A 55,806-nucleotide genomic window follows, 5' to 3' on the forward strand; every position below is an offset into this window, starting at 1 on the left:
TCGGCGACAAGGCCGACGAGCGGCATCCAGCCTTGCCGCATGCTGCGGGCGGCGAAGTTGGTGACATAACCGAGTTCCTCGGCGATCTCCTTGATCCGTTGCCGGGTTTCCTCCGACATGCGCGCCGAGCCTCCATGCAGTGCGCCTGACACTGTCTTGACGGAAACACCGGCGCGGACGGCTATGTCGTTGAGTGAGGCGGTCACGGGTTCTCTTTGGGTTATCGATTACCCAAATTGATATCGGTGATTTTGCTGGGAGTCAAGTGTGGTGGCATTGCTGACGCAAATGCCGCCTCCCGCGGATTTGCCTGAGCGCCGTGGCGAACTCAACCAGAATTCTTGCGATGTTCGAAAATGAGAGTTTCGGAAAGCGAACCGGAGTTGCCCAGTGCGCAAGCGGGTAAAAACCCCGCCGAAGCGGGGTTTTTCGCTTAGGCTGCGCTCAATTGTTGTGTGCAGCACAGGCTTCGTCCATCGGCGTGGCATTGCTCGTGCCGCCCTGCGTCTGGAGGTTTGCCGAGTTATTGACCGGGTTGGGGCACTTGGTCTTGTCCATTTTCATCGTGCCGCCGGTCGTGGAACCGGTAGTGGTGGTATCGGTTGCCATCGGCTTTTTGGCCTTCGTATCGCTGGTCGCGCCACCACCCTGATCGGCCTGGTTCTTGTCCATGGTGGCCCCGGCCGGCGCCGGGTTGGATTGGGCGAAAGCGGACGTGGCCATGCCGAGAGCAAAAAGCGAAGCTGCTACGAGTTTCATACGCATTGAGATTTCCTCCTTGGGGAACTTTGCCTTATTGGCCTATCCACAACCGCGACGGCAGGTCATTGTTCCGCCACCGGTGTTGACAAAATATGCGGTAGGTCGCGAGCCTTGAACCCGGCAGACGCCGCAGCATTTGAACGCCTGATCGCGTGAGTCAGATCGTCCGGTCGAAAAGCGCCAACGTCCGGGTGTCCTTCAATCGGAAGACCTGGGCAGGCCGGTTGCTCGCCCGGCGCATCTCGCCCTCGATCGGCTTCAGGAAATCGGCTTCGGCGACGCGCTTTCGAAAGGCCGACTTGTCGAGTTTTCGGCCGAGCAGGTGTTCATAGACCGATTGCAGCTCGCTCAATGTGAAGCGGGCCGGCAGCAGGTGACCGGGCAGGCTCGAATATTCCACCTTGCTGCGGATGCGGCCGAGCGCCTCCTTCAGGAGCGATGCATGGTCGAAGGCGAGGGACAAGCCGACGCCCTCCCCCTCGATTAGCCGCCATTCCGCCTCCCCGGCCATTGCATCCTGCCGTTCGGCGATGTCATCGGCGGAAAGCAGCGCGATATAGACGATGCTGATGCTCCAGCCCCTCGGGTCGCGGGTGCGGCTGCCCGTGGTCTGCAGCTGTTCGAGATAGGGGGTTTCGACACCGGTCTTTTCCTTCAGCACGCGCCGCGCCGCCGCCTCCAGATTCGCGTCCTCGTCAACATGGATCCAGCCGCCGGGCAAGGCCCATTCGCCGGAAAAGGGCGCATTTGCCCGCCGCACGAGAAGCACGGAGAGGCCCGTCGGCGACAGCGAGAAGATCGCGAGATCGACGGTCGCGATTGGTCTGAAGGCGTCGTTATCATGCGTTGTCATGTTGCGAACTTAGCACGCGACGGCGTTAGTGTAAATCTTCAACTAAGTTAGTTGACAATTATCACTAAGTCATGTTTTCTCCATCTCGGCACGAGCAGGGGGCTCGCGTCAGGAACAAGGAAACGGTCATGTTCGGACTGCGCTTCATCAAGACGGAACCTACGCAATACGTCATCCAATATCAAAACGGCACCGCCGTCCGCGAAGGCGCCGGGCTGGCCTTCTGGCATTTCGCGCCGTCGAGCTCGCTGGTCCTGGTGCCGACGGCGAGCGTCAACGACCCCTTCATCTTTCCGCTGGTGACATCGGACTTTCAGGAAGTGACCGTGCAGGGGCAGATCACCTATCGCATCGCTGAGCCGCGCCGCACGGCAGCGCTCCTGAATTTCACGCTCGACCGCAAGGGCCGTTATGTCTCGGAGGATCCGCAGAAGCTTTCGACCCGGGTGATCGACCGCGTGCAGGTGGCGATGCGCGCCGAGGTGCAGATGCTGTCGTTGAAGGAGGTTCTTGCCTCAGGCGAGGCGCTCGTCGCCGGCGTGGCGGAAGCGTTGAGGAAACATCCGACGATCGAAGCGCTCGGCCTTGAAATTCTCGGCCTGTCACTGCTCGCCGTCATGCCGAAGGCCGAGACGGCCAAGGCGCTGGAGGCCTACGCCCGCGAGGCCCTGCTGCGGCAAGCCGACGAGGCCATCTATAGCAGGCGCAATGCTGCGATCGAGCAGGAGCGGAGGATCAAGGAAAACGAGATCGCCACCGAGATCACGCTGGAGAACAAGAGACGGCAGGTGCGCGAGGCGCAGATGGAAGCCGAACGCGCCGTGCAGGAACGGCAGCTGCAGATCCGGCGCGAAGAAATGGCCGGCAAGATTGCGCTGGAAGAGCAGAACCGCGATCTCGTAACGCTTGCTGCGACCAATGCCAAGGCCGAGGCCGATGCGCAGGCCTATGCGCTGACGGCGATGATGAAATCCTTCGAGCAGGCCGATCCGAAAGTGCTGCAGGCGCTCGCCTCGGTCGGCATGAAGCCCGGCCAGCTGATGGCGCTCGCCTTCCGCGACCTTGCCGATAATGCGACGAAGATCGGTCAGCTCAACGTCTCACCCGATCTGCTGCGCGAGATATTGCAGCCGCAGGAGGGCAAGGACCGTGCCGGCCTCTGACGAACGCAAGATCATCCTGGTCGTTCGCCCGACTCGCCTCGACGAACTTATCGCCCGGTTCAACACGGTGCAGCAGGCGCAGTTCTATGTCGAGCATCTCGGCGCCGATTTCAGCGATTACCTCGCCGAGAAGAAGCGCTATGAAACGGCCATCGCCGAGGTCGAGGCCAGCCTGCGCGCCGTCGCCCGCGTGCAGCGCCTCGACCGCCGCTACCTGCCGAACTTTGTCTTCGGTCCCGACGATGTCGTCGTCGTGCTCGGCCAGGACGGGCTGGTCGCCAATACGCTGAAATATCTCGACGGCCAACCGGTGCTCGGCGTCAACCCCGATCCGATGCGCTGGGACGGCCTGCTGCTTCCCTTCAACCCGAAGAGCCTTCCGAGAGTGATCGGCGAGGCGCTGAGGAACAAGCGGCCGATCAAGCGCGTCAGCATGGCCAGGGCGACGCTGAATACCGGTGCCGTCATCCACGCGGTCAACGATCTCTTCATCGGCCCGCAAAGCCATGTCTCGGCGCGTTATGTGCTGCGGGCCGAAGAGCGCGAGGAGCGCCAGTCCTCCAGCGGCATCATCGTCTCGACAGGCATGGGCTCGACCGGCTGGCTGAAGAGCCTCTATTCCGGCTGGCTCGGAGCCGCGAGCGCCCTCGGCCTCCATCCCGCCGAGCGAACGATCGACATGTCGTTTGCCTGGGACGCCGATTACCTGCGCTATTTCGTCCGCGAACCCTTCCCCAGCCGCACCACCGGCACCACCATCGTCGCCGGCCTGGTCTCTCAGGATCAGCCTTTGACCATCCTCTCCGAAATGCCGGAACACGGCGTGATTTTCAGCGACGGCATCGAGGCGGATTTTCTGGAGTTCAATGCCGGCACGCGGGCGGTGGTGACGCTGGCGGAGAGGCAGGGGTTGCTGGTAGTGTGAGCGGTGGGGATCCAATGCAGGGCGCGCTGACTGCGGCCATTGCGACCTCCGCGAAATCCCCTATTCTGCGGATCTCTCAGCGCGAAATTGGAAAGCCGACACCGCCATGAGCGTTTTCGTTTTGCTGATGGGCTTCCCCGGCGTCGGGAAGTTGACGATCGCGACCGAACTGAGTTTTGTCTTTCCCGCAAAGATCATCGATAATCATTGGTTCAATAATCCGATACTCCGCCTGCTCGATGACGATGGCGCGACGCCGCTTCCGAAAGGAATCTGGGAGTACACCGGCAGAGTGCGGCAAGCGGTGCTGGATGCGATTGTCGCATACTGCCCTCCCCCGGCGAACTTCATTTTCACCCATGCCGGTATCGACGGCGATGAGCGTAGCGCCCGCACGTATCAGCAGATCTCCGACGCAGCCCGACAGTGCGAGGCGCTGCTGGTGCCGATTAGATTGCTTTGCGACGAGGAGGAGTTGGCGCGCCGTGTTTCGACGCCAGCGCGTCGCGATCGGCTGAAGTCAATCGACGCGCGAGCCTCCAGAGAGAAAAGCAGACAAGCGCGCGTGCTTGATCCCAAACATCGGTTTGCTCTGGACTTGGACGTGACTGCCAAAACCGCAGAGGCCAGCGCAGCAGCAATCCAGCATCACATTTTGAGGGTTGTCGCCGGCGATTTTGGCCCGCCTTAGAAAAAGACCCGTTGTCGCACCACAGTTGGCAGTTCGGCTGACGCCGGTACCTGGAGCAAATCCGGTGGCAGGAGGGATTCCTGTTTCCTGCAAATCATGAGATTCTTCTTTCATGACGAAACGCCGCCTGCCCATGGCCGAGCATGCCGACACGCTGTCGCTGAAGGCGCTGCGCGAGCTCGTGACGGGTTTGGTGGAGCGGGCTGATCGAGCAGATGCCCGGATTGAGAAGCTCGAAGCTGAGAACCAAAGGCTTCGGGATGAGAACGACCAGCTCAGGCTCGAGAACACCCGGCTGAAGATCGACAACCAGCTTTTGCGTGACGAGATTGCTCGCCTGAAAAACCTGCCGCCGCGCCCGCCCTTCAGACCGTCGGGGATGGAAAAGGCAACGGGTGGCAAGACGCTCACCGGCAAGAATCCGGCGCCCAGGCCGCGAGGGCCGAAGAACGATACGAAGCGGGTCACGCGTGAAGAGGTGCTGGCTGTCAATGTACCGCCTGGATCGCGCTTCAAGGGCTACAAGGACTGTTTCGTCCGGGATCTGGTGTTGCGGGTCGAGGTGGTTCGTTACCGTCGGGAATGCTGGGTGACGCCGGAGGGAGACACCATCATCGCGCCGCTGCCTGTGGGGATACGAGGCGGGTTTGGGCTCAATCTGCGGCGATTTTGTCTGATGCTGCATGCGCATGGGCAGGTCACGACGCAGCGAATGACGACGTTGCTCAACGACGTCGGTGTCGAAATCTCCAAACGCCAGGTGGTTCGTTTGCTGACAGAACGGCTGGACGGCTTTCATGCGGAGGATGCAGCCGTCCTCCACGCCGGCCTGGTCTCGGCGCCCTATGTGACGGTCGACGACACCGGTGCCCGTCACGCCAACCGCAATTTTTATACGACGCATATCGGTGGCGAGCATTTCACCGCCTTTCGCACGACGTCCTCGAAGTCGCGACTGAACTTCCTGGCGCTGCTGCGCGGCAACTATCAGGACTATGTCCTTAACGATGCCGCCTTCACTTTTCTCGAAGACCGACAGGTCGACCCTGCCCTTCTGGCACGGTTGAGCACCCACGAACCGCAGCGGTTTGCCAATCAGGTTCCGTTCCTCGCCTATCTGGCTGAGAAGGGTATCGACATCTTTGACCGGGACATTATCCGCCCGTTTGCCGAGGCCGGTATCTGGGGCTCCATTCGCCATCATGGGCTGGTCGGTAATGCGGTGATCGTCTCCGACGATGCCGGGCAGTTTCGGGTCGGTACCCACGCGCTGTGTTGGGTCCATGCGGAACGGCTTCTGCACAAGCTGATGCCGGCGACGCCGCGCCAGGGAAAACATGTCGAGACCCTGCGCGAGCTGATCTGGCTCTTCTACAAGCAGCTGAAAAACTACCAGCGAAGTCCAGGACGGCGTGCAGCCCGCGGTCTTCAGGTTCGGTTCGATCGGATATTCTCCATCCGCACCGGATATCGCGACCTCGATCAACTGCTGTTGCGGCTGAAGCGCCGCAAGGCCGAGCTGTTGCGGGTTTTGGAGCGGCCTGAGACGCCGCTGAATACGAACGCCTCGGAACGGGATCTGCGCGGGTTCGTCATCAAGCGAAAGATCTCGGGTGGCACGGTCAGCCGCAATGGCCGACAAGCGCGCGACAGCATGCTCGGGCTGATGAAGACCTGCCAAAAGCTTGGTCTGTCGTTCTGGCACTATCTTGGCGATCGGCTGGGCATGGGTGATGACGACCATCCTGTTCCGCCCCTCCCTTCCATGGTTGCGGCACGCGCCTGACGCCTCATCCTTGCCCATTGGGCTGGCACTGCCACCAGATTTGCTCCACTTACCTGACGCCGCTTTCCACCGCAAGGGAAAATTCGGAACTTAACGCTTTGATTTCTCTGCGTCGGATTTCCTTGCGGAAGCAATATAACGCTTCATTTCCGCTACGTCTGTGCTGGCGGCATGGGGGATGGATGAAATCGCTGCCGAGGGCTGGAAGCTCGAAGGGCGGTGCGGGTGTGTCGATGTTCGTTCATCCAAGTAGCAACGTTGCGGCGGGCCCTTCGAGGTTCGCCCTTTGGGCTGCGCGCCTCAGCATGAGGGCGCTGGAGGGTGCCGCGCCTCTTCCAATCGTCAGCGGTCAAGGGAGCCTCATCCTGAAGCGAGGAAGCCGAGGGCTGGAGCCTCGAAGGGCGAGGCGGGCGTACCTAGATCGGAACAGTGCCGTCAAACCCCGAGGCGCCCTTTCGATCAGCGCGTTCACTTGCCCCGCGGCTGATCATCGAAGGTAGCGGCCGGCGAAACCAATCCGTGCTGCGCACGCGTCATGCCTTCCGGAAGCTGGAACCAGTCATGCCTGGATTGTTCGTAGACGGAAACCAGCGGCGCGGGGAATGTCGGGTCTGCGAAGGCGCCGACGGCGACGATGCAGAGATTGGGATTGAAATCGCCCTCCCAATACAAGGAGGTTCCGCAGTTTGGGCAGAAATGGAAGCGAACATTGCGCCCGTCCGCGCCTTCGCGCTCGAAGAGCTTCCGCTCTCCCTCGGTCGTCACCGCGGCCTTCTCAAAGATCGCACCGCTGCCCGCAACGGCACCCGTTCTGCGCTGGCAGTCGCGGCAGTGGCATAGGCTTACCATGAGAGGGTCGCCTGAGGTTTTCACGCGGAGCGATCCGCAGTGGCATTGTGCAAGTCTTTCCATGTCCAATCTCACTTGCTTCGCTGTTGGTCCTGTTCGATGTCTGGCGGGTACTCGATGAGAGATCCGGGGATGGAGCTGACCGTTGACAAGAGCCTCAGCTTGAAACGCCTCGAAGGGCGAGGCGGAAGTGCCGGCACTTTTTCGGGAGGGCAGAAGCCCGGCGCGGGGAGAGAGCTGCGCCGGGCTTCGATAGTGACCGACAGCGTGGGAGGAGGAGAGCTGCCCGTCGGGCCGAAGCAGCTTAGGAGGGTGCAGCGCTTCAGCTCATCACGAGGTAGCGACGCATTGCGGCAAATTCAAGCCAGGCGGTTGTGTCGATCTCGCGCAGGTGTAAACGCAAGCGACAACGTGTGCGGCATTTGCCTCAGCTCTCGGGCTGTCCGCGGACAATCGGATGCAGTCAACCGGATTCTCGCCGCCCATCCAGTGAATGGCGATCCTCTCGCCGGAACGCATCGCCTCGTGCTCCACCCTCAGCTGTGTCGCTGCCTTCCCGCTCATTGAGCGCCGGCTCGCTTGCTCCGCCGAGTCGAGGTTTCTGCGGAACATCTCGGTTGAGAGGGCGACTTTTGGCCAGAGAGCGAGCCTATATTTGATCATTGTCTGGGACAACGATGCTCGGTCGCAATTCGTATCCGTCATGCGGTGGACACCATGCTCTCAGTATGGACCGGCGAAAGCGCAGCCCTGGAGGGTGGTGGGTTTGAAGGCTAGAATTTAAGTCTGGAGGCCCGGTCCAAACCTGCTGCCGGGTGGAAGGGCGCTTGGAGTTTATAGACGGCCATGTTCACCGCGGTCGAAGCGTAATCGGCAGACTTCGACCGAGAACATTGGATCGTCCTATGCTCCATCCATCGATGAGATTCTCGCCTTCGAACATCGCCGCTTTGAAGAAAGCTCTGCGGCGGCAATATCCGCACATCAAGTCGTCGCACCTCGATGAAGCCATCGCCGCATCTTTTGGCTTCAACTCATATGCGGCCATGCGTCCGCCGCTGCATCAGCTCGGCGCCTATGCGAGACTGATCGTCGTGACTGACCATTTGCTTATGCTGCTTCGACTGGAGGGGCTTGGATATCGGAGCATTGCTCGGGAGGCGCTGCATCGCCTCCTCTGGAACATTGAGTGCCCGGATGACAGATATGACCGCGCGGTGGGAGAAATCATCCAGGCCCGCAGGAGGCCGGCGGCCGCCAACGCGGAATAGCTGCTCGCGCAGCGCATCAACCGCCGTTAGGGTCAATGTGGCTGACTGGTTCCGGCCGTTGTCCGCGGACAACGCGAGCCTGCGCGCCATCCTCCGGCCTTCCTCATTCTTGTGCGTTGTAGATTATGCGGCGTGAAGAAGGCGCGTGTTATCCTTGGGTGTTGAGCTCGCGCCTCGGTGAGCACCTCCGTTGGCTCCTTTCGGCTCGAACGGTCGGCTGAACTTCGAGCCCGCGTAGCAGGGAGGAGCGGCCATGCATATCTCTCAAGCATTGATGGCCGCCATCGGCGTGTCGAAGGTGCCCCTCGACGGCAAGGACGCGGTTGTCCGCTCCGGCAACGATGCGCCAGGCTGCGCTGCGCCGGCGATGGCCGGTGGCGAGCGGACGGGGCGGGTTGCCTTTAGCGGACCTCATCATGGGCAATGGCCGAACGATGGCGCTTGACTGCCACGTTGTCCGCGGACAACCGGTTCCCGCTTAGGGGAGGAGCTTACAATTGGGTCGAGAGTGCCCATCGGAGCCCGTGCGGAACGCCGTCGTTCCCTACCACTCCTGTCCGGTGCGGCATTTTCCAACCACCCTCATGCTGAGGTGGGAAGCCCTGGAAGGGCGAGGCTCGAAGCGCGTTGCAGCGCCGCTGGTGCTTCGATCCGCCGGGCGCTCGGCGCAGCCGCATTGCCCTTCGAGGCCCTCGCAGGCGGGGCTCAGGGTGAGGTTCTCTGGACGCTGGGTGCTGGCTCTCGCATGGCGGACGAGGTTGCCTTGAGGGCATGCATAAGCGCGAGCAATCGAGCGGCGCTGGGTGGGGCAGTCGGTTATCCGCGGGCAGCCGGGTCATGCTTGTCATGCGGCGTTGAGGTGCTCCATCCAATTCGAATGGTGCCCCCGGGTTGCCAAGGCCGCGCATCAGATTTCTGTCGGGGCGGGCGGCTGAATTTGATGTAGGACTTCTAGTGGGATGGATCCCAGCAAATGCGCGCTTCGCGTTCCCGCGCACAGCGTCGTCGGCGACTCTGTTCTGTTGATCTGGCGATCTGAGGCGAAGCCACCACTTTGGCGCCATCATGATCCTGATCGAGGCGAGCTGTCTCGGCCCCGTCAGGATATGCTTGTAGACCTCGCCGAACGAGGCGCCGGTTTATCCATCGGCTCCGATGCCTGTCGTGGATAACAAGGCCAACTCTGCCGGCCTTTGCCGCCGGGGCTATTGGTGAAGGCAGAGCTGCACGGCGGATTTGTCGCGCAGGCGTTTGGCGCGATCTCCGCCCAGAGACGATGATAGTGGGTCTCATTTTCCAGCCAAAATCCCGCTCATAGAGAGCTCCGCCGTTTCAATTCAGGCGGCAAAGGCCGTCAAACCATCGCCGTTGGTAAATCTGTCAGAAATACCCGACGTGGCAGTAGCGTAACCAAACTCCACTTTTGGTTCCGTAGCGCGGAGCCATCTCAATAAAATCAGTGGTTTATAATCCGAGAATCTGTGGCGGATCTGGGTTCTTTCAGCGCGCCGGGCCCCTCCCCTCTTCCGAATCTTCGCGAGAAAGCAATGGCTTGCATCTTTTAGCGGCACTCGGGCGTTATCCACGCAGCAAATCGGAGGGATAGGGTAATGGCAGACGCGCTTCACCTCAAGAGGTTCCCCATCGCCGCTCTCATAATGGCCGCGGCGGTCGGTGCGTTTATGTTGGTGGAGGCGCGACAGCAAGCTTCGATGGCTCCCGGGAAAACCGGCCGGGCGGGTGACGATCATGGGCGCAGCGCCGCCACGCCGGAGGCTATTCCGATGAGCGGTCTTCGCGATGTATTCTGGCGCCTCTTTCATGAGGTCCTCGACGACCGGGTCACCCTCATTGCCGCGGGCGTCACCTTCTATCTGCTCCTGGCCCTGTTCCCTGCTCTGGCGGCCTTGGTCTCGCTGTATGGCTTGATCGCCGATCCCGTAACCATCTCCGAACATCTGCGCGAACTGGCTGTCCTCCTGCCGCCCGGCGCTTTCGATCTGCTTGCCGATCAGATCAAGGCGCTGGTCGAAAACCGCGAGAGCACGCTCGGGATAACCTTTTTCGTCGGTCTCGGTATTGCGCTCTGGAGCACGCATAGTGGCACGCTGGCGATCTTCGACGCGATGAACGTCGCCTATGAGGAGAGGGAGAAACGCAGCCTCGTGCGGCTGAACCTGATCGGCCTCTGCTTCACGCTATGCGCGATGCTCTTCGCCGTCATCATGGTGGTGCTCGTCGGCGTCATGCCGGTCGTGCTCTCCTATCTCTGGCTCGATCAGTTCAAGGAGCAGATGGCGCTTCTCCTGAGATGGCCGCTGCTTCTCTCCGTCGTGGCCGTGGCCGTGACACTGGTCTACCGCTTCGGTCCGAGCCGCGAACCGCCCAGAATACGGTGGATGACCTGGGGCGCAGTCCTGACCGCCGTGGCCTGGGCCGCCATGTCGCTCGGCTTCTCCTTCTATCTCGAGCATTTCGCCAATTACAACGCGACCTACGGTACCCTCGGCGCACTGATCGGTTTCCTCATCTGGATGTGGCTTTCCGTCGTCATTCTCATCGTCGGCGCGGAGCTCAATGCCGAGCTGGAGCATCAGACGGCGCGGGACACGACGACGGGCCACCCGCTGCCGATGGGCGTGCGCGGAGCCTATGTCGCGGACACTTTGGGCGAGACCGTGAGCTGATCGCTAAGGAGCAGCCGTTGATGACTGCTCCTCGCATGTGATTTTGATGTACCTTATCTCTCGGCAGGCTCGATAGAGGAGACGATCATGACCGCCCCGCATCCTTCCAAAACCCACATCGGCAATCACGCGCTGCACCCCGAAACGCAGATGCTGAACTACGGCTACGATCCCGAACTCTCGGAAGGGGCGGTCAAGCCCCCGGTGTTCCTGACCTCCACCTTCGTCTTCAACTCCGCCGAGGACGGGCGCGATTTTTTCGACTACGTCTCGGGTCGGCGCGAGCCGCCGGCCGGCAAGGGCGCCGGCCTCGTCTATTCACGCTTCAATCATCCCAACAGCGAGATCGTCGAGGACAGGCTTGCCGTCTATGAGCGGGCCGAAAGCGGCGCACTGTTTTCCTCGGGCATGGCGGCGATCGCCACCACCCTGTTCGCCTTCGTGCGGCCGGGCGATGCGATCCTGCATTCCCAGCCGCTCTATGGCGGCACGGAAACCTTGCTGGCAAAGACCTTCCTCAATTTCGGCGTCGCCGCCGTCGGCTTTGTCGATGGCGTCAGCGAGAGTTCGGTACAGACGGCGGCCGATGAGGCCGTCGTCAAGGGCCGGGTCTCGGTCATCCTGATCGAAACACCAGCCAATCCGACCAATAGCCTGGTCGACGTCGCAATGATCCGGCGTGTGGCCGATGCGATCGGCGCAAAGCAGGGGCATACGCCGATCATCGTCTGCGACAATACCTTGCTCGGGCCGGTGTTCCAGCGGCCGATCGAGTATGGCGCCGACATCTCGCTCTATTCGCTGACCAAATATGTCGGCGGCCATTCCGATCTGATCGCCGGCGCCGTTCTCGGCCGCAAGGCGGTGATCAAGCAGGTCAAGGCGCTGCGCGGCGCGATCGGCACGCAGCTCGATCCTCATTCCTGCTGGATGCTCGGTCGTTCGCTGGAAACCTTGCAGCTGCGTATGGAACGGGCAAACAGCAATGCGCGGGCTGTCGCCGATTTCCTGCGCGATCACCCGAAGGTCGAGAAGGTTCATTACCTACCCTACCATGATTCGGAATCGCCATCGGGCCGCACCTTCGCCGCGCAATGCACTGGCGCCGGCTCGACCTTCTCCTTCGACATTCGCGGGGGCCAGCCGGCCTCGTTCAAATTCCTGAATGCGCTGCAGGTCTTCAAGCTCGCCGTCAGCCTGGGCGGCACGGAATCGCTTGCGAGCCACCCGGCGACGATGACGCATTCCGGCGTGCCCGCTGATGTGCGTGAGCGCATCGGCGTGCTGGAATCGACGATCCGCCTGTCGATCGGCATCGAGCACCCGGATGATCTCATCGCCGATCTGGAACTGGCGCTGCAGGCGGCCTGAGGCAGTCGGGGGGCGATCCCGGCGCCGCCGGGCATCGTGGGCGGCCTGCCGGTCGTCGATCATCAGCTCGGTCTCGTCGGAGTTCACCCCGATGCCGGCAGGAACCTCGCCTTCAAAGCACCGAGGATGCCGCCACATTCGAACCTGCCGTTGTTGATGGTGTAGGTCGTGTTCATCCAGGTTACCGTGCGTACGGTTCTCGCTGCGACGCTCATGGCAATTTCCTTCCGAGGTTATTTGGGGGCTCTCCCTCTTGCCAGCCACGGACTTCCGGGAGAGGCCATACCGGCGGATATCTTCTGCGCCTAGGCCCAGCATGAAGATCGTCGCCTCAGGAAAGCGCGACAGCCTCGAACAGCGCCGTCAGCCCGATGCCGCCGCCGATGCCGATCATGGCGAGACCGGTTGCGCCGGGAGCGCCGCTGCGGACCAGCTGAGTATGTAGCCGGGTAACGAGAATCGCGCCGGATGCACCGAAGGGATGGCCCAATGCAATGGCGCCGCCTTCCCTGTTGACCGCGTCCGAAGAGATTTCGAGCTGATCCAGCGAAGCCAAGACCTGGGCGGCGAAAGCCTCGTTGAATTCGATGGCGTCGACGCCGGAGAGCGTGAGCGTTGGCTGGCGCTTCAGGAGCTTCTTCGTCGAGGCGACCGGGCCGATGCCGAGCAGGTTGGGATCGACGCCGGCGGCGGCGCCGTCGATGAAGGCAAGTCCCTTTTTGATGCCGAAGCGTCTTGCCATGCCGCGGCGCATGATGAGCACCAGGCCGGCGCCGTCATTCACAGGGCAGGCGTTGCCTGCCGTCACCGAGCCGTCGGCCAGGAAGACCGGCCGGAGTTTTGCGAGCGCCTCGAGCGATGTCGTAGGGCGCGGGCACTCGTCGCGTTCGCTCAGTCCGTGAGCGGTGGGGATCTCAATGATCTCCGGCCGGAAGACATCCGCTTCGGCAGCCGCAACGGCGAGCCGGTGGCTGCGCAGGGCGAATTCATCCTGCCGCTGCCGCGAGATGGAAAATTCTCGCGCGACGTTTTCGGCGGCGATGCCCATATCCGGGTCGCCCACGGATTCGGGGGAAAACCGGGCGCGGCCGTAAAAGCGCGGCAGCGCGCCATTGGCTTTCGGCCTTTCGACACGCCATGGCGCGGTGCTGACGCTTTCCACGCCGCCTGCGAGAAAGCAGGCGCCGGCCTTTGCCTGGATCAGCCGGGCAGCCATGATGATCGCCTCAAGGCCGGAGCCGCATTGCCGGTCGATGGCGACCCCGGGAACGGCAACAGGCAGGCCGGCGGCGAGTGCCGCCAGCCGACCGATGTTGCCGCCGCCGCCGGCGGCATTGCCGACCAGCACATCGTCTATATCCTCGGGCACGATCGCCGTTTCGGCGAGGATGCGGCGGATGATCGGCGCAAGCAGGTCTTCGGCCGTCACCGTCGCAAGCGCGCCGAAGGCCCGGCCGATCGGCGTGCGGTAGGCGGCCACCACAACCGGCTGCCAATCCTCGTCAGGCTGGTAGGCGTAGGACAAGACCGTCTCCCGCAGTGACTGCTGCTTCCACCCGCCCCCTTAATATCTTGCCGCTGCTCGTCATCGGCCAGGAGGCGATATGGTAGAACTGCTTGGGAATTTTGAACCTGGCGAGCTTGTCTGCGCAATGGCTGGCCAGAATTTTTGCATCGACCGCCTCGCCCGAGACGACGGCGACGATCTGTTGGCCGTAATAGGCATCCGGCAGGCCGAAGACGACGGCATCCTCGACCCCGGGGCAGGTTTTGAGGGCGCTCTCGACTTCGGCGGGATAGACGTTGTTGCCGCCCGATATCATCATGCCGCCCGCCCGCCCGATCACCCGCAGCATGCCGCCGGCATCGATCTCGCCGAGATCGCCGACCGTCGCCCCCGCCTGCGTCACCCGGAACGCCTGGCCGTCATCGCCCCAGAGATAACCGTCGGCGATCAGATCGCTTTTCACGAAGATGGTGCCCGGCACATCGGCGCCGACATCGTTTCCCTCGGGGTCGCGGATGGAGATTCCGACGCCGGGATAGGCCTGCCCCACCCGGTCGATCGGGAAATCGACCGGCCCGCCGACGAGCGTCGAGACCGTCATGAAGCCGATCTCGGACGCGCCGTAATATTCCCGGATGCGCGCATTGGGAAAAAGCCGGCGCATGGATTCGACTTCGTTGAGGTTCAGCTTGGCGCCGGCGGTGAGAACGTCGCGCATCGCGGTCAGAGCCGGTTCGCCGGCAGAGGCCCGCGCGATGCCGGCGATATGGGTCGGGACGGCAACCAGCCGTTCGATCTTTTCGAAGGCGAGAATGCGCGCGACAGAAGCCGGGTGCCATTTCCGCACCGAATGAAAGGTTCCTCCGGCATCGAGCGCCTCGACCAGGGCGTAAAGCGCCAATCCATGCGCGAGAGCGCCGGGGCAGAGGGTCGAGGGCCCGTCTGCGAGTTCGAAGACGAAACGCCCGCGATCGAGGCTGCGGCGCCATTGCTCGCGCGAGCGGAAATAGGCTTTCGGCTCGGCGGTGGTGCCTGATGTGAAGCCGATCAGGAAGATGCCCTCGGCATCGCAAGGCAGGTCGGCTGCGGCTGCGGAGAGATCGAAGGGCTCGGCGCCGGCGACGACGACTGGAATGTCGAGCCTGCGGGCGATCTCGGCACCCGGCGCGGCATCATCATCGACGACGAGTATATCCGGCGCCAGCCGTTCGATGATCCGCTCGATCCTTTCCGGCGGCATCATCGGGTCGATGACGGCGCAGGCATTCGGCAAGGCGGTCGCCGCCGTGAAATATTCGGCAAAGCCGATATGGTTGCCGAGGCTCAAGGCCACGAGCTTCCCGACGCCGGGCAGATGGTGCGCCCGGTTGCCGGAGCGCGGAAGCTCATGGAGAAAGCGGCAGATCGCCCGGGCATGCAGATAGAGCGCGCCATAGCTCAGGGTACTGCCGTCGATCACTAGCGCCGGCTTGTCGGGCCTGTCCTTGGCGTGGCGAAGAAGCTCTGCATGGATCGGCATGGATCAGTCCTGCGACAAGGCGGCTCTGGTCGCCTCGGGAATCGGCGTCGGGCGGCTGTCGGAGAGGCTGACGCAGACCCAGATAAGGCCGGCCGATGCGCAATGGGCACCGTCGCGCCGTCGGAAAAGCTCTATCGCGAAAGAGAGGCTGGAGCGCCCGATCCGTTCGACGGCGACCTTCGCCTCGATGACGTCGTCAATATCGATGGGATTGTGAAAGGTGATCTCCGCCTTCTTCACGTGATAGCCGACCCCGGAGGATGTATGGCGGAAGTGGCTTAGAATCTCCCGGTGCCGCAGGAACTCGACGACGGCGTCCTCGCAATAATCGAGATAGACCGAATTATGGACATGGCCATAGACGTCGATATCTCGCATCGAGACCCGGAAGGATGCTAAAGGCCTGTCGTCGACACTCATTCGATCACCGAAAATTGGTGGGCTGTTCTAACCGCGAGTGCGTGGGGGATGCAAATGCAATATCAGGCCGTCGTGCGAAAATTCGGCCCGGCTCAGGAAGTCGTCGGCATCGAGCGGACGCCGCTGCCGGTGCTGCGGCGCGACCAGGTTCGGGTGCGGCTGCTGGCGCGCTCGATCAATCCTTCCGATATCATCACCATTTCGGGCGCCTATGCCGGCCGCACGACCCTGCCCTTCGTCCCCGGCTTCGAGGCCTTCGGCGTGGTCGAAGCCTGCGGCGAAGATGTGTACGGGTTGCCGCCAGGGACGTGCGTGCTGCCGGTGCGCAGCGCCGGCGGCTGGCAGGAGTTCAAGGATACCGACCCCAACTGGTGCCTGCGCGTTCCGGACACACTCTCCGATTTCGAGGCGGCCACTAGCTATGTCAACCCAATGACCGCCTGGCTGATGTTGCACAACAAGATCGGGCTGAGATCGGGCATGCGCATCGCCGTCAACGCCGCCGCCTCCTCGATCGGATCGATCCTGATCGGCCTCGCCAATACGATGGGCGTCGAACCGGTGGCGATCGTCCGCAGCGAAGACTCCCGCCAGCGCCTGCGCGGCCGGCTCGAGACGGTCATTGTCGACAGGGAGGACAGCGACCTGGCAGCCGGGCTCGCCGGCCGGCATGGGCTGGACGCCGTGCTCGACTGCGTCGGCGGCCCGCGCGCCTCGGTTCTTGCCGATGCGCTCAAGCCCGGCGGACATTTCGTGCATTATGGCCTGCTCTCCGGTGAGAGCATCCCGAATTCCTTCTGGGCCTCCCACCCCGATATCATCTTCTCCTTTTGCCATCTGCGGGAATGGGTTCATTCCGAAGCAATGGATAATGTCCAGCGCGCCTATTCCGAGGTGGCGGCGCAGATCGCTTCGGGGGTGATCGCGACCGAGGTGCGGGAGGTCTTTCCGCTGGAAAGGATCGGCGAGGCACTGCAATCCGCCGTTCCCTTCCGGACAGGCGGCAAAGTGCTGCTCGCCTGAGGGGCATCCGATCAGAGCTTTCATCGGAATGACAAAGGATCGGCCGAAGTCCGCCAGCTCATATTCCACACGCGGCGTCATCTCGGGATAGCCCGTGCGGCTGATATGTGGGTCATCGCGCGCTGACCTGGGCGGGCGGCTAGGTGAGCGATAGCCGCGTCGCGCACCAGTCCCATACCGCGTCCACGGCCTTTCGCGGTGATGCCAAGCGTTTGCGGACGAGGAAGTAATCGGGACCGACGGTCGCCGTCGTGTCCGAGACCTGGATCAGTCGCCCAGCCTCGAGATCGGCCGCCACGAAGGCGCTGCATGCGAGCACCACGCCTTGGCCGGCGAGTGCCGCATCCAGAGCCAGCGTCGTGTGGTTGAATGCCGCGCCGGACAGCTTCTCGCGGCTTCCCAGGAATACCCGCCAGTGATCTTGCGAGTCATGCAGGAGCGGCAGGCTGCGAAGCGCTTCGTTGGCGAGCGGAAGGGTGAGACCTTTGACCAGATGCGGGCTCGCGACCGCGACCAGTTGCTGGCGAAACAGCAGCTTTGCCTGCAGGGTCGCCGGAAAAGGCTGCCGGGTGAGGCGCACGGCGATATCCACCTGGTCGCGATCGAAATCCGCCAGCGCCTCGGTGGCGACCGTTCTCAGGTCTATGTCGGGAAGGGCGGTGTAGAACTCGGCGAGTCGCGGTATCAACAGCTTTGCGGCGACGGTCGGGGTGACGCTGATCGTCACGGTGTCCGGCCGCGCGAGAAGCCGTCCCGTTGCCTCGCCAAGCGTATCGAGGGCTCGGGTCACCTCCGCCAGATAGGCCGCGCCCTGCGCAGTCAGCGCGAGCCCGCGGGGAAGGCGCTGGAACAGCATAAGGCCGAGCTGACTTTCCAGACCGCGGACCTGCTGTGCAACCGCCCCTTGCGTGATGCCGAGCTCCTCGGCGGCGGCGCGGAAATTCAACCTGCGGCCGGAAACCTCGAAGGCACGCAGCGCATTCAACGGCGGCAGCTGGCGGCGGGATTGAGTCATTGGCATATCCAGTAGATTTTCTACAGTCTCGCATGTTTGTTTCTCGCGCGAAAGTCAGCACCGCATCTGTCATAATGCCTCGGAAATTCAGCAGTCGGAGATTTCAATGTCTGAACAAAAAGTCGCTCTCATCACGGCAGGCGGATCCGGCATGGGCGCCGCAGCCGCAAGGAAACTGGCTGCGGACGGCTATCGCATCGCGGTTCTCTCCTCCTCCGGCAAGGGCGAGGCGTTGGCAAAGGAACTCGGCGGCGTCGGGGTCACCGGTTCCAACCTGTCCAATGACGACGTGAAGCGGCTCGTCGATCTCTCGATGGAGCGATGGGGGCGCATCGACGCGTTGGTCAATTCCGCCGGCCACGGACCGCGTGCGCCGATCCTCGACCTCTCCGACGAGGACTGGCACAAGGGAATGGAGGTCTATTTCCTGAGCGCGGTGCGCCCGATCCGGCTGGTCGCGCCGATCATGGAAAGGCAGGGCGGCGGCGCCATCGTCAATATCTCGACGGCTTGGGCTTTCGAACCCTCGCCGATGTTCCCGACCTCGGCGGTCTTCCGCGCCGGCTTGGCGAGCTTCACCAAGATCTTCGCGGATACCTATGCGCCCAAGAATATCCGCCTGAACAACGTCCTGCCCGGCTGGATCGACAGCCTGCCAGCCACCGAGGAGCGGCGCGACAGCGTCCCGATGCGCCGCTACGGCACCAGCGAGGAAATCGCGGCAACCATCGCCTTTCTCCTATCCGAAGGCGCGGGCTATATCACCGGCCAGAACATCCGCGTCGACGGCGGCATCGCCCGTTCCGTCTGAGCGGGAGCCTGACCGTGGATCTGACTGATATAGACGCCTCGGCATGGGCGGAGCTCGAAACGGCTGCGGCAAACCCGCAGTCGGCGTTCCGCTATCTCAATCTCTGTTCCGTCGATACCGAGATGAGGCCCCAGGCGCGTATGGTCGTGTTGCGGGGAGCCGACAGATCGGTGCGGCGTCTCGAATTTCATACGGATTCGCGCAGCTCGAAATGGCTGGAGCTTTCCGCAAATCCTCATGTCACGGTCCTCGGCTTCAGCGCGGAGAGCCGGCTGCAGCTTCGGCTTCAGGGAAAGGTCGAGCTTCATGGGCCGGGCAGCGGAGGGGCCGACGCCGCATGGAACAGGCTGGCCGCGCAGACGCGGATGACCTATGCCGGCGGGCCGCCTGGGCAGGAGCGGGCCTTCGAAACGATCGACATGGCAGAGCCTGCGGCTGAGGTCGAGGCAAAGGCGCGTTTCGGCCTGCTGATCTTTCGGGCGAGGACGCTGGACTGGTTCCAACTGCGCCAGCAGGACAATCGCAGGGCATTGTTCTGCTATGACGAAGCCGGCGCCCTCTCCTCTTGCCGCTGGCTCAATCCCTGACCTGAAATCGCCGCGCTTTCGCGTTGAGCCGAGGGCAGTCAATCGATCCTCGGAGGTTCCGATTTCGGCGTCGCCAACCCGGCCGGGATCAGATAGCATCGTCGGGCAAGCCGCAAGGCTGTCAAAGCGGCCGGCCGGCCCGGAGAGATGCGATGACGAAGCACAGATTCCTGATGTTCGCGGTGCTCACGCTCGGCACGGCATCGCCGGTGTCCGGCGTCCTCGCTGCGGCGCAGCCGATTTTCTGGAGCGCCTTGCGGCCGGCCGATCAGGCCAGGGCGACGGTGCCGCTGTCACCCAAAACGGTCAGCGGCCCGCAGGGCGAAACCCTGGTCTGGCGTCACGAGGGCCAACCGGTCGAACTGACGGGCTTCGTCCTGCCGACCGATCAGGACGGTGATCTCGTCTATGAATTCTTGCTGGTGCCCTGGGCCGGGGCCTGCAGCCACATGCCCTCCCCGCCGCCCAACCAGCTGGTCCGTGTCATCCCGCAGGAGCCGCTGCATCTCGGAAAAATCTATGAAACCGTCACCGTGACGGGCACGTTGCGGCCCGGCCTGGATCAGGCGCAGTTCTTCATGATCGACGGCGTCCGCGTCCTGTCCTACGGGTACAGCATGGGCCATGCCGAGGTGGCGAAGGCGACGATGATGAAAGATCCCGATCTGCTGTCGCTATCGCCTTTCGGTGTGGTGCCGCGCTAGCGAAACCGCAGAGATTTCTTGCGCGAACGCCGCCGATCACAAGGCATTCAATAGATGCAAAAAACCCGGGCGCGGCCGAAACCGCGCCCGGGCAAAATGTGCTGAACCGATCAGACGAGGTCGAAGCGGTCGGCGTTCATCACCTTGTTCCAGGCGGCGACGAAGTCGTTGACGAACTTCTCCTTGGCGTCGGCCTGGCCGTAGACTTCGGCAAAGGCGCGCAACTGCGAGTGCGAGCCGAAGATCAGGTCGACGCGGGTGCCGGTCCACTTGGCTGTACCGGTCTTGCGGTCGCGGCCTTCATAGACACCTTCCTTGCCGGCGGCGGGAACCCACTGCGTGCCCATGTCGAGCAGATTGACGAAGAAATCGTTCGTCAGCGTCTCGGGACGGGAAGTGAAGACGCCATGCTCGGGGTTGCCGGCCTTCAGCACGCGCAGGCCGCCGACGAGGACGGTCATCTCGGGTCCGGTCAGCGTCAGCAGCTGGGCGCGGTCGACGAGAGCCTCTTCCGGCTTCATGAACTGCCGGCCGCCGACATAGTTGCGGAAGCCATCGGCGCGCGGCTTCAGCGCGGCGAAGGAATTCGCGTCGGTCTGGGCTTCGGAGGCGTCCATGCGTCCCGGCGTGAAGGGCACGCTGACGGCATGGCCGCCGGCCGCTGCCGCTTTCTCAACGGCGGCTGCACCGGCGAGAACGATCAGGTCGGCGAGCGAGATCTTCTTCGCCCCGGTCTGGGCGGCGTTGAAGTCCTTCTGGATGCCTTCGAGAACGGCGAGCACTTTGGCGAGCTGCGCCGGCTGGTTGACTTCCCAATCCTTCTGCGGGGCAAGGCGGATGCGGGCGCCATTGGCGCCGCCGCGCTTGTCGGAGCCGCGGAACGTCGAGGCCGAAGCCCAGGCGGTCGAAACGAGTTCCTGCACGGAAAGGCCGCTGGCGAGAACTTTGGCCTTGAGATCGGCAATGTCCTTGACGTCGACGAGCGGATGATCGACGGCGGGGACGACGTCCTGCCAGATCAGGTCTTCGGCCGGAACTTCCGGGCCGAGATAGCGTACCTTCGGGCCCATGTCGCGATGGGTCAGCTTGAACCAGGCGCGGGCGAAGGCGTCGGCGAACTGATCCGGATTTTCCAGGAAGCGGCGCGAGATCTTCTCGTAGATCGGATCGAAACGCAGCGCCAGGTCGCTGGTCAGCATGGTCGGCAGGTGCTTCTTGCCGGCCTCATAGGCGTCCGGAATCGAGGCTTCAGCGTTCTTGGCCCGCCACTGATGCGCACCGGCCGGGCTCTTCGTCAGTTCCCATTCGTAGCGGAACAGGTTTTCGAAGAAATGGTTGCTCCACTTGGTCGGCGTCTGCGACCAGGTAACTTCAAGGCCGGCGGTGATGGCATCCTTGCCGACGCCGGTGCCGAACGAGCTCTTCCAGCCGAGGCCCTGGTCCTCGATCGCGCCGCCTTCCGGCTCTGCGCCGATGAAGGACGGGTCGCCTGCGCCATGCGTCTTGCCGAAGGTATGACCACCTGCGATCAGCGCCACGGTTTCTTCGTCGTTCATCGCCATGCGGGCGAAGGTTTCGCGGATGTCGCGCGCCGAAGCGAGCGGATCGGGGTTGCCGTTCGGACCTTCCGGGTTGACGTAGATGAGGCCCATCTGCACGGCGCCGAGCGGCTCTGCCAGCTCGCGTTCGCCGCTGTAGCGCTCGTCGCCCAGCCAGGTGCCCTCGGGGCCCCAATAGAGCTCTTCCGGCTCCCAGACATCGGCGCGGCCGCCGGCGAAGCCGAAGGTCTTGAAGCCCATGGATTCCAGGGCGACGTTACCGGTGAGGATCAGAAGATCGGCCCAGGAGATGCGGTTGCCGTATTTCTGCTTGATCGGCCAAAGCAGCCGGCGGGCCTTGTCAAGGTTGGCATTGTCAGGCCAGCTGTTGAGCGGGGCGAAACGCTGCTGACCCTGGCCGGCGCCGCCGCGGCCGTCGGTGATGCGGTACGTGCCGGCGCTGTGCCAGGCCATGCGGATGAAGAGACCGCCATAGTGGCCGAAGTCGGCCGGCCACCAGTCCTGCGAATCTGTCATCAGCGCGGTAAGATCCTTTTTCAGCCCGTCGAGATCGAGCTTCTTGAACTCCTCGGCATAGTCGAAGGCCTTGCCCATCGGATCGGCGCGGCCGGAATTCTGATGCAGAATCTGCACATTCAGCTGGTTCGGCCACCAGTCACGATTGGATCTGGCGCGCGGTGCATTGCCATGGGCTACAGGACATTTGCCTGCGCTGTCAGTGGGGTTGTCCATGATCGTCTCCTTCATTGCTGTCTGCGGTTCAAAAGATGAGCCGAGCCGCTGCCCCACTCTCTCCCTTGCAGTCTTCATATCGGAAGCGTTCAATAATTTTAAGTTGGATTTACTGATTGCTGCGATAAGTTGAGCTTATGAAAAATCTTACCTTGAAACAGCTACGTTATTTTGAAGCCCTGGCGAGGGATGGCCGCTTTCGCCGTGCCGCCGATGCCTGCGCCATCTCCCAGCCGGCGCTCTCCATGCAGATCAAAGAACTTGAGCAAGAGTTGGGCAGCGAGCTCTTCGAGCGCAGCGCCCGCGAGGTGAAGCTCACCCCGTTCGGCCGGACCTTTGCGCTGCGCGTCCGCGATATCCTGCGCGCCGTGGACGAGCTCGGCGAGTTTGCCCGCGCTTCGCGCGATAGCTTCCTCACGCGCCTGCGCATCGGTATCATCCCGACGATCGCTCCCTATCTGCTGCCGGCGATTATAAACGATCTCAACCGAAGCTTCGCGGGAATTCAGATCGAAATGCGGGAGACCCAGACGGCCAAGCTGGTTCAGGAACTGGCGCAGGGTCAGCTGGATCTGGCGATCGTCGCGCTGCCGGTGTCGGAACCCTCGCTGACCGAACTCGAGCTGTTCAGGGAAGAATTCGTGCTGGTCAGGCGGCACGAGGACGGCGACAAGCCGGTGCCCGAACGCGAGGCGCTGCGCGAAATGCGGCTGCTGCTGCTCGAAGAGGGGCACTGCTTCCGCGACCAGGCCCTGTCGTTCTGCAAGGTCGGGCCGGCCCGCCCGCGGGAAATCATGGAGGGCAGCTCGCTCTCCACCCTCGTCCAGATGGTCGGCGCCGGCATCGGCGTTACTTTGATCCCGGAGATGGCCGTTCCGGTCGAAACACGCTCGGCCCATGTCTCGATCTCCCGCTTCCCATCGCCGCAGCCATCTCGAACGATCGGCATGGTCTGGCGCAATTCCACGCCGATGGCCAAGCAGTTGCAGGAGGTGGCCGAGGCGGTGCGCCGCGCGGCGGAGGCGATGCGCGAGGAGTATGCCGGTGGGTGACGGACAATGGCTGTCTTCGTTGGTGCTCAATTCCCGTCCCCCTATGGGAAGGGATTGGCGAGAAGAAAGGGGTCAGCGCCTTCGTCTTACGGCCGTCGCTTGAATGTATGTTCGGCTGTCGGGAACTTCCGTGTGCGCACCTCCTCGGCATAGGCGGCGGCGGCTTCCGCGACCCTCTTGCCGAGTTCGTCATAGCGCTTGACGAAACGCGGCGTGAAATCGTTGAAGAGCCCCAGAATGTCGTCGGAGACCAGGACTTGGCCATCGCAGGCGGCGGAGGCGCCGATACCGATGGTCGGCACATGCATGGCTGAAGTCACTTCGCGAGCAAGCGGTTCCACCGTGCCTTCGACGACGACGGCAAAGGCTCCCGAGCCGCCGATGGCATGCGCGTCGCGCCGGATCTTCGACGTCTCGTGTTCCGAGTGCCCGACGGAACGATAGCCGCCGGCGGTCTGGACCTGCTGCGGCATCAACCCGATATGCCCCATGACCGGGATTCCGCGCTTCGTCAAAAAGGCGATAGTCTCGGCCATCTCCTCGCCGCCTTCCAGCTTGACGGCGTCGCAACCGGTTTCCTGCAGTATCCGCACGGCGTTGCGGAAGGCGACCTCTTTGGATTCCTGGTAACTGCCGAACGGCATGTCGACGACGACGCAGGCCTTGGCGACGCCGCGCATCACGGCCTTGCCGTGGGCGATCATCATGTCGAGCGTGACGCCGATGGTGGTCTCCATGCCATAGAGAACCATGCCGAGCGAATCCCCGACCAGCAGCAGGTCGCAATGCTCATCGAGCAGCCGCGCCATCGGCGTGGTGTAGGCGGTCAGGCAGACAATCGGTTTGCCGCCCTTCATGGCTGAGATGCGGGCTGGAGTAAAACGCTTCTGGGATCCGACCGCACTCATCTGCTCACGCCCTTTCCCGGCAAGCCCCGCTCGCCGATAATCCTGTCGTTCCCGACGATCCTGTTGTCGAGAAGCCGCGTCGACCCGACCCGTACGAAGAGCGCCACGACAACCGGCGCCGTGATCGAGGTGACCGGCTGCAGGGTCGAGGCGTCCCTGACCGCAACGACCTCGGGCTTTGCCAGCGGTTCGCGGTTGAGAAACGCCGTCAGCTTCACCTCGAGTTCGCCGGCATCCGCAAGGCCGCCGGCGACGAGACGCTCCGCCTCATCGAGGGTCTGCGGGATGATCACCGCGGCTCGCCGCTCCGCCTCGCTGAGATAGACGTTGCGCGACGACAGGGCGAGGCCGTCGCCGTCCCTGACGGTCGGTACGGCAATGACACGCACCGGCACGGCGAGATCGTCCACCATCCGCTTGATGATGACGACCTGCTGGTAGTCTTTCTCTCCGAAGTAAGCGGTCTGCGGCTGCACGATGTTGAAGAGCTTGCTGACGACGGTCGCGACGCCGGCGAAATGCCCAGGCCGCACCGCGCCCTCCAGCTCGCCGCCGAGATCGGGAAGGTCGACGACGGTCTGCATCGGGCGGGGATACATGTCCTCGACACCGGGCGAAAAAAGGAAATTGACGCCGGCCTGTTTCAGCATGGCGGAATCGCGCGCCAGATCGCGCGGATATTTGCTGAGATCTTCCGTCGGGCCGAACTGCAGGGGATTGACGAAAATCGAGACGACGACGATGTCGTTCTCGGCGCGGGCGCGGGCGACAAGCTGCATATGACCGGCATGGAGATAACCCATGGTCGGAACGAGGCCCACGGTCCGCCCCTGCCGCCGCAATGCATCGAGCGTGTGGCGCAACTCGTCAATGCTCGAAAAAACCCGCATATATCCTCCCCGCTGCCGGTCGCATGATCTTGGGCGCGGATATGAAGTGTAATCGATGCGGCAGGTCAATCCCACATATCTCGATAAAAACGATTAGATGGAGCGGCGGCCGACAAGACCGGGCTCTATCAGCCTCAAACGGCTTTTCGCTGGACGACGCTCCTCCTGCTTCTTAGATGCTTGCAGCGGAACCGGCGACGTGCGACCTCGGTTACTCGCCCTGTCCGTCAAGATACCATCACAGTCGGTCGCTATGGAGGATGCATGGAGAAGCCCTGGAAGATCAGCCGCGGACCGATTGCGGCAACCGAGCTCGACGTGGAGAAGGCAAATGCGATCAACACGCTGTTGATCCGGCCGGTCGGCGTCCTTCCAGCCAAAGCGGGAGATCCGATCCTCCCCTTTGCCGTCGGTCTCTTCAACGAGCTTCGCCCTCTTCTGAAGCCCGATGCGGGCGTTACGACGCTGAGGCGCGCGACGGCTGCCTATGTCCACTGCCGCCGTTACTATTTCGCCAGCGCCCAGCCCGATTCCATGCGCCACGGCCTCGATGGCGATCCCATCGAACCATTGTCGGCAGAAGACCGGCTGGTCGCGCAAAAACGCTTCCTGAGCCTCAAGCAGAATGCCGGAAAAGCCGAGGCGGCCGAAGAGGCGGCGCCGGTCCCTCCTCCGGTGTTGACCAAGAGCGAACAGATTCGCGCAGCCCTGCTCGGCAAGAGGAATGCCGCCAGATAGGCTGGACCGCACTTTGATCTTGTCCTGATGCCGTCCGGCATCTGCCTTCGGCTCGTCGCCGGGAAAGCACCATGATCGGCAAGTAGACGGAAGCGATAACCTGATATTGTATTTCGAATCACACACGTATTTGTGGATGTAATTCTTGGTTTACAGTGCATTAATGCTATTGCGCTAATTTTAGCATCATCACAAACCCGGTTCGGATTTGCTAGAATGGCGCGCTTCCTGATTGCAGCTTCCCTATCCGCATTGGCAGTGATTCAGCCTGGCGCTGCCGCCGATCTTTCTGCGTATAAACGGCCGTTGATGGTGCCTTTCGAGGGCGTGACGACCTATTCCCCGCAACTGGCGACGCTCGGCAAGATGCTGTTTTTTGACCCGCGTCTTTCCGGCAACAAGAACATGACCTGCGCCAGCTGTCATAATCCTTCCTTCGGCTTCGAGACGCCTGTCAAGACGCCCATCGGCGCAGCCAATACGGCGCTGGGGCGCCAGGCACCGACAGTTCTAAACGTCGCCTGGGTGTCACCCTTCTTCTGGGACGGGCGCGCGCCGGATCTGGAGACGCAGGCAGCCGGGCCGATCAATGCCCCGGCCGAGATGAACGGCAAGCTCGAAGCCGCCGTTACCGAAATGCAGAAAATTCCGGACTACAAGAAATGGTTCGAGGAGGTATTCCCGAGCAAGGGCATTACCGAGGAGACGATGCTGACGGCCATCGCGACCTACGAGCGGACCGTGGTTTCCAACTGGTCGCCTTTCGATCGCTGGGTGGATGGCGACGAGAAGGCCGTGTCCGACAGCGCCAAGCGGGGCTTTACACTGTTCACCGGTGCGGCCGGTTGTTCCGCCTGCCATGCGGGCTGGAACTTCACCGACAACAACTTCCACGACATCGGACTGCCGGGCGACGATATCGGCCGCTACAAGATAGATGCGAGCAGCGCCAGCAACAAATATGCCTTCAAGACGCCGGGTCTGCGCAACACGCTTTACCGCGGCCCGTATATGCACGATGGCAGTCTGAAGAGCATGGGCGAGGTGATCGATCATTACGAAAGCGGCGGCGTCAGCCGTCCGTCGCTCGATCCAGGGATGAGGCCCTTTTTCCTGACGGATGAGGAGCGTGACGATCTCATGGCTTTTCTCGGCTCCCTGACCGCCGAAAAGCAGGACATTCCCCTGCCGACGCTGCCGAACTGAGGTGAAGGCGATGACACTCTCCATACGCATGCAAATTCTCGTGCCCATGGTGGCGACGATCGTCGTCGGCTTCGGCAGCGCCTTTCTGGTCGGCTATCAGGCGATTATCGGCCAGAACGAGGTCGCCGCCGTGGTTCAGGAGGCGGTGAACGCCAAAATGGTCTCCGCCCATATCGAACGGCAGTTCAGGCAGGCGACCTCGGTCGTCGACCGCGTCCTTTCGATGACGAATTTCGTTTCGGCAACCGAGGTCAAGGCCGAGTTCGACGAGAGCAACGGCGCGCTGACGCAATCGCTCGACGAGCTCGGCCGTGTCGATCTCTCGGCTTCGCTGAACGCTGGCGTGCAATCGCTGCGCCAGGTGCATGATGCCTGGGAGAAAGACGTCAAGGTCAGCCTTGGCCTGCAGCAGGCCAATGAGGTCCCGACGGCCGAGAAGCTTGCGCGCTCCGAGCAGGCGATCCTGACTGGCATCGCCGCCGTCAACGACATCGTCGACAAGGCCGCAACCGAGAGCGTCGCGGCCGCCGGCAGTGCCCTGGAATCCAAAATCAAAGCCGAATTGGCCCTGGCGGGCATCGCCGCGATCCTCGGCCTTGGCATTCTCATCGCCATCGCGAGGCACGTGTCGCGTCCGATCCAGCGCATCACGCAATCCATGCAGGAGCTTGCGGCCGGCGAGACGAACAAAGTCATCCCCTATGCGGGCCGCGGCGACGAGATCGGCTTGATGGCGGGCTCCGTGGAAGTCTTCCGCCAGAACGCCATCGCCCGCGCTAAGCTCGAAATCGAGGCCGAAGAGAACCGGCGTCTGGCGGAGGCGAACCGGCTTGCAGATCAGGAGCGGGCGGAAGCGAGCGCAGAGGCACGGCTGAAGATCGCCACCTCAGGTCTCGCGTCCGGACTGAAACGGCTCGCCAGCGGCGATCTCGCCTTCAACCTGGCAGACCGGTTCGCGCCGGAATTCGAACCGCTCAGGCATGATTTCAACGCTTCGGTGCAACAGCTCGCCGCCACGCTCGTCTCCGTTTCCGAAAGCGTGTCGATAATCAATTCCGGCACCCGCGAAATCAACAACGGCTCAAGCGACCTGTCCGGCCGCACCGAGCGGCAGGCGGCAACGCTGGAAGAAACGGCTGCAGCGCTGAGCGCCGTGACCGCCAAGGTCACGGAAGCCTCCAGGATCGCCGATGAGGCCCGCGGCGTGGCGGACAATGCCAACCGCAGCGCGGTGGCATCCGGCAAGGTGCTTGCCCAGACGGTCGACGCGATGGGGCAGATCGAGGAATCGTCCAAGCAGATCAACAATATCATCGGCGTCATCGACCAGATCGCGTTCCAGACCAACCTTTTGGCGCTGAATGCCGGCGTCGAGGCTGCCCGCGCCGGCGAGGCCGGCAAGGGTTTCGCCGTCGTTGCCCATGAAGTGCGCGAACTCGCGCAGCGCTCCGCCCAGGCTGCCAGGGAGATCAAGGAACTGATTGGGCAATCGTCCGCCAAGGTCGCCACCGGCGTCGATCTGGTCAGCCAGACCGGCGCCGCACTCGCTGACATCGGCCGCTTCATCGTCGATATCAACCGCTCCATGGAGGCGCTGGCCGGCGCGGCGCGCGAACAGGCGACGAACCTGTCGGAGGTCAATTCGGCCATGCACCAGCTCGACCAGGTGACCCAGCAGAACGCCGCGATGGTCGAGGAGACCACGGCCGCCAGCGTCACGCTCGCCAGCGAGGCCGAGCGCTTGCGCGAACTGATTACCCGGTTCGAATTGGGCAAGGCGGAGCCCGCTGCGCGCAAGTATCGCGACGCTGCCTGAGCCGAGTTCGGGGTGAGCATCGGCCTCATGCGTCGATCCCGGGGGAAGGCCGGCCCTTGAGGCGGAGCTGCGCCATCAACATCGGCCCGACTGCGAATTCGCCCATTCTGGCGCGCCGCGTCAGGTCCCGCAGGTAGCCACCCGGGGAGTTGATCTGCCCAGCTCTCTCAAGGATGCATGCCATGACAATGGCGGCGTTTTCCGGCCCCATCACCGCCATCGCCTCGTCATAGGCCGAAGCGCTGACGCCAAGCATTGCGCGCACGACCATGGCCGCGGCCGTGAGATCGCGCCGACTGGCGACAGCGCTGCCCGGTCCGTAGCCGGCAATATCAGGGCAGGCGCGCAGGACCGTGGCGAGAGAAAAGGATTTCAATCTCGCGGGATCTGACCGGACATCAGCTCGGACTTCCTGCCAACTATCCCCTCGCCTGCCCCGCTTGCGACCTTCCTGCCCTGCCCCCGGCTGGTGATCTCGCCCCGGCTCCTGCGTAAGTTCGGAGACTGGTTCAGGTTCAGACAGGGATTCCGGATTCGAATTCTGTATGTGGCGCTCAAACTGGGATTCATTGCTGCTCGCCAGGCGTATTTTATCATGTGATTCCAATGTTTTGATGATGCCGGTTCGGATCGTTTCCAGCTCTTCGAGGAGCGGCGGGAGATTTGCGAGCGTTGCCGCCCTCGGAATGCGCTGCAACAGTGCATGAAACAGCGAAGCGATGTGCTCCCAGTCGCCGGCAACGGCTTGCTCGATGGCGACCGAAATCAGCTTCGTGATATCGCGCCGGCAGATCGTCAGCCGCTCCTTCATTGCCCGCAGCATCTGCCGGTCGGCGACGATCCGTGCCGCCATCGCTTCGATCTCAATGGCGCGGGCAAGCAGCGGCGCGAGGCTGAAGCCATAGGCCTCGTCGATGCCGCCTTCCCTGCCGCGGCGGACATAACGCTTGCCGTTCGGGCTGTCCTTGCGGGAGATCAGGCCGGCCTCGACGAGAACGGCGAGATGCCGGCGCAGCGTTGCGGCGGCCATGCCGCGTGCCCTTAGAGAGAGCTGCGTGTTCGAGGGAAAGACCACCAATCCTCTTTCGCTGGAGAGATCGTCCTCGGGATAAAAGCTCAGCAGCGCATCGAGCACGGTGAGCGCCCGGTCGGTTACGTTGAGCCCTGCCCGGGCCTCGCAGACTGACCTGAACAATTTCCATTTGTTGCGCGTCGTTCCGGCCGCAATCGCTTCGCCGCGCCGCTGTTTCAGCAGCAGGGCAAGCGACATCGGCCGCCGCCCAAAGGGCGTCGTCACAGATTCACTCTCCATTCCTTCACCTCTATTCAGGCAAAAGAAATCCGCTCACCGAAACGATGCGAGGGTTGAGGCTACTGCAGCACCATGCCGCGTCTGAAATGACGCGGGCGCGCTTCAGGACTCTTGACTGGGATTCGTGAAAATGCGATTCTCTGTCTTGCTTAAGGATGTGAGAAGGGCTTCCACGACTCGTTCGTTTGGGGGCCTTTTTCTTTTGCGGTTTCAGTCTCCTTGTCTGCTCTCCTCGGCGAGGAATTGCTCATAGAGCGCATCCAGCCTACCGGAGAGAAATTCACCGAAGCGGCCGGCATTCCTCGCCTTCATCGAGAGCGAGAACGCCTTGCCGTCATTCTTCATTTCCGCCTGCACCGCCTTGTCCAGCGGCTGCCATTTCACCTTCCTGGCGGAGGCGGTCTTCTTCACCGGCCGCGCGCTTTTGTTCAGCGCAGCATAGAGCGCCTCGAAACGTTTGTCGGAAGGTAACTGAGGAAAGTCGGCCTCCTGCAGGACCTTGGCGACGCTTGCCGCATTGGCGGCCTTGCCGGCGAGCAGCGACAGTTCCACCCAGCGCTCGCGCCCGACGCCGGGCGCCGGGCCGATTGCCTGCACCACCTCCTGCGGCAGCCGCTCCATCACCGACATCATCTTCGAGACCGAAGCCGCATTGGCAGCGAGCGCCGTCGAAATCACCTCCCTGTCATAGCCGAGTTCCTCCAGCCGCCGGGCGAAGAGCGCTCGCTCGATAAAGGTGAGGTCGGCGCGGGCCGAATTCTCCTGGCCCTGGGCGATGACATGGGTGCGGTCGTCGATCGCCTTGACGACCGCCCTGACATTGCGGCCGAGCTGGCGGGCAGCGCGCAGCCGCCGGTGGCCGAAAACGACCTGATAGCGTCCGTCGATCTTCCCATGGGGACGCACCAGGATGGGTGTGTCTTGTCCGCGCGCGCGGATCGCCTCGACCAGCGCGCGGAACGCCTCGTCATCCTCCGACAGCCGATCCTTGACAAATGAGACCTCGACGGTGTCAGGGTCGAGATCGACCACCGCCTCGCCCTCGAGGAATTTCTCCGCCTGCTTGGCCAGATCGTCCAGCGAGCGGACGAGCGAGCGGCCTGCCCCGCGCATCGGATAGTTCGGCGCGCCCGCGCTCTCGTCGGGCATTTCGGCCAGCCCCTCAAGGAGATTCTTTCGTGCCATGACTTTCTCCGATTGCGGTCAAACAATTGATTCGGTTGAAGGAAAGCGTGAATTTGTCAGCCGACAAATTCACCGTCCCCATGCCTGGTGAATGAGGCCGGTGATCTCGGCATTGACGGCGTCCATCGCCTCCAACGCGCGGTCGTAGGTTCCCCGGTTCATCGCGGAGCGCTCGACCTCGTAAAGCGTCTGCTTGGTGATGCCGGCGTCCGAGATCGCCGTCGATTTCAGCATCGGGTTCTTCAGCATGAATTCGTGGAACATCGTCGACATGAAGCCGACCATCTGCGCCTGCGGCACGTCGGTCGGTTCGTAGCGGGTGACGAGATAGCGGTACCAGGAGAGGTTCACCTCGGCGCCGGCCGCACGGATCGGCTTCAGGATGCCGCCGAGCATCAGCAGGAACTGGCCCATCGACATGACGTCGAGCATCTGCGGATGGATGGTGATCAAGACGCTGGTCGCTGCCGTCAGCGCCGTCAGCGTCAGATAACCGAGCTGCGGCGGGCAATCGATGACGACGACGTCGTAGCGGTCGTCGACTTCGGCGAGCGCGCGCGAGATGCGCGTGAAGAAGGTCTTGCCGTCATTGCTCGATTTATCGGCCATGGCGAGCGGCGTGTCGTACTCGTATTCCTGCAGATCGAGATTGGCCGGCACGATGTCGAGGCCGGGAAAATTGGTGCTGTGGATGATCTCCGAGAGCTTCTTCTTCTCGCTATCATAGCGGATCGCCTCATAGAGGGAGGAAGCCTGGTCGAATTCCGGCTGGAAGCCGTGCAGAGAAGAGAGCGACGCCTGCGGATCGAGATCGACAGCGAGCACGCGATGGCCGGTCAGCGCCAGATGTTGGGCGAGATGGGCAGCCGTCGTCGTCTTGCCCGAGCCGCCCTTGAAATTGACGACGGCGATGACCTGCAGCTTTTCATGGCTGCGGCGATGGGGCACATACATGCGGCTCTCGGATCGGCCATGCGCATCGAGATAGCGCCTGAGCTCCAGCATCTGTTCGGCGCTGTAGGAGCGGCGCCCGGAAGGCGAGGTCTTGGGGCAGGGGCCCTTGCCTTCGAGATGCAGTTTCTTCAGCGTGCTTTGCGACGCCCCGACATAATTGGCGACCTCTGCCAGCGAGAAGCTGCGCAACGTCTTCTTCGCATTGGGCGGAAAACGCTGCACGCTGAGCAGATGCAGCTTCTTCGAAATTACGTCTCCCTGTTCGAGAATCTGATCCTCGAAATAGAGTGGCGCTGCCTTCAAGGCATTCAAAGTAGCGTTCATCGGCGGCAATCTCTCGGATAACGATTTTCGGGATCAAAAGCCCATCTAACCGTTATTATCCGCGATTCTCCGATACCGGCCAAGAATTTTAAGGTTAACGCATATTAACCTTTTGGCTGCGCGTTCAAGCACTTGGTCGGTGCTGCATCAATGTCTGGAAGATCTGAGCGCCTTGGGGCCGGGGGCGCGGAAAATGCGCCCCCGGCCGCGCCCGGCCGCAGGGGAGGGGCTTTCGGCGGGCTTAACTCAACGGCGCTTCGCCTGCTGTGATGCGCTGCTCGTCAGCGGCGAAGAGGTGAACGGCATCGTGGATCGGCGCGATCTTCAGTCTGTCGCCGGGGGCGGCCCTGATCCGCTCGCGGAAGACGCAGGTGAGCGTCTGCGCTCCCAGCCTGGCGAGCACGAGGGTCTCCGAGCCCGTCGGCTCCACGACGATGGTCGTCACCTCGATGCCATCAGGGTCGAGCCTGATATGTTCGGGACGAATGCCATAGGTAACGGCGTTGCCAGGCCGGCGATCGCTCGGCAGCAGCAGGCCATCCACAGTCCTGAAGCCGTCTTCGCCCATGCTGCCCGCGATGAAATTCATCGCCGGCGAGCCGATAAATCCGGCGACGAAGAGATTGCTCGGGCGGTCGTAAAGTTCGAGCGGCGAGCCGGATTGCTCGATCAGCCCGTCCTTCATGACGACGATCTTGTCAGCCATGGTCATGGCCTCGATCTGGTCGTGGGTGACATAGATGGTCGTCGTCTGCAGCCGCTGGTGCAACTCCTTGATCTCCGAGCGCATCTGCACCCGCAGCTTGGCGTCGAGGTTCGACAAGGGCTCGTCGAACAGGAAGACGGCGGGATCGCGCACGATCGCGCGCCCCATCGCCACGCGCTGCCGCTGGCCGCCCGAAAGCTGCTTCGGATAGCGCTCCAAGAGATTTTCGAGGCCGAGGATCTTGGCGGCATTGCCGACCCGGTGGTCGATCTCTGACTTCGGCATGCGCTTCAGCCGCAGCGAGAAGCCCATGTTCTTCGCCACCGTCATATGCGGATAGAGCGCATAGTTCTGGAACACCATGGCGATGTCGCGATCCTTCGGCGCCAGCTCGTTGACGATATGCTTGCCGATCTGGATCTGGCCTGAGGTGATGCCTTCCAGCCCGGCGATCATCCTAAGCAGCGTCGATTTCCCGCAACCGGAGGGGCCGACCAGCACGACGAACTCGCCGTCGCCGATATCCACCGACACGCCTTTGATGGCTTTGAACGCGCCGTAATCCTTGCGCGCATTGTTGACCGAAACATGGGCCATGAAGCTCCTCCAGAATTCGCCGTCAAAGTCCGTTCAAGACGCTTTTGAGATAATCGAGGCCGAGGCGTTCGCCCTCCTGGCGCGCGGCGAGATCCTTGCCCGGCCAGCCATAGGCGGCGTCCTCATGCTCGATCGACAGCGTGCCGTTAAAGCCATGTCCGCGTGCCTGGCTGAGGAAACGCGGCCAATCGAGAAGGCCGAGCCCCGGCAGCTTGTATTGCCACCAGCCCCTGCCGTGATAGCCGATCGCCTGCAGGACCTGCTTGTCGATCGCCGTGTCCTTGGCGTGCAGAATGGCGATGCGGTCGTTCACCGCCTCCATCGCGTGATAGGGATCGACGCCGATGCGGATGAGGTGGGAGGGATCGAATTCGAGCCCGAAGCGGTTAGCCGGGATTCTGGCGAAAAGCTCCTGCCAGCCCTTCGGCGTCGTGCCGATGAAATTATCCCTCGGTCCCGGCCAGTTTTCGATGGCGAAGCACAGGCCGGAGGATCGCGTCTCCTCGATCAGCCCGTTCGCGAAGTCAGCGAAGTCGTCATAATTGGTCTCCTCGCTCGCACCGTCATCCCGTCCCGGAAAGATCACGAAGATCGGCACGCCGGTTTCGCCGATCGCCTGGGCGAATTCCGCCGTCCTTGCCCTGAGCTCCCGGCGCTTGTCGCGGTCGGCATCGAGCTGGTTGCCGAAATAGGTGAGAGAAGAGACGAAGAGGCCGCGGCTTCTTGCAAGCGAGACGGCGCCCGCCACCCGGTCCGGCGTCTTGATATGGCCGCCGACATCAATCTCGATGGAGTCGAAACCGGCCGAGGCGGCGAAGTCTGCCACCTCCTCCAGCGGGCGGTCATTGAATGTCGAGGTATAGAAGCCGATCTTCACCATATCCTCCAGGGCTTTTTTGCCCGTTTCAGCTGTTCAAGCGATCCATGTTCTTCAGTGGCGAGCGCGCGCGTTGGGCGACGTCGGCCGATGCAAGCATCAAGGCGGCCGCCATCGGCATGGCCGCCGCGCCCATGGCCGAGGCGTCTTCGCCGATCGAGGCGCGATGCAGCGACGGCAGGTTGGTATCCCCGGCATCGAGATGTTCGTGCACATAACGCAGCAATTCATCGACGATGCGGATCGGCAGCCTGCCGCCGACGAGCACGGCATCGGGATCGACGATCATGGCGATATGTCTGACGGCGACTGCAAGATGCGCGCTCATCTTCTTCAGCCACTGCGAAACGAGACGCTTGCCTTGCGCGTCGAGCGTCAGCAGGTCCTGGGGAACGCTGACGTCGATGCCGTGTTTGGCAAGGAAGTCATAGAGGAAGAACAGCGAGAAGATCTCGCCGAGAAGCTGGATCTTCTGGCCCTTGCCATCGCGGCCGTCGGCGATCGGCAGCCAGCCGATCTCGCCGCTAAGGCCCATGGCGCCGCGATGGCCGTTGCCGTCGAGCACCAGGCCGCCGCCCGGGCAGGCGTTGATGGCGATATAAAAGAAGCTGCTGCTTTCGGCGCCGAGGCCGTAATCGAGCTCGGCAAGGGCTGCGGCATTGGCCTCGTTCTCGATGAAGACGGGATGTTGCGTCAGGCTCTCGAGTGCAGCGCGCACGTCGAATTCCGTCCATTCCTGATAGGCGTCAGGCTTGCCGAGCAGCGAGATTTCGCCGAGCCAATCCGGCACCGCCAAGCCGATGCCGCAAAGGCGCGCATCGTCGATCAGGCGGCTGCGCTGGAAATGCGAGATCGCGTCCGATGTCAGTTGCATGAATTCGCCAGGCAAGATGAAGCGCTTTTCGTGATGCACGCGGGCGCGCACATTGCCGACGGCATCGACGGCGAGGATCGTCAGGTGATCGCGGTCGATATTGATGCCGATTGCATAATAGGCGTCCGGATTGATTTCGAGCTCGATTGCCGGCTGGCCCCGCAGCCCATGCCGGCGACGGGCTTCCATGATGAGGCCCTCGTTCAGCAGGCGGTCGACGATGCGGGCGATGGCCGGCTTGGTGAAACCGGTCCGTCTTGCGATTTCCGCCCGCGAGATCGGCGCCTGGCGATGGATGCAGCGCAGGACGACGGCCCTGTTGTGCTCGCCCGCATCTTCGACATTGGCGCCCGTCAGATCCGGGGAGAGCCTGGCGCCGAGCGTCTGGTTCATGCGTTTATCCTTCCTCACGCGTCAAGGGTGAAGCAGACAATCTCATCCCTTCACCGCGCCGCTGGTCATCGCGCCGAGGATCAGCCTTTGAAGCGACAGGAATGCCACGATCGCCGGAACGACCGAGATCAGGCAGGCGGCGGCAAGCAGCTGGATGGACGAGTCGGTCTGCATGCCGCGGAAGTTAAAGATTCCGACACCGATCGGCATCAGGTCATTTTTGGTGAGCAGCAGGAAAGGCACCAGGAACTGCGACCAGCCGGCAATGACGGTGATGATGAAGACCGAGGCGATGCCCGGCGCCGACAGCGGAAGGATGATGCGCCAGAAGACCGAGAACCGGTTGCAGCCGTCGATCATCGCCGCCTCGTCGAGGCTGCGCGGAATGCCGTCGACCGTGCTCTTCAAGAGCCAGGTCGCCAAGGGAACGCCGAGCGCGATATAGACCATGACGACGGCAAAATGCGTGTCCAGCATCCCGAGACGGTTCATGTAGCGGTAGAGCGGCACCATGATGACGAGCGGCGAGATCATCTGGAAGAGAAGCAGCCCCATCATCGACAGGCCCTTGCCGCGGAAATTGAAGCGGGAAAAGGCGTAGGCCGCCGGCAGCGCCACGATCAGCACGCCGAAGCCGCTCAAGGCGGCGAGCTTCAGGCCGTTCCAGAGATAGATCGGGAAATAGCTGTTGTTGAGGACGGTGATGAAATTGTCGATCGTCGGATTGTTGGGAATATAGCGCGCCGCGCCGCGATAGATCTCGCGCTTGTCGCGCATCGCCATCGACAGGAGATAGGTGAGGGGGCCGGCGAAGAAGATAAACATCGCCAGCATGAACAGATAGCTCATGGCATCGCCGAGCCGTGTTCCAGTGCGTTGGCTCATTGCTGTTCCTCCTTCGGCAGGAACGAGGCATAGATGAAGGCGAGCCCGAGACTGATGATCAGCATCAGCACGGAAAGCACGCTGCCGCCGGAGAGATCGTAGTTCCGGAAGACGATGTTGAAGACATAGAGCGAGATGACCTCGGTCGCCCGCCCCGGACCGCCGCCCGTCAGCGTGATGATCGCATCGAAGGTGTTCACCGTCTGGATGGTGATCAGGATCATGTTGACGAGGATGGCGGCGCGCAGCTGCGGCAACGTGACGAAGAAGAACTGCTGCGAGGCGGTCGCGCCGTCGACTTCGGCGGCTTCATAAAGCGAGGGATCGATCGCCTTCAGCGCCGCATACATGACGACCATCGAAAAGGCCGTGCCACGCCAGATGTTCGAGATCAGCGTCGACCATGGCGCGATCGCCGGATCCGAAAGCCAGGCGACGGTCGGCATGTGCGTGAGCCGCAATATACTGTTCAGCGCGCCGTAGGGCGCTTCGGAAAACAGCATCTGCCAGATGATGCCGCCGGCAATGCCGGGAACGACCCAGGCGACGAGCGCCGTCGTTCTCAGGATCGTGGTGCCGAACAGGCCGCGTTTCTCGCCGCGAATGACGGTGACGGCCACCGCAAGGCCGAGGATCTGCTGGCCGATGACGCTGCCGCCGACGAAGATCAGCGTCGCCCATAAAATGTCGGGCAGCTGCGGCGAGCTCAGCGCATTGGTGATCGAGCCCAGCGTGTATTCCTGATTGTCGCCGATCAGCGTCGCATTGGTGAAGGAAAGCCGGAAAACATCGATGACGGGGTAGAGATAGAATATGCCGATGACGATGATCACGGGCATGATCCAGGGCAGGGGCGCGCCGGCGAACCGGCGCATGAACGTTCTGCTTTGAGGCGGGCTGCCGGCCTCGATGGCAATGGGGCTCATTGGCTTCTCTGTCCTGATTTGGCAAAGCCGGCGACGCCCGCGGGCAGGCGCCGCCGCTGTCTGAAGCGTCACCGACGCTTGGACATAGAGTTAGCGACGCCTGGGGCTACAGACGCTTGTAAGCCTCCATCGCCGCGCTGAATGCGGCATCCAGAGCTTCTTCCGGCTTCTTCGTGCCCGAGAGCACGTCGCCCATCATGATCTGAATCTGGTTGGATATCTCCGGATAGATCGGCACGCCGGGGCGGGCCTGGCCGTTGACCAGAGCCTCGGCGAAGGTCTTGTTGGCTTCGGTAGAGAAGACCTCGTACTTGTCGAACAGCGATTTGCGCGTCGGCAACTGTTGCTGCAGCGCGTTGGCCGGGCCCATATAGACCTCGCGGGCGAGGTTGGCGCACATCTCGACCTTGTCCTTGTCCTTGCTGAAGGAGGCGATCGTCCAGCCGCCGGTGCCGGTCGAGCGCTGATCGGCCGTCGGGCCGGGGATCGGCGAGAAGGTCCAGTTCTTGAATTCGTCTTCCTCGAGCGTCGTCTTCAGCTGCGCATATTGCCAGTTGCCGCCGATGAAGAGGGCGGTCGTGCCGGCTGCCGCCGCGGCGTTCATGTCGTCGTAGTTGGCGATGGTGCTGACGCGCTTGGGGGCCGCGCCGGAATCGACGAGATCCTTGAAATAGTTCAGCGCCTTCAGGAACTTCTCCTTGTTCTCGCCCTCGCCGAACACCGGCTTGCCGCTGTTGTCGACGAGCTTGCCGCCGAGCGCCCAGTAATTGGCGAGCCAGTCGAAGGTGGTTCCTTCCCAGCGCCCGCCGTTGAAGAGCACGCCTTCCATGCCTTCCTTGGTGGAGGCAAGGGCCGCCTTCTTCAGGTCGTCCCAGGTCTCGGGGGCATCTGGTACAATCGACTTGTTGCGGTAGAGCACGCGAAGGTCCGTATCCCACCACCAGGCGCGCACCGTCTGATCCTTGTCGGTGATGCCGGTGCGGATGAAGGGGAAGAGATCGTCCACCTCTTCCTTCGAGAAGTAGGGCGTGAAATCGGCCAGCACCTTGTTGACCATGAACTGCGACAGCACGAAGGAGTCGACGGCGGCGCAATCCGGCGCGTTGCCGGCCTTGGCCTGCTCCAGCATCTTGGCCTGTTCGGTGCCGATGTCGGAGGACATGAACTGCATCTGCAGTTTCCACTCGGGATGCTTCTTGATAAATTCGACAAAGAGCTTCTGATAGCCCTCGGCGATGGCGGGATCGGAATTATTCGGGCTGTCGTTGGTCAGGCGGACGACGAGGGTTTTGGCCGCATCGGCGAGGCCGATCCGGTCCTTGGTGGCAAGTTCCTGGGCAAAAATGGCGGATGCTGAAAATAAGATAGTGCTCAGCGCCAATGCGCTGACGGTCGCGCTCTTCATGCTGGGTCTCCTCCCCATTTTGAACGATTACAGCCTGGCGGTCAGTTGACCTCTCCTCATTTCCGTGCTGCACTAATTAGATTAAGTAACTTTGATTTGATGTCAAGCCAGAGCTTTGGGAGGATCGAGATGCTGGCGACATTCAACAGCAGCTAGCGCGCTGCCGGCGAAAATCGAGGCGACTTGGCGAGGTCATGCGCCGGATCGAGGTGATGGAGCGTCCACCGGACGCGCGGCGCATCCACCCCGCAATTTTCCCGAGGAAGAGCCCGAGCGATCGCGGGTGACCGTGACCGCGAGCGGCGGTTTTTGCCCGGCTGCAGCCGGATACCCAACTCTGTGGAGGAGAAGATGCGTTTACTCATTCTCGGCACCGGCGGCATGGCGAACCAGCACGCGGCGCGCTTCAAGGCGATCGAAGGTGTCAGCGTCGTCGGCGGCGTCGATGTCGTTCCGGAAAGGCTCGCGGCCTTCTGCACCGAACATGGCATCGCCAATCATTTCCTCTCGCTCGAGGATGCGCTCGCCTGGGGCGAGTTCGATGCGGTCGCCAATGTCACGCCCGACAACATCCACCATCCGACGACGCTGCAGGCAATCGCCGCCGGCAAGCATGTATTCTGCGAAAAGCCGCTTGCCACCGATGCGGTGAAAGCCATGGAGATGACTGAGGCGATCGAGCGGGCGGGCAAGGTCGGCATGGTCAATTTCACCTACCGCAACTCGCCGGCGCTGCAGAAAGGCCGGCAGATGGTGCTCGCCGGCGAGATCGGCGCGGTGCGCCACGTCGAGGCGTCGCATCTGCAGAGCTGGCTGGTCGGCCGCCATTGGGGCGACTGGAAGAGCGAAAGCAAATGGCTGTGGCGGCTGAGCAAGAAACACGGCTCGAACGGCGCGCTCGGCGATATCGGCATCCACATTGTCGATTTCGCCTCTTATGGCTCAGGTCTCGACGTCGCCCACGTCTTCGCCCGGCTGAAGACCTTCGACAAGGCGCCAGGCCACAAGATCGGCGAATATGATCTCGACGCCAATGACAGCTTCACCATGAACGTCGATTTTACCAATGGCGCGATCGGCACGATCCAGGCGACGCGCACCGCCGCCGGCCAGATGGACCAGCTGCGCCTCAGGGTCTATGGCGAAACCGGCTCGGTCGAGATGATCTACGATACCGGCAAATCGACGTTGCGCGCCTGCCTCGGGGAGGATGTGCACACGGCGAGCTGGCGCGACGTGCCCTTCGATCCCGTCGAGACGAACTACCAGCGTTTCGTCCAGGCGGTGCGGGCGGGCAAGACCCAGGAGCCGTCGTTTCGGCGTGCGGCGAATATCCAGAAGGTGCTCGACAAGGCGCTGGCCTCCGACCTCAGCCACAAGGACGAGGCACTCACTTAGGCCGAAGCCGGCGGCAGCAGCAGCGTGTTGAGGAAGGGCAGCAGGGCCGCACCGAGCGCCACGCCGCCGCCGCTGAAGCTTGCCGGCCGCATCGGCGAAATCCACGGGGTGATGATGGGGCGTGTCGAGGTATCGCGCCGCTCGATCGAAAGCTGATGGATCAGCGCCTCGATCACGCCCTGCGGCAGATCTCCGCCGATCATGACGGTGCTCGGGGCGAAGAAACCGGCCATGGCGATGATCGGGTCGAGCAGATGGCCCGCCGCCTCGCGGATCCATTGTGACAGCAAGGGACAGGCGAATTCCTCGCCCTTCAGCAGCCGGACGAAATCTTCTTCGCCGATGCGCGCGCGCAGCGAGCCGAAGCCGACCACGGTGTTGAGCCGGACATTGTCCGGCCCGGTCAGCATTTCGCCGATGCTGCCCGCCCGCCCGTGCACGCCGGAATAGGGAATGCCGCGGATGAGGAAGCCCGCCTGCACGTCGTCATCGATGATGATCATCGCGAGCCCGCCCTCCGGCAGGGCGCTGCCGATCGTGCGTTCGGCAAGAAGGCCCGCCGTGCACTCGTTCTCGACATAGGGGCGCGCGATCGTCGACATCGCGGCGATCGCGTCGCTTTCCTCCTCCGTCCAGTCGTTAGTGGCGATGCCGAGCCCGATGACCGGCATGCCGGCACGCCGATCGACCATGTCACGGACGGCCGCATGAACTAGCTGAACTTTCTCCGCCGGCTCGACGTCGAAATAGGCCCGCTCATGCACCTGGCCACTCAGATCGACGAGCACGATCTCGCCGCGCGTCTTGCGAAGCTTGACGCCGACCGAAAAGGCGCCTTCCGGCCGCAGCGCAAATTCCGTCGCCGTGGCGCCCCCGCCGAGCCCGTTGCGGCGGTTCGAGGTGATGAGCTTCTCATCCGCCAGCCGCCGCAGAATATTGGTGATGCCGGGCCCCGTCAGCCCGCTATGGCGCCCAAGCTCGGTGCGCGTCAGCGGCCCATGCCGGCGGATCGCCTCCAGGATGACGCGAATATTCCGGTCGGCGATCTCGCCCGACCTCAGACCAACCGTTTTGGCGCGCGGACCGCCCATCTCCTGGGTGTGAAGCCGACGCGGCCCTGACCGAAGAAACCGCATGACCGTCTTTCCTAGAGCACTATCTCGGCTGTGTAGCACGCTTGCAGGTGTTCGTAACGATTTTCCAATAGACGCGTATAACCAACGGGTTCGTTGCTCGAAGCCAACGCTGCGTCATTGGGTGCCCCAGAGGCCCACGACATGGGAGGCCGCTACGTGGAGTGTTTCGATGTCTCGACTTTGGCCGGTCAGCTTTACCGGCTCGAAATATTTCTGCGTAAAGGTCCGCGGATGCGGACGTTGATCGATTTTATCACGTGGATGCTCGCCTTGCCTCCCGCTCTCTGGGAGCTGGCGAATGTGGCAAGACGCTACGGCTGGACTCTAGGTGCCTGCGCTGGTTCGATTGTTTTCGGCGGCATATTTTTGTGGGTCACTGCGCTCCAATGGGTCGCCGAAGGTATCCATGATAGCGCTTTCGGTGTCGTGCAAGCGTTCCTTCTGCTGGTGGTGCCTCCGGCAGCTACTGTTTTTATTGCTAAGATGACCGGATTGGCTGCTGGAGTTTTCGCAGGCATTGCCGTTGGATTCTGCGTCTTTGTCATAACCGCCGTCATCGGAATTGGCCTCTACGGCGAGTGAGGCATTGCGAATGCCAGTCGGCTAACGTTTGCCGAGATCGCTTCGACGGATCAGGCACAAAAAGCCTCGGCAACCCGGGCTTGGCAGATAGTGCTTTGGAGTGAATGCCAACTCAGTCCGGATGGCTCCTGGATCTTCACGATAGGACCCCACGCACTTCCAAGCAGCGGTTGCTACTAATAGCTGCAGGGACGATCGTTGCCGAAGCCGTCCCGGCAGGCAGGTCTGAGTCCAAAGTCGACGCTGCTGTATCCAATCGAGCCGGTTTGCACCGAATCGGTTGAGCTGGTCGTGCACGAAGACAAGGACACGACAACCGCGACGACGGCTGCTGCGGCTGCCAATGATTTGCGAATCTGGAGCATCCCACCCTCCCCATCGCTGGCTGAGAGCCAGCGTCTTCAGTGTGATTGCTCTTCAGATAGGCCGACGCGGCGAGCGGTAAACCGTTGCGTCCGATCAAGATTCCGTTATTCGTTGAAAGCTAGACGCCGGCTTCCGAGCGGAGGAGACCATGCCCGCAGCCATACTGATTGGAGCCTCAGGTTCCGGCAAGACGACCATCGCTCACGCAATTGCCGAGCGCGCTCCAGACAATACGGATGTTCTCTTCTTTGACGCGATCGGGGTGCCGAGCGCCGAGGACATGATGAGAGAATATGGATCGGGCGAAGCTTGGCAGTTGGCCAAGACCGTTGAATGGATGCAGAGGATTGCTGAGATTGCAGCGTCAGGACGGCGGGTCGTATTCGAAGGCCAAACTCGGCTTTCGTTCCTGGCCGAGGGGGCGATGGCCGCAGCTTGGCACGACTATGTTCCGATCCTTGTCGATTGCGATGATGCCACAAGAGCCACCCGGCTGACTTTCGACCGGCAACAGCCCGAACTCGCTAATCCCGAGATGATGGACTGGGCGAATTATCTTAGAGGGGAGGCGCGGGCGCATGGATGCGAGATTCTAGACACCTCTGCCATGTCGGTGGAGCAGGCAGCCTCGCGTATATTGAGCTTCACTCTCACTTCCGGCACAAGGCGGTCGGAGCAAGGTCCTTTTTTGACGTCGAGGTGACGCGGCGGTACTCTGCTTCACCCCAACCTCCCCACTTGACGGCAAATCAAAGTTACTTAATCTAAGCGCCAGCAGGAACCGCTGGGAGGAGGGCCGGCAAATCGCGATCTCTCTCGCGCCATCTTCATCTCCCAAAGCCATGATTACGGGTCGTCTCCGCCGATCTTTCAACAGGGATAAGCCATGCCTCTGACCATTGCCCAACGCCTCGATCGCCTCAAAGTCCGCATTGCCGAGCTGGCGCATTGGCGCGATCGCCAGAGCAGCCCGATCGACGGCTGGACCTTCGAGGGGGAGCCGATCGGCCATCATCAGGATTGGCCGCATCGACAAGGCGTCGTGCATTTTGCCGCGCGCGCCGAGGCGCCGGAGGGCTGGCCGCTCGAGGATATTCGCCTGCAGCTCGATCTCGGCGGCGAGAGCCTGATCACGCTGAGCTATCCGGATGGACAGAGCGAGACCTTCGGGCTCGATCCCTATCATCAGGAATTTCCGGTCAAGGGCCAGCGTTTTTCGATTGCGACGGAAAGCGTCGCGCGCTTTCCCTTCGGCGAACCGAACCGGGCGCCGCGGCTGAACAAGGCCCGGCTGATCCGGCTCGATGGCCCGGCGCATCGCCTGCACCTTCTCTTGAAGCAGGTGGCCGAGGCGATCGAGGTGCTCGGCGAGCATGAAGTCGTGCCGCATATGATGGATGCGGCCGAGCAGAGCTTGCGCAGTCTCGACTGGCCGTCGGATACCGCCGCTTACGTCGCCCGCACGTCCGATGCCGTCATGCAGCAGAAGATCTGGGAGCTCCCTGAGCTTGCGGAGAACCCGGCAGGCCTCTCCGACGAGCAAAGCGCTTCGGCGGCGTCGGCCTTCGAGGCGCTGACGGCGCGGCTGAAGGAATTGCAGAAGCGCTTCCCACAGAATGGTGAGCTGGTGCTGACCGGCCACGCGCATATCGATCTCGCCTGGCTCTGGCCCTATCGCGAGACGCGCCGCAAGATGCGGCGCACCTTCAATACGGCGCTGTCGCTGATGGAGCGCTCGGCCGATTTCCGCTTCAACCAGTCGACCGCGCATTATTACGCACAGATGGAAGAGGAAGATCCGGAGCTTCTGGACCGCATCAAAAGGAAGGTCGCGGAAGGCAAGTGGGAAACCGTCGGCGGCATGTGGGTGGAACCCGATACCAACATGCCCACAGGCGAGAGCCTCGCCCGCCAGGTTCTCTACGGCCAGCGCTATTTCGAAAAGACTTTCGGCGCGCGCCACTCGGTCTGTTGGCTGCCGGATTGCTTCGGCTTCTCCGGCGCCCTGCCGCAGATCCTGAGACAAGGCGGCATCGACAGCTTCTTCACCATCAAGGTCAACTGGAGCGAGACCAACCATATTCCCTCCGACCTTTTCTGGTGGAAGGGCCTCGACGGCAGCAAGGTTCTTACCCACACCTTCGACAATCCGATGCAGGGCTATAATGGCTTCGTGCAGGCCGATTGCTACGTTCCGACCTGGAAGAATTTCCGTGGCAAGGTGCAGCATCACGCCTCGCTTCTCGCCGTCGGCTATGGCGACGGCGGCGGCGGTGTGACGCCTGAAATGGTGGAGCGCGAAGTGCAGCTGCGCGATTTTCCGGCCATCCCGCAGGCGCGCTGGGGCACGGTCAAAGGCTTTTATGAGGATGCGCACCGCACCGCATCCGAGAAGAGCCTGCCCGTCTGGGACGGCGAGATCTATCTCGAACTGCACCGGGCGACGCTGACGACGCAAAGCGGCGTCAAGCGCAAACATCGGCAGGCCGAACGTGCGCTGATCACCGCCGAAACGCTGGCCTCGCTCGCCCATATGCTCGGAGCCGAAAAGCCAAGAAGCCTGGAGGCGGATTGGCGCGTCGTGCTGAAGAACGAATTCCACGACATCTTGCCGGGTTCGAGCATCCGCGAGGTCTATCAGGATGCGGAGCAGGAGCTCGGCGGCGTCATTGACAATGCCAGGTCCGAGCAGGCAAAGGCCCTGCAGGCGCTTTCCGCCAACTTGCCGAAGAGCGGCGTCGGCAAGGCTCTCGTCGTCGTCAATCCGTCGCTTGCGCCGCGGCCCCTCAGCGCCACGCTCGCCGACGGCACCGTCGTCTCGGCCGCCGACATCGTCGCCCCCCTGTCCGTCGCCGTTTTCGACAGGCAGGCGCTGCAGCCGGCGGGCGGGCTGAAGGCAACCTCCGACTGCCTGGAGAACGATCATCTCGCCGTCGTGATCGGCAAGGATGGCGCGGTCGCGAGCCTCGTCCACAAGGCGAGCGGCCGCGAAGCGGTCGACGGCTCGGCCAACCAGCTCTGGGTCTATCCGGCCGACAAGCCGCGCAACTGGGATGCCTGGGATATCGATGCCGATTATGCCGAAAAGGCCGTCCGTCTCGAAGCGCCCGAAAGCATCAGCCTCGTCGAAACCGGCCCGCACCGCGCGGCCATCCGCGTCGTCCACCGCTACCGCAATTCGAGCGTCACGCAGACCTACGTGCTGACGGCGAACGCCAAGCGGCTCGACATCGAAACGACGATCGACTGGCACGACCGCCGCACCCTGCTGCGCACGCTTAATCCCGTCGATGTCAGGTCGCGCAAGGCGACCTTCGAATGCGCCTTCGGCGTGGTCGAACGGGCGACTCACACCAACACCTCCTGGGAGCAGGCGATGTTCGAGGCCGTCGCCCACCGCTTTGTCGATATCAGCGAACCGGGCTTCGGCGTTGCTCTGCTCAACAATGCCAAATACGGCCACAGCGCCCGCGGCAATGTGATCGGCATGAGCCTGGTGCGCGGTCCGATTTATCCCGATCCGCTGGCCGACGAAGGCGAGCAGAGCTTCACCTATGCGCTGATGCCGCATGAGGGCGCCTGGCATGAGGGCGGCGTGCTGGATGAGGCGCTCGATCTCAACCAGCCGCTCGTGACCGCCGAAGCGCAGGGCCTTTCCGCCGGCACTTTCGCGCCGCTCGCCGTCTCCGGCACGCCCGTCGCCTTCTCGGGCCTGAAGCCCGCCGAAGAGGGCGACGGCCTCATCCTGCGCCTGTACGAACCCGCCGGCCGGCGTGGCAGGCTCTCTCTCGAGCTGCCTTCCGGATGGAACGCGTCGCAGCCGCTCAACATTCTCGAAGAGCCGATGGAGCGCCAAGGGCCCGAGGACATCATGCCGTTCGAAATCCGGACCTGGAGGCTGCGGAAGGGCTGATCGCCCTTCCCCGGGGGGCGGCCTGGTCGCTTTGAAGCGGCCGCGGCTGATGCCGCTACGCGACGCCGAAGGCGCTGGCCGGTGACCTCGCCGGCCAGCGCCTTCTGAGGCACGCGGCCGCTGTCGCCTTGGGAGGAGTTGTGACGGAACCGCGTACGGTCGGCTCTTGAAAGCGGGCCTGTTTGTGCGGAAGAAATCGTGATCAGTTTGCCGCCGGTCGAAAAGCCTCGGGCCGGGCGGCGAAATTCTCGACCACGAAATCCACGAAGGCGCGGATTTTTGGTGAAAGCTGACGGTTCGACGGCCAGACGAGCGAGAGCGAACCGAAGGGCACCATGAAGGCGGTGAGGACCGGGACCAGCGTGCCGGCTCGGATATGCGGCTCGGCGACATAGACGGGCAGATGCGCGAGGCCGAGCCCATCCCTGGCCGCCCGCAGCCCGGCATCGGTATTGTTGAATGTCAGGCTTTTCGGCAGAAGCAGCCGCTCGTGCGGCGGGCGGAACGCCCAGGGCGCGGTACGGCCGGTGGATGGGTATTTGAAGTGAATGCAGGCGTGCCGGGAGAGATCGTCAGGCGTCTCCGGCTGTCCGTGAAGTTCGAGATAGGCGGGACTTGCGCAGACGACGAAATGCTGCTCGCCGAGACGACGGGCGATTAGCCGCGCATCGGCAAGCTCGCCGCTGCGCACGACGACATCCAGCCGCTCCGTAATAAGATCGACGACCCTGTCTTCGAAATCGATGTCCAGTTCGATCTCGGGGAAGCGCGCGGCGAAGCTCGGCAGGATCGGCATCAGAAGATGGTGGCCGACGATATGTGGAACGCTGATGCGCAGGCGGCCCCTCGGCCGGTCCTGGCCCTTGGACACGGCCGCCTCCGCATCCTGCATGTCGTCGAGGACGCGTTTGTAGTGTTCGTAGAGGACTGTCCCTTCCTCGGTCAGGCTGATGCTGCGCGTCGTGCGGTTGAAAAGCCGCACGCGGAGGCGGCTTTCAAGGCGCGCCACCGCTTTGCCGATCGCCGACGGCGAAACGCCGGCAAGACGCGCGGCAGCGACATAGCTCTGCTGTTCGGCGGCATGAACGAAGGCGACGACGCTTGCGAGACTATCCACGGCCACATCCGATTGAGGACATTTTTTCCTTTATGTAAGTCCATGTCCTCCCATTGATCAATATTGCGTAACAAATATCCTTTTTATCCGATTGCTGGCCAACTTGAAGGAATGGATGGTATGCGGGACTATGCAAAGGAATTGCCTGAACACGGGGAAAAATTTATCGGAGAGAATGACCTCTTCCTGGAGATATTCCATAGGTACCATGGCTCGCAGCAGCCCGGCCGGCCGCCTTTGCTGTTCGTCCATGGCGCCTTCACCGGGAGCTGGATGTGGAGCAAATACATCCCGCATTTCATGGCAGCAGGATGGGACTCTTACTGCATCAATCTGCGGGGCCACTACAAAAGCAGATCGGTCGACTTCACGCAGCTCACGTTCGAGGACTACTTGGAAGATATCCGAGAGGCGATCGCGGAAGTGGTCGATGACAGCGGAGGTCCGCCCGTCGTGATCGGCTTCAGCATGGGCGGGATTCTCAGCCAGAAACTGGCGGAAAGCGTCGAGATTGCCGGGCTGGTGCTGATCGATTCCAGCATCTGCAGGCAAGTGCATGACGAAGTGCCCTATCAGGGCCTCGCACCGCAGGCGCCCGGTCTCGTCGTGCCCGCGCCGGCGCGCGGCGAGCAATTCAGCGCCGATGAGACCTGCGAGGATATCGCGTTCCAGCGGAAGTACCTGTCGATGGAGTCAGGCAAGGCTTTCGGCGCCTTCTCCTTTCATTTCGGAGCGAAGGGCGTTTCCGTCGACGGAGCCCGCATCGCCTGTCCCAGCCTGGTCATCTCAGCCGTTGGCAATGACGACGATGATCGGCGCGGCCGGGCGGCGGCACGGCATATCGGCGGCGAATATCTGGGTCTTCCCGGCACGACGCATACGGGTCTGCTGGTCGGGCAAAGATATCGAGAAGCAGTCAGCAGGATCATGGACTGGCTGGCACGCTTGCAAGATTGCTCCCTTCCAGGCGCGACGCGCCCCAACGGACTTAACGGTGCATGATGCGGTAAGTTGGCATCCGGCGCGCTTCCTCTTAAAACCGGCAATCAAGCGGATAGTCTGGGAACGAGGTGAGCTGGCAAGGTGACAGCTTCGACGGCACGGGCTCCGGTAATCATCTCCACTATATGCGAAGCTTGTTCATGTCGCGGATGCCATCAAGGCTTCAGCTGAAGAGCTTGCCGCGCGGACGGGCGCCGAGGTTGCCGAGGCGGAGGATCTCATCAAGTCCCAGAACGTCGATGCGATCCTCATCGCGCCGAGCCACGCCGATCTCATCGAGGCGGCGGCGCGAGCCGGCAAGGCCATTCTCCGCGAAAAGCCGGTATCCCTGTCGGTCGACCGCATCAATGCCTGCTTCGAGATTGTCGAGGAAAGCAGGTCGACTCTGCCGCAGTGTCGGGTAGCCGTGTCCGGGCCTGCTCATTCCTTCAGGCCGAGGCTCGCCAGCAACCTGATAACATAGGCTTCCAGCCCGCCGACCATGTCGAAACGGTCGGGATCGCGCAGCCAGAGCATCTGCAGGCCGTCCATGACGGCGATCAGTTCGGCGGCCATGGCCTTGGCGTCGATGCCGGCATCGATCGCGCCCTCGGCGGCGGCTCGCTCGAAGGTCGCGGCGATATGCTGCTGCATCTCGGTGGCGCGGTCGAGAAACCAGGCCTTGGCGGGATGGTCCTTCATCAGGCTCTCGGCATTCAGGATGGCGAAAGCCCTGATGACCTCGGTCATACCGGCATTGCGGCGGAAGATTTCGACCATGCCCTCGAGCAGGCCGCTGAGATCGGCGCGATAGTGGCCGATGAAATCGGCGCTGTCGAGATCGCGCTTGGCGAGGATCGCAAGCAGCAGATCGACCTTGGTCGGGAAATGGTGCAGCAGGCCGGGCAGCGACAGGCCGACATCGCGGGCGATATCGCCGATCGCCGCATTCTGGTAGCCGTCTTCGGCAAAACGCCGCATCGCCGCCGCCAGGATCTCCGCGCGGCGCGTCTCCCCCTTGCGGGATCGCCTCCGACGCTTCTCCTCTCCGACATTCTGTTCCGTCAATTCCGCCATCGTTCCCGGTGCCTTTTCCATGCTCTCCATTCCATACATCAGGCTTGAGCGATTGACATCTTAAAAATACCGAGTAATCGGTAGGTTTAAGGATTGTCCCCGGGAGGCTTGCATGATCGATTCCATTCTCGACAAGATGACCCTCGAGGAGCAGGTATCGCTGCTCTCGGGCGCCGATTTCTGGACGACCGTTCCGGTCGAGCGTCTCGGCGTGCCGAAGATCAAGGTGACGGACGGGCCGAACGGCGCACGCGGCGCCGGCTCGCTGGTCGCGGGCGTCAAGGCGACCTGCTTTCCCGTCGCAATCGCGCTCGGCGCCAGCTGGAATCCCGGTCTTGTCGGCGAGATGGGTGCGGCGCTTGCCCGCCAGGCAAAGAGCAAGGGGGCGGCCGTGCTGCTCGCGCCCACGGTGAATATTCACCGCTCCGGCCTCAACGGGCGGAATTTTGAATGCTACTCCGAAGATCCGATGCTGACGGCCGAGCTTGCCGTCGCCTATATCGACGGGGTGCAGGGCGAGGGCGTCGCCGCGACGATCAAGCATTTTGCCGGCAATGAATCCGAGATCGAGCGCCAGACCATGTCGTCCGATATCGATGAGCGGACGCTGCGCGAAATCTACCTGCCGCCCTTCGAACAGGCGGTGCGCCGCGCCGGCGTCATGGCGGTCATGTCCTCCTATAACCGCCTGAACGGCACCTATACCAGCGAGCATCACTGGCTGCTGACCAAGGTGCTGCGCGAGGAATGGGGCTTCGACGGCATCGTCATGTCCGACTGGTTCGGCTCGCATTCCACCGCCGAGACGATCAATGCCGGGCTCGACCTCGAAATGCCGGGTCCGGCGCGCGACCGCGGCGAGAAGCTGGTGGCCGCCGTGCGCGAGGGCAAGGTCGAAGCCGCCACGGTACGCGCCGCGGCGCGGCGCATATTGGTTTTGCTGGAGCGCGTCGGCGCCTTCGAGACGAAGCCTGATCTCACCGAGCGGGCGGTCGACCTGGCGGAGGACCGGGCGCTGATCCGGCGTCTCGGGGCAGAGGGCGCGGTGCTCCTGAAAAACGACGGCATTCTGCCGCTCGCCAAGACCTCTCTCGACCGAATCGCCGTCATCGGTCCCAATGCGGCGAGCGCCCGCGTCATGGGCGGCGGCAGCGCGCAGATCGCGGCGCATTATACGGTGAGCCCGCTCGAAGGCATTCGCGCTGCACTTTCCAATGCCAACAGCATCAGCCACGCGGTGGGCTGCCGCCATAACCGCCTGATCGACGTGTTCAAGGGAAAGATTACGGTCGAATATTTCAAGGGGCGCGGCTGCAAGGGCAATCCCCTCCATGTCGAGACGGTCGACAAGGGTGAGTTCTTCTGGTTCGAGCTGCCCTCCGGCGAACTCGATCCCGCTGATTTCTCCGCCCGGATGACGATGCAGTTCGCGCCTGCTGAGAGCGGCGAGCATGTCTTCGGCATGACCAATGCCGGGCTGGCGCGGCTTTTCGTCGATGGCGCACTGACGGTCGATGGGTATGAAGGCTGGACGCGCGGCGAGAATTATTTCGGGACCGCCAATGACGAGCAGCGCGGCAGCGCGGCCCTCGAAGCGGGCCGGTCCTATCAGCTCAGCGTCGAATATGAGCCGTCGACCGCGACCGAGGAGGGCATCAACCTCATCGCCGTCCGCTTCGGTGTGGAGAAGCCGCTCGGCGAGGCCGATATCGAAGCCGCCGTCGAGACGGCGCGCAATGCCGATGTGGCGCTGCTCTTCGTCGGCCGCGACGGCGAATGGGATACCGAAGGATTGGATCTACCGAACATGCGGCTTCCGGGCCGGCAAGAGGAACTGATCGAACGGGTCGCCGCCGCCAACGCCAACACCGTCGTCGTGCTGCAGACCGGCGGCCCCATCGAAATGCCCTGGCTCGGCAAAGTCCGCGCGGTGCTTGAGATTTGGTATCCCGGTCAGGAACTCGGCAACGCCGTCGCCGACGTCCTGTTCGGCGATGCCGAACCCGGCGGGCGCCTACCGCAGACTTTCCCCAAGGCGCTGACCGACAATTCCGCCATTACAGGCGATCCGACCGTCTATCCCGGCAAGGACGGTCATGTGCGTTATGCCGAAGGCGTCTTCGTCGGCTACCGCCATCACGATACACGCGCCGTCGAACCGCTCTTCCCCTTCGGCTTCGGCCTTGGCTATACCCGCTTCCGTTGGAGCGAACCGCGGCTGTCGGCGCGCGAAATGGGAGCTGAAGGCGTGACGATCAGTGTCGATCTGACCAATATCGGCGACCGGGCCGGAGCGGAGCTGGTCCAGCTCTATGTGCGCCCGCCAGAATCCAAGGTGGAGCGGCCGGACAAGGAACTGCGTGCCTTCGCCAAGCTTTCGTTGCGGGCCGGCGAGACCCGCACAGCGGTCCTGAAGATCCTGCCGCGAGATCTCGCTTATTTCGACATCGAGGCCGGCGCCTTCCGGGTGGAGCCGGGCGATTATCAGCTGATCGTGGCGGCCAATGCTGCCGACATAAGATCTGTGATCGACCTGCCCTCGCCATCGGGCTACGTGCTGACGCCGTCAAGCGACCACGGGCTTCCTTAACTCGAGCTAAAGGCGTCATCGGCATCGGTCATGCCTTTGCTCGTCATCAGATTTCTCCCGAAACCTCACAGACAATCGAAGAACATCTTCAGGTGTCGAACGATTTGAGTGAGCAAAAAGCAACGTTCAAGAGGCTTTCTGGCTTGCGGTAAACGCATGCTGAAATTTTTTGACGCACCTCTTGAATCGAAAATCACCTGAAACCAGATCATTTTCGTCGGCAGCGCAAAAGCGGGCCGATGATCAGAGCGGAGACGCAGGTTTCCGACGCGTCTCCACCCATGTTGCTTTACGGAGGATATGGCTATGAGAAACGAATTCGACTTCGCCCCCCTTTATCGGTCCAGCATCGGCTTCGACCGTGTCTTCAATCTTCTGAACAATGCGCAGCGTCTGCAGGCGATCGATGCCTGGCCGCCCTATGACATCGTCAAGACGGGCGAAGACGACTATCGCATTCAGATGGCGGTTGCCGGTTTCGCGGAGGGCGACCTCGACATCACCCAGGAGCGGAACGTTCTCGTGGTGAAGGGGCAGAAGGCCGAAGCGAAAGACGGTGAATATCTGCATCGCGGTATCGCTGGTCGCACGTTTGAGCGCCGCTTTGAACTGGCCGATCACGTCAGGGTCGAGAATGCATCGTTGACCAATGGTATTCTTTCCATCGCGCTGAAGCGCGAAGTGCCTGAAGCGATGAAACCGCGCAAGATCGCCATCGGCGACGGCTCCTTTCAGCAGGCGCCTCTTCAGATCGAAGCCAAGCGTCAGGTGGCTTAAGGAGAGCTTCTTCATGAAGTCCCGGATAAAGCCGTTCATCGTGCAGATCAGGAAACGTCGCTCAAGCGGCGCAAAGGATGCAGCAAAGGCGCTGCTTTCGAAGCCGGCAGGCAAGCTGCCGACCGCAAGCGCCGTTTTGGAAGCACGCACCTGAAAAAGCCTGCGGATCAACTGGGGCCGGCGCGAAGTCGGCCCTTCTTATTGGGTCGGCTGAGGTGACGCTCAGCGATGATCAGCTTGTCTCCCGCGCGGCGCGTAGATTGGAGACGACGCGCCGGTTCTGCACCTTGCACGAGCGCTCCGTACAATCGCGGACTTCGCGGTCGTTGCCGTAACCCTTGGCCCACATGCGGCTGGGGTCCACGCCTCTCGAGGCGAGATAAGCCATCGCCGCATCCGCCCGCTTCTGCGACAGCGTCTGCATTGTCGAAAGGGAGCCGGAATCGTCGGCAAAGCCTTGCAGCTTGAGCAGCCAGTTCGGGTTTTTGTTGAGCCAGGCCGCTTGGTTGTCCAGTGTCGCCATGGCGACGGAATCGAGGGCCGCAGAATCCTCCTTGAAATAGATCCGCCGGCCCACATTGAGAATGAAATCCTCCTCGCTGCCCGCTGCGACATTCTCGAAACCGGGCGCGGGATCGTTGGTCTGGCCCGTCATCGGGGCGACGGCAGGTTCTTCCAGCGAGGCGACATCGGGAGCGGTGGTGCAGGCGGTGAGCGCCAAGAGCGTGGCCGCGGCCGCCAGCCGCCTCATATATGCTGTTGTAGCGGGCATCGGGGTCATCTTCCTCATTCGACCGGGGCTGCTTGGCCAAGCTGAGCGGTACTATCCGCCTGGTCGGCAATGTGCGGCAGAACCTGCACGGCCGTGCCGATGGGGCAGCGCTGATAGAGATCGACGGCGTCTTCGTTGAACATCCGGATACAGCCGCTGGAGGCGTCCTTGCCGATGCTCCATGGCTCCAGCGTGCCGTGGAAGCGATAGCCGGTATCGACGCCGTCACGATGCAGATACATGGCGCGAGGTCCGAGCGGATTTTTCGGTGAACCGCCATCGACGAATTCCGGCAGTTCGGGATGGCGCTTGCGCATCTCCGGCGGCGGCGTCCAGCGCGGCCAGAGCGATTTGGCGTCGATCGTGGCGCGACCGAACCATTTGAAGCCTTCGCGGCCGACGCCGACGCCGTAGCGAATGGCGGTCTTGTTCTCCATGATCACGTAGAGGAAATGGTGTCTGGTGTCGACGACAACGGTGCCGATCGGCTCGCTGCTGAAATATTTGACGACCTGACGGTGCCACCGCTTGTCGATTTTGGAGAAATTGGTGCTGCGATACGTTACGCCGTTATCGACGGCCGTGCCGTCAAAATAAGAAGATGCGGCGGCGAGCGCCGGTTTCCGAACAGCGCCGCTCCCAAGCAACGCCAATCCCCCAAGCACAATGTTCCTGCGGTTCCACATCATCGGCCACGTTCCCCCTGAAAGCCAACAAGCGAAGTGCCAGTAAACCAGATTTTTCATTTGCCTCAATAGAAAACTCCTGTCCTGATCAAGATCATCGAGGCGAGGGTCTCGGATATGTATCGCTCAGGCCGTTACTCCGCTTCGAGCATATTGTACCAATTCCTCACGGGATCACTGGAATGGAAAGAAGGGTGCGACCGGTCCTGATCCTTTTGTCGAACAGCGGCAGCAGCACCCGCGGTCGCGCATGGTGTCACTCGCAGCCCCGGCATTCCGACGATTGATCGGTTGTATCAAAAGAATTGTCTATCTCAGGCCGCATCCGTTGCATAGTTTTCATGAGACTCTCTTATCGGGGTCGTCCCAATTTGCCGGATTTCCTCATGCTGCCGATCATCAGTGCCAAGAACGTAAGCAAGACCTTTAGCCAGCGGGTTCCGCAGCCGGGCCTGGTCGGGGCGCTGCGCAACTTCATCGCGCCGGTGACGAAGCCTGTGCACGCCGTGGAGCAGATTTCCTTCACGATAGGGGCGGGGGAGGCAGTGGGCTATCTCGGGCCGAACGGCGCGGGCAAATCGACCATGATCAAGATGCTGACCGGCATCCTCATGCCCTCCTCCGGCGAGGTCAGCGTGCTCGGTCGCCGGCCTGTCGAGGATCGGATCGCCAATGCGCGCGAGATCGGTGTGGTCTTCGGGCAGCGTACCCAGTTGTGGTGGGACCTGCCTCTTGCCGAGAGCTTCGAGCTGCACCGCCGCATCTATCGGGTGCCGGATGCGTCCTTTCGCATCAACAGGGCCGAACTGGTCGAGATGATGCAGCTGTCCTCATTCATCGAGCGGCCGGTGCGTCAACTCAGCCTCGGCCAGCGCATGCGCGCCGAAATCGCCATGGCGCTCATGCATGAGCCTAAAATCCTGTTTCTCGACGAGCCGACCATCGGGCTCGACGTCGTTGCCAAGGACGTCGTCCGCAAGTTCCTTGCTCGCACGAATAGAGAACGCGGCACGACGATCATTCTGACCACGCACGACCTGCAGGATATCGAGGAAATCTGCCCGCGGCTGATCATGGTGGACGAAGGTCGGCTTCTGTTCGACGGTCCGCTGGCGGAGTTGCGCGTGA

52 protein-coding genes and 1 pseudogene (2 of these 53 cut by a window edge) are annotated in these 55,806 nt (G+C 62.4%); 26 read left to right on the forward strand and 27 right to left on the reverse strand.

Going from position 1 to position 55,806, the window contains the following annotated elements; genetic code table 11:
* The 3 genes from J2J99_RS23075 to J2J99_RS23085 all read right to left on the reverse strand — a co-directional run.
* Positions 1-206, reverse strand: partial view of a LacI family DNA-binding transcriptional regulator gene (locus tag J2J99_RS23075; RefSeq protein ID WP_168301337.1) — the 5' end (the start) only. It extends 799 nt beyond the left edge of the window; 206 of the gene's 1,005 nt are visible here — the first part of the coding sequence; the start codon lies at positions 204-206; its stop codon lies off the left edge, out of view.
* A 238-nt stretch (positions 207-444) separates the two neighbouring features.
* Positions 445-765, reverse strand: a complete 321-nt coding sequence (locus J2J99_RS23080; RefSeq protein ID WP_168301338.1) for a hypothetical protein — start codon at positions 763-765, stop codon at positions 445-447.
* 154 nt (positions 766-919) lie between these two features.
* A complete protein-coding gene (locus J2J99_RS23085; protein ID WP_168301339.1) occupies positions 920-1,615 on the reverse strand; it encodes an NUDIX hydrolase in 696 nt (231 codons plus the stop codon).
* Positions 1,616-1,743: 128 nt separating this feature from the next.
* On the opposite strand from J2J99_RS23085, the gene J2J99_RS23090 reads away from it, so the two are divergent.
* The 4 genes from J2J99_RS23090 to J2J99_RS23105 all read left to right on the forward strand — a co-directional run bounded on the left by J2J99_RS23090 (position 1,744) and on the right by J2J99_RS23105 (position 6,180).
* Positions 1,744-2,778: an SPFH domain-containing protein gene (locus J2J99_RS23090; RefSeq protein WP_168301340.1), complete on the forward strand. Its 1,035-nt coding sequence runs from the start codon at positions 1,744-1,746 to the stop codon at positions 2,776-2,778.
* Positions 2,765-3,703, forward strand: a complete 939-nt coding sequence (locus J2J99_RS23095; RefSeq protein ID WP_168301341.1) for a diacylglycerol kinase catalytic domain-containing protein — start codon at positions 2,765-2,767, stop codon at positions 3,701-3,703. Before J2J99_RS23090 ends, J2J99_RS23095 begins: the two co-directional genes overlap by 14 nt.
* Positions 3,704-3,809: 106 nt before the next feature.
* Positions 3,810-4,394 (forward strand): phosphotransferase-like protein, encoded by a 585-nt coding sequence (locus J2J99_RS23100; protein ID WP_168301342.1) that lies wholly within the window; start codon positions 3,810-3,812, stop codon positions 4,392-4,394.
* A gap of 112 nt (positions 4,395-4,506) precedes the next feature.
* Complete coding sequence (locus J2J99_RS23105) at positions 4,507-6,180, forward strand: IS66 family transposase (RefSeq protein ID WP_168302465.1); 1,674 nt, start codon at positions 4,507-4,509, stop codon at positions 6,178-6,180.
* A gap of 468 nt (positions 6,181-6,648) precedes the next feature.
* Here the strand turns inward: J2J99_RS23105 and J2J99_RS23110 are convergent, their stop codons facing one another.
* A complete protein-coding gene (locus J2J99_RS23110; protein ID WP_168302408.1) occupies positions 6,649-7,092 on the reverse strand; it encodes a GFA family protein in 444 nt (147 codons plus the stop codon).
* An 842-nt stretch (positions 7,093-7,934) separates the two neighbouring features.
* Here J2J99_RS23110 and J2J99_RS23115 point away from each other — a divergent pair.
* The 4 genes from J2J99_RS23115 to J2J99_RS23130 all read left to right on the forward strand — a co-directional run bounded on the left by J2J99_RS23115 (position 7,935) and on the right by J2J99_RS23130 (position 12,358).
* The gene (locus J2J99_RS23115) at positions 7,935-8,300 is read left to right on the forward strand and encodes a hypothetical protein (RefSeq protein ID WP_168302409.1); all 366 of its coding nucleotides are present in this window, start codon (positions 7,935-7,937) and stop codon (positions 8,298-8,300) included.
* Positions 8,301-8,553: 253 nt separating this feature from the next.
* A complete protein-coding gene (locus J2J99_RS23120; protein WP_168302410.1) occupies positions 8,554-8,745 on the forward strand; it encodes a hypothetical protein in 192 nt (63 codons plus the stop codon).
* 1,165 nt (positions 8,746-9,910) lie between these two features.
* Positions 9,911-10,987 carry a YihY/virulence factor BrkB family protein gene (locus J2J99_RS23125; protein ID WP_168302411.1) on the forward strand — a complete coding sequence of 359 codons (1,077 nt, stop codon included), beginning with the start codon at positions 9,911-9,913 and terminating at the stop codon, positions 10,985-10,987.
* Positions 10,988-11,074: 87 nt separating this feature from the next.
* The gene (locus J2J99_RS23130) at positions 11,075-12,358 is read left to right on the forward strand and encodes a cystathionine gamma-synthase family protein (protein WP_168302412.1); all 1,284 of its coding nucleotides are present in this window, start codon (positions 11,075-11,077) and stop codon (positions 12,356-12,358) included.
* A gap of 83 nt (positions 12,359-12,441) precedes the next feature.
* Here the strand turns inward: J2J99_RS23130 and J2J99_RS34505 are convergent, their stop codons facing one another.
* The 4 genes from J2J99_RS34505 to J2J99_RS23150 all read right to left on the reverse strand — a co-directional run bounded on the left by J2J99_RS34505 (position 12,442) and on the right by J2J99_RS23150 (position 15,804).
* A complete protein-coding gene (locus tag J2J99_RS34505; protein WP_259664549.1) occupies positions 12,442-12,573 on the reverse strand; it encodes a hypothetical protein in 132 nt (43 codons plus the stop codon).
* Positions 12,574-12,689: 116 nt separating this feature from the next.
* Positions 12,690-13,883, reverse strand: a complete 1,194-nt coding sequence (locus J2J99_RS23140; RefSeq protein WP_168302413.1) for a thiolase family protein — start codon at positions 13,881-13,883, stop codon at positions 12,690-12,692.
* A complete protein-coding gene (locus J2J99_RS23145) occupies positions 13,861-15,384 on the reverse strand; it encodes a class I adenylate-forming enzyme family protein (protein ID WP_207600980.1) in 1,524 nt (507 codons plus the stop codon). Before J2J99_RS23145 ends, J2J99_RS23140 begins: the two co-directional genes overlap by 23 nt.
* Positions 15,385-15,387: 3 nt before the next feature.
* Positions 15,388-15,804: an acyl-CoA thioesterase gene (locus J2J99_RS23150; protein WP_168300341.1), complete on the reverse strand. Its 417-nt coding sequence runs from the start codon at positions 15,802-15,804 to the stop codon at positions 15,388-15,390.
* A gap of 54 nt (positions 15,805-15,858) precedes the next feature.
* On the opposite strand from J2J99_RS23150, the gene J2J99_RS23155 reads away from it, so the two are divergent.
* Complete coding sequence (locus J2J99_RS23155) at positions 15,859-16,827, forward strand: zinc-dependent alcohol dehydrogenase family protein (RefSeq protein WP_168300342.1); 969 nt, start codon at positions 15,859-15,861, stop codon at positions 16,825-16,827.
* 139 nt (positions 16,828-16,966) lie between these two features.
* On the opposite strand, the gene J2J99_RS23160 is transcribed toward J2J99_RS23155, so the two are convergent.
* On the reverse strand, positions 16,967-17,842 hold the full coding sequence (locus J2J99_RS23160) for a LysR substrate-binding domain-containing protein (RefSeq protein WP_168300343.1): 876 nt from the start codon (positions 17,840-17,842) through the stop codon (positions 16,967-16,969).
* A 106-nt stretch (positions 17,843-17,948) separates the two neighbouring features.
* On the opposite strand from J2J99_RS23160, the gene J2J99_RS23165 reads away from it, so the two are divergent.
* The 3 genes from J2J99_RS23165 to J2J99_RS23175 all read left to right on the forward strand — a co-directional run bounded on the left by J2J99_RS23165 (position 17,949) and on the right by J2J99_RS23175 (position 19,944).
* The gene (locus J2J99_RS23165) at positions 17,949-18,653 is read left to right on the forward strand and encodes an SDR family oxidoreductase (protein WP_168300344.1); all 705 of its coding nucleotides are present in this window, start codon (positions 17,949-17,951) and stop codon (positions 18,651-18,653) included.
* Between the two features lie 14 nt (positions 18,654-18,667).
* Complete coding sequence (locus tag J2J99_RS23170) at positions 18,668-19,240, forward strand: pyridoxamine 5'-phosphate oxidase family protein (protein ID WP_168300345.1); 573 nt, start codon at positions 18,668-18,670, stop codon at positions 19,238-19,240.
* A gap of 152 nt (positions 19,241-19,392) precedes the next feature.
* Entirely contained in the window at positions 19,393-19,944 is a 552-nt protein-coding gene (locus J2J99_RS23175; protein WP_168300346.1) for a DUF3299 domain-containing protein, read from the forward strand.
* 110 nt (positions 19,945-20,054) lie between these two features.
* Here J2J99_RS23175 and katG read toward each other — a convergent pair whose 3' ends face one another.
* Complete coding sequence (katG, locus tag J2J99_RS23180) at positions 20,055-22,235, reverse strand: catalase/peroxidase HPI (protein WP_168300347.1); 2,181 nt, start codon at positions 22,233-22,235, stop codon at positions 20,055-20,057.
* 137 nt (positions 22,236-22,372) lie between these two features.
* Between katG and J2J99_RS23185 the strand changes: the two genes are divergently transcribed.
* Entirely contained in the window at positions 22,373-23,287 is a 915-nt protein-coding gene (locus J2J99_RS23185) for a hydrogen peroxide-inducible genes activator (protein ID WP_168300348.1), read from the forward strand.
* A gap of 86 nt (positions 23,288-23,373) precedes the next feature.
* On the opposite strand, the gene panB is transcribed toward J2J99_RS23185, so the two are convergent.
* Together panB and panC are read right to left on the reverse strand one after the other, a co-directional pair.
* On the reverse strand, positions 23,374-24,195 hold the full coding sequence (gene panB / locus J2J99_RS23190) for a 3-methyl-2-oxobutanoate hydroxymethyltransferase (RefSeq protein WP_168300349.1): 822 nt from the start codon (positions 24,193-24,195) through the stop codon (positions 23,374-23,376).
* Positions 24,192-25,085 (reverse strand): pantoate--beta-alanine ligase, encoded by an 894-nt coding sequence (gene panC / locus J2J99_RS23195; protein ID WP_168300350.1) that lies wholly within the window; start codon positions 25,083-25,085, stop codon positions 24,192-24,194. Before panC ends, panB begins: the two co-directional genes overlap by 4 nt.
* 264 nt (positions 25,086-25,349) lie before the next feature.
* On the opposite strand from panC, the gene J2J99_RS23200 reads away from it, so the two are divergent.
* The 3 genes from J2J99_RS23200 to J2J99_RS23210 all read left to right on the forward strand — a co-directional run bounded on the left by J2J99_RS23200 (position 25,350) and on the right by J2J99_RS23210 (position 28,845).
* Positions 25,350-25,823 (forward strand): ProQ/FINO family protein, encoded by a 474-nt coding sequence (locus J2J99_RS23200; RefSeq protein ID WP_168300351.1) that lies wholly within the window; start codon positions 25,350-25,352, stop codon positions 25,821-25,823.
* 216 nt (positions 25,824-26,039) lie between these two features.
* Positions 26,040-27,029: a cytochrome-c peroxidase gene (locus J2J99_RS23205; protein ID WP_168300352.1), complete on the forward strand. Its 990-nt coding sequence runs from the start codon at positions 26,040-26,042 to the stop codon at positions 27,027-27,029.
* Between the two features lie 10 nt (positions 27,030-27,039).
* Positions 27,040-28,845 (forward strand): methyl-accepting chemotaxis protein, encoded by a 1,806-nt coding sequence (locus J2J99_RS23210; RefSeq protein WP_168300353.1) that lies wholly within the window; start codon positions 27,040-27,042, stop codon positions 28,843-28,845.
* 25 nt (positions 28,846-28,870) lie between these two features.
* Here the strand turns inward: J2J99_RS23210 and repC are convergent, their stop codons facing one another.
* The 9 genes from repC to J2J99_RS23255 all read right to left on the reverse strand — a co-directional run bounded on the left by repC (position 28,871) and on the right by J2J99_RS23255 (position 39,283).
* Positions 28,871-30,157, reverse strand: coding sequence for a plasmid replication protein RepC (gene repC / locus J2J99_RS23215; RefSeq protein WP_168300354.1), 1,287 nt, complete (start codon positions 30,155-30,157; stop codon positions 28,871-28,873).
* Positions 30,158-30,367: 210 nt separating this feature from the next.
* Positions 30,368-31,342 (reverse strand): plasmid partitioning protein RepB, encoded by a 975-nt coding sequence (gene repB, locus J2J99_RS23220; RefSeq protein WP_168300355.1) that lies wholly within the window; start codon positions 31,340-31,342, stop codon positions 30,368-30,370.
* 69 nt (positions 31,343-31,411) lie between these two features.
* Positions 31,412-32,620 (reverse strand): plasmid partitioning protein RepA, encoded by a 1,209-nt coding sequence (gene repA / locus J2J99_RS23225; protein WP_168300356.1) that lies wholly within the window; start codon positions 32,618-32,620, stop codon positions 31,412-31,414.
* A gap of 241 nt (positions 32,621-32,861) precedes the next feature.
* Complete coding sequence (locus tag J2J99_RS23230) at positions 32,862-33,923, reverse strand: ABC transporter ATP-binding protein (RefSeq protein WP_168300357.1); 1,062 nt, start codon at positions 33,921-33,923, stop codon at positions 32,862-32,864.
* A gap of 22 nt (positions 33,924-33,945) precedes the next feature.
* On the reverse strand, positions 33,946-34,800 hold the full coding sequence (locus J2J99_RS23235; RefSeq protein ID WP_168300407.1) for a sugar phosphate isomerase/epimerase family protein: 855 nt from the start codon (positions 34,798-34,800) through the stop codon (positions 33,946-33,948).
* A 28-nt stretch (positions 34,801-34,828) separates the two neighbouring features.
* The gene (locus J2J99_RS23240) at positions 34,829-36,067 is read right to left on the reverse strand and encodes an ROK family transcriptional regulator (RefSeq protein ID WP_168300358.1); all 1,239 of its coding nucleotides are present in this window, start codon (positions 36,065-36,067) and stop codon (positions 34,829-34,831) included.
* A gap of 42 nt (positions 36,068-36,109) precedes the next feature.
* On the reverse strand, positions 36,110-36,952 hold the full coding sequence (locus J2J99_RS23245) for a carbohydrate ABC transporter permease (protein ID WP_040112498.1): 843 nt from the start codon (positions 36,950-36,952) through the stop codon (positions 36,110-36,112).
* Entirely contained in the window at positions 36,949-37,878 is a 930-nt protein-coding gene (locus J2J99_RS23250) for a carbohydrate ABC transporter permease (protein ID WP_168300359.1), read from the reverse strand. The genes J2J99_RS23245 and J2J99_RS23250 overlap by 4 nt, the downstream gene beginning before the upstream one ends.
* Before the next feature lie 106 nt (positions 37,879-37,984).
* Positions 37,985-39,283, reverse strand: coding sequence for an extracellular solute-binding protein (locus J2J99_RS23255; protein ID WP_168300360.1), 1,299 nt, complete (start codon positions 39,281-39,283; stop codon positions 37,985-37,987).
* A gap of 351 nt (positions 39,284-39,634) precedes the next feature.
* On the opposite strand from J2J99_RS23255, the gene J2J99_RS23260 reads away from it, so the two are divergent.
* Positions 39,635-40,681, forward strand: a complete 1,047-nt coding sequence (locus J2J99_RS23260; protein ID WP_168300361.1) for a Gfo/Idh/MocA family protein — start codon at positions 39,635-39,637, stop codon at positions 40,679-40,681.
* Here J2J99_RS23260 and J2J99_RS23265 read toward each other — a convergent pair.
* Positions 40,678-41,817, reverse strand: coding sequence for an ROK family transcriptional regulator (locus J2J99_RS23265; protein ID WP_168300362.1), 1,140 nt, complete (start codon positions 41,815-41,817; stop codon positions 40,678-40,680). The two genes, J2J99_RS23260 and J2J99_RS23265, sit on opposite strands and share 4 nt — an antisense overlap.
* A gap of 141 nt (positions 41,818-41,958) precedes the next feature.
* Between J2J99_RS23265 and J2J99_RS23270 the strand changes: the two genes are divergently transcribed.
* On the forward strand, positions 41,959-42,399 hold the full coding sequence (locus tag J2J99_RS23270) for a hypothetical protein (protein WP_246735408.1): 441 nt from the start codon (positions 41,959-41,961) through the stop codon (positions 42,397-42,399).
* A 176-nt stretch (positions 42,400-42,575) separates the two neighbouring features.
* Here J2J99_RS23270 and J2J99_RS34125 read toward each other — a convergent pair whose 3' ends face one another.
* Positions 42,576-42,764: a hypothetical protein gene (locus J2J99_RS34125; protein WP_168300363.1), complete on the reverse strand. Its 189-nt coding sequence runs from the start codon at positions 42,762-42,764 to the stop codon at positions 42,576-42,578.
* A 149-nt stretch (positions 42,765-42,913) separates the two neighbouring features.
* Between J2J99_RS34125 and J2J99_RS23275 the strand changes: the two genes are divergently transcribed.
* Together J2J99_RS23275 and J2J99_RS23280 are read left to right on the forward strand one after the other, a co-directional pair.
* Complete coding sequence (locus tag J2J99_RS23275) at positions 42,914-43,468, forward strand: P-loop NTPase family protein (RefSeq protein WP_168300364.1); 555 nt, start codon at positions 42,914-42,916, stop codon at positions 43,466-43,468.
* Between the two features lie 183 nt (positions 43,469-43,651).
* Complete coding sequence (locus J2J99_RS23280) at positions 43,652-46,678, forward strand: alpha-mannosidase (protein ID WP_168300365.1); 3,027 nt, start codon at positions 43,652-43,654, stop codon at positions 46,676-46,678.
* Positions 46,679-46,880: 202 nt separating this feature from the next.
* Here the strand turns inward: J2J99_RS23280 and J2J99_RS23285 are convergent, their stop codons facing one another.
* Positions 46,881-47,795: a LysR family transcriptional regulator gene (locus tag J2J99_RS23285; RefSeq protein ID WP_207600975.1), complete on the reverse strand. Its 915-nt coding sequence runs from the start codon at positions 47,793-47,795 to the stop codon at positions 46,881-46,883.
* Between the two features lie 120 nt (positions 47,796-47,915).
* Between J2J99_RS23285 and J2J99_RS23290 the strand changes: the two genes are divergently transcribed.
* The gene (locus J2J99_RS23290) at positions 47,916-48,797 is read left to right on the forward strand and encodes an alpha/beta hydrolase (protein WP_168300367.1); all 882 of its coding nucleotides are present in this window, start codon (positions 47,916-47,918) and stop codon (positions 48,795-48,797) included.
* A gap of 127 nt (positions 48,798-48,924) precedes the next feature.
* Positions 48,925-49,185 (forward strand): annotated as a pseudogene (locus tag J2J99_RS23295) (Gfo/Idh/MocA family oxidoreductase); the annotation flags it as partial.
* A gap of 32 nt (positions 49,186-49,217) precedes the next feature.
* On the opposite strand, the gene J2J99_RS23300 reads toward J2J99_RS23295, so the two are convergent.
* Positions 49,218-49,853: a TetR/AcrR family transcriptional regulator gene (locus tag J2J99_RS23300; RefSeq protein ID WP_168300409.1), complete on the reverse strand. Its 636-nt coding sequence runs from the start codon at positions 49,851-49,853 to the stop codon at positions 49,218-49,220.
* A 112-nt stretch (positions 49,854-49,965) separates the two neighbouring features.
* Between J2J99_RS23300 and J2J99_RS23305 the strand changes: the two genes are divergently transcribed.
* From J2J99_RS23305 to J2J99_RS23315, 3 genes are all read left to right on the forward strand, one after another.
* On the forward strand, positions 49,966-52,443 hold the full coding sequence (locus J2J99_RS23305) for a glycoside hydrolase family 3 C-terminal domain-containing protein (protein ID WP_168300368.1): 2,478 nt from the start codon (positions 49,966-49,968) through the stop codon (positions 52,441-52,443).
* A gap of 306 nt (positions 52,444-52,749) precedes the next feature.
* The gene (locus tag J2J99_RS23310) at positions 52,750-53,220 is read left to right on the forward strand and encodes an Hsp20 family protein (protein ID WP_168300369.1); all 471 of its coding nucleotides are present in this window, start codon (positions 52,750-52,752) and stop codon (positions 53,218-53,220) included.
* A gap of 13 nt (positions 53,221-53,233) precedes the next feature.
* Positions 53,234-53,374, forward strand: a complete 141-nt coding sequence (locus J2J99_RS23315; protein WP_168300370.1) for a hypothetical protein — start codon at positions 53,234-53,236, stop codon at positions 53,372-53,374.
* A gap of 78 nt (positions 53,375-53,452) precedes the next feature.
* Here the strand turns inward: J2J99_RS23315 and J2J99_RS23320 are convergent, their stop codons facing one another.
* Positions 53,453-53,992: an OmpA family protein gene (locus J2J99_RS23320; protein WP_168300371.1), complete on the reverse strand. Its 540-nt coding sequence runs from the start codon at positions 53,990-53,992 to the stop codon at positions 53,453-53,455.
* Positions 53,993-54,006: 14 nt separating this feature from the next.
* Positions 54,007-54,681: a L,D-transpeptidase gene (locus J2J99_RS23325; protein WP_168300372.1), complete on the reverse strand. Its 675-nt coding sequence runs from the start codon at positions 54,679-54,681 to the stop codon at positions 54,007-54,009.
* A gap of 383 nt (positions 54,682-55,064) precedes the next feature.
* Between J2J99_RS23325 and J2J99_RS23330 the strand changes: the two genes are divergently transcribed.
* Positions 55,065-55,806, forward strand: the 5' portion of a protein-coding gene (locus J2J99_RS23330; RefSeq protein WP_168300373.1) for an ABC transporter ATP-binding protein. The gene runs 242 nt beyond the window's last position; 742 of the gene's 984 nt are visible here — the first part of the coding sequence; its start codon is at positions 55,065-55,067; its stop codon lies beyond the right edge, outside the window.

Source organism: Rhizobium binae, assembly GCF_017357225.1.
Taxonomy (GTDB): Bacteria; Pseudomonadota; Alphaproteobacteria; order Rhizobiales; family Rhizobiaceae; genus Rhizobium; species Rhizobium binae.

Excerpts from the sequence above, each read along its gene's own strand:
- J2J99_RS23080 (WP_168301338.1), bottom strand. The coding sequence starts at position 765 with ATGCGTATGAAACTCGTAGCAGCTTCGCTTTTTGCTCTCGGCATGGCC.
- J2J99_RS23085 (WP_168301339.1), bottom strand. The coding sequence starts at position 1,615 with ATGACAACGCATGATAACGACGCCTTCAGACCAATCGCGACCGTCGAT.
- J2J99_RS23090 (WP_168301340.1), top strand. The coding sequence starts at position 1,744 with ATGTTCGGACTGCGCTTCATCAAGACGGAACCTACGCAATACGTCATC.
- J2J99_RS23100 (WP_168301342.1), top strand. The coding sequence starts at position 3,810 with ATGAGCGTTTTCGTTTTGCTGATGGGCTTCCCCGGCGTCGGGAAGTTG.
- J2J99_RS23105 (WP_168302465.1), top strand. The coding sequence starts at position 4,507 with ATGACGAAACGCCGCCTGCCCATGGCCGAGCATGCCGACACGCTGTCG.
- J2J99_RS23110 (WP_168302408.1), bottom strand. The coding sequence starts at position 7,092 with ATGGAAAGACTTGCACAATGCCACTGCGGATCGCTCCGCGTGAAAACC.
- J2J99_RS23115 (WP_168302409.1), top strand. The coding sequence starts at position 7,935 with ATGCTCCATCCATCGATGAGATTCTCGCCTTCGAACATCGCCGCTTTG.
- J2J99_RS23120 (WP_168302410.1), top strand. The coding sequence starts at position 8,554 with ATGCATATCTCTCAAGCATTGATGGCCGCCATCGGCGTGTCGAAGGTG.
- J2J99_RS23125 (WP_168302411.1), top strand. The coding sequence starts at position 9,911 with ATGGCAGACGCGCTTCACCTCAAGAGGTTCCCCATCGCCGCTCTCATA.
- J2J99_RS23130 (WP_168302412.1), top strand. The coding sequence starts at position 11,075 with ATGACCGCCCCGCATCCTTCCAAAACCCACATCGGCAATCACGCGCTG.
- J2J99_RS34505 (WP_259664549.1), bottom strand. The coding sequence starts at position 12,573 with ATGAGCGTCGCAGCGAGAACCGTACGCACGGTAACCTGGATGAACACG.
- J2J99_RS23145 (WP_207600980.1), bottom strand. The coding sequence starts at position 15,384 with ATGCCGATCCATGCAGAGCTTCTTCGCCACGCCAAGGACAGGCCCGAC.
- J2J99_RS23150 (WP_168300341.1), bottom strand. The coding sequence starts at position 15,804 with ATGAGTGTCGACGACAGGCCTTTAGCATCCTTCCGGGTCTCGATGCGA.
- J2J99_RS23155 (WP_168300342.1), top strand. The coding sequence starts at position 15,859 with ATGCAATATCAGGCCGTCGTGCGAAAATTCGGCCCGGCTCAGGAAGTC.
- J2J99_RS23160 (WP_168300343.1), bottom strand. The coding sequence starts at position 17,842 with ATGACTCAATCCCGCCGCCAGCTGCCGCCGTTGAATGCGCTGCGTGCC.
- J2J99_RS23165 (WP_168300344.1), top strand. The coding sequence starts at position 17,949 with ATGTCTGAACAAAAAGTCGCTCTCATCACGGCAGGCGGATCCGGCATG.
- J2J99_RS23175 (WP_168300346.1), top strand. The coding sequence starts at position 19,393 with ATGACGAAGCACAGATTCCTGATGTTCGCGGTGCTCACGCTCGGCACG.
- katG (WP_168300347.1), bottom strand. The coding sequence starts at position 22,235 with ATGGACAACCCCACTGACAGCGCAGGCAAATGTCCTGTAGCCCATGGC.
- J2J99_RS23185 (WP_168300348.1), top strand. The coding sequence starts at position 22,373 with ATGAAAAATCTTACCTTGAAACAGCTACGTTATTTTGAAGCCCTGGCG.
- panB (WP_168300349.1), bottom strand. The coding sequence starts at position 24,195 with ATGAGTGCGGTCGGATCCCAGAAGCGTTTTACTCCAGCCCGCATCTCA.
- panC (WP_168300350.1), bottom strand. The coding sequence starts at position 25,085 with ATGCGGGTTTTTTCGAGCATTGACGAGTTGCGCCACACGCTCGATGCA.
- J2J99_RS23200 (WP_168300351.1), top strand. The coding sequence starts at position 25,350 with ATGGAGAAGCCCTGGAAGATCAGCCGCGGACCGATTGCGGCAACCGAG.
- J2J99_RS23205 (WP_168300352.1), top strand. The coding sequence starts at position 26,040 with ATGGCGCGCTTCCTGATTGCAGCTTCCCTATCCGCATTGGCAGTGATT.
- J2J99_RS23210 (WP_168300353.1), top strand. The coding sequence starts at position 27,040 with ATGACACTCTCCATACGCATGCAAATTCTCGTGCCCATGGTGGCGACG.
- repC (WP_168300354.1), bottom strand. The coding sequence starts at position 30,157 with ATGGAGAGTGAATCTGTGACGACGCCCTTTGGGCGGCGGCCGATGTCG.
- repB (WP_168300355.1), bottom strand. The coding sequence starts at position 31,342 with ATGGCACGAAAGAATCTCCTTGAGGGGCTGGCCGAAATGCCCGACGAG.
- repA (WP_168300356.1), bottom strand. The coding sequence starts at position 32,620 with ATGAACGCTACTTTGAATGCCTTGAAGGCAGCGCCACTCTATTTCGAG.
- J2J99_RS23230 (WP_168300357.1), bottom strand. The coding sequence starts at position 33,923 with ATGGCCCATGTTTCGGTCAACAATGCGCGCAAGGATTACGGCGCGTTC.
- J2J99_RS23240 (WP_168300358.1), bottom strand. The coding sequence starts at position 36,067 with ATGAACCAGACGCTCGGCGCCAGGCTCTCCCCGGATCTGACGGGCGCC.
- J2J99_RS23245 (WP_040112498.1), bottom strand. The coding sequence starts at position 36,952 with ATGAGCCAACGCACTGGAACACGGCTCGGCGATGCCATGAGCTATCTG.
- J2J99_RS23250 (WP_168300359.1), bottom strand. The coding sequence starts at position 37,878 with ATGAGCCCCATTGCCATCGAGGCCGGCAGCCCGCCTCAAAGCAGAACG.
- J2J99_RS23255 (WP_168300360.1), bottom strand. The coding sequence starts at position 39,283 with ATGAAGAGCGCGACCGTCAGCGCATTGGCGCTGAGCACTATCTTATTT.
- J2J99_RS23260 (WP_168300361.1), top strand. The coding sequence starts at position 39,635 with ATGCGTTTACTCATTCTCGGCACCGGCGGCATGGCGAACCAGCACGCG.
- J2J99_RS23265 (WP_168300362.1), bottom strand. The coding sequence starts at position 41,817 with ATGCGGTTTCTTCGGTCAGGGCCGCGTCGGCTTCACACCCAGGAGATG.
- J2J99_RS23270 (WP_246735408.1), top strand. The coding sequence starts at position 41,959 with ATGGGAGGCCGCTACGTGGAGTGTTTCGATGTCTCGACTTTGGCCGGT.
- J2J99_RS34125 (WP_168300363.1), bottom strand. The coding sequence starts at position 42,764 with ATGCTCCAGATTCGCAAATCATTGGCAGCCGCAGCAGCCGTCGTCGCG.
- J2J99_RS23275 (WP_168300364.1), top strand. The coding sequence starts at position 42,914 with ATGCCCGCAGCCATACTGATTGGAGCCTCAGGTTCCGGCAAGACGACC.
- J2J99_RS23280 (WP_168300365.1), top strand. The coding sequence starts at position 43,652 with ATGCCTCTGACCATTGCCCAACGCCTCGATCGCCTCAAAGTCCGCATT.
- J2J99_RS23290 (WP_168300367.1), top strand. The coding sequence starts at position 47,916 with ATGCGGGACTATGCAAAGGAATTGCCTGAACACGGGGAAAAATTTATC.
- J2J99_RS23300 (WP_168300409.1), bottom strand. The coding sequence starts at position 49,853 with ATGGCGGAATTGACGGAACAGAATGTCGGAGAGGAGAAGCGTCGGAGG.
- J2J99_RS23305 (WP_168300368.1), top strand. The coding sequence starts at position 49,966 with ATGATCGATTCCATTCTCGACAAGATGACCCTCGAGGAGCAGGTATCG.
- J2J99_RS23310 (WP_168300369.1), top strand. The coding sequence starts at position 52,750 with ATGAGAAACGAATTCGACTTCGCCCCCCTTTATCGGTCCAGCATCGGC.
- J2J99_RS23315 (WP_168300370.1), top strand. The coding sequence starts at position 53,234 with ATGAAGTCCCGGATAAAGCCGTTCATCGTGCAGATCAGGAAACGTCGC.
- J2J99_RS23320 (WP_168300371.1), bottom strand. The coding sequence starts at position 53,992 with ATGCCCGCTACAACAGCATATATGAGGCGGCTGGCGGCCGCGGCCACG.
- J2J99_RS23325 (WP_168300372.1), bottom strand. The coding sequence starts at position 54,681 with ATGATGTGGAACCGCAGGAACATTGTGCTTGGGGGATTGGCGTTGCTT.